This window comes from Acinetobacter sp. YH12255, from assembly GCF_013417355.1.
Lineage (GTDB): Bacteria > Pseudomonadota > Gammaproteobacteria > Pseudomonadales > Moraxellaceae > Acinetobacter > Acinetobacter pseudolwoffii.
In genome coordinates this window covers 1-57,287 of record NZ_VPEC01000007.1, presented here as the reverse complement: position 1 = coordinate 57,287, position 57,287 = coordinate 1, and the positions used below count along the sequence as shown (strand labels likewise).

Genomic DNA, 57,287 nt, shown 5'->3' with positions numbered 1-57,287 from the left:
GAAGCTGAAACTGATCAAGCGGGTAAAACATGTGCTGGGCGATATCATTGCCATTGAAGATAATCAGGCAGTTTTGCTGACTTATTTCCGTAACAATATCGTGCATTCCTTTGTGCTTCCGTCATTGATTGCAGCACTGGCTGAACACAATGGAACGATTCGCCGTGATGATGTCGTCAACATCAGCAGCACCCTGTACCCATTCCTAAAAGCAGAGCTGTTTTTAAAATGGCGTGAAGATGAGATTCAGGATCAAGTCAATGCGCATATTGATAACTTGATTTCTGCCAAACTGATCACGCAAGATGGTGAAAATCTGCTTGCTCCGGCACCCAATACTGAAGTCCATCATCAGCTCGAAGTTCTGGCTGCACCAGTGACTCAAAGTCTGGAACGTTATTACATGACTTTGGCACTGATTACCCAACGTGGTTCAGGCAATATTTCGACCCGTCAGGTTGAAGAATTGAGCTATCTGGTTGGTCAGCGTTTATCAGTTCTATACGAATTCAACTCGCCAGAATTCTTCGACAAAGCCCTGTTCCAGAGCTTTATTAAAGTCTTAACCCAAAAAGGTTATCTGTGTACCAATGACGACAATGCCATTGTTTTTGATGAGCAGCTGACCAACGTAGCGCAATATGCAGATCTGGTACTGGATGAAGTGAAATTACAGATGCTGCATCACATCACCGCCTTTACCGATGAAGAACTCAAAGAAGCACTTGATGCAGTTGCGGCTGAACAAGCCAAGAAACGTACCAAGCGCAAAAAGAAGTAAAGCTTTTATTCTCTCTTCTTTCAGGAGATGGGAAGCACTGCTTCATAAGGGGGATGAGGGGGAATTTAAAATCCTTCCCCTTCTCCCCAGCTCTCTCCTACAAGGAACGGGAATTTAATCCTCCCTTTTTAAAGGGAGGTTAGGAGGGATTACTTTTCCTCATTAGTTCCAAATAATCCTCAAAACAATCTGTACGCTTTAATTCAAATCCTGTTTTTTGCATCCGAGTGGCATAGAGCTTTTTACCGGTGACCTGCTCGCTCTCGAGCTTAAGTACAGGCAGCCCCATCTGCTGCTGAAACCATTGCAAGACTTCATGTAAAAGCTGTGGCTGGTTATTGCTCACAATATAAGAAGACTCAGGATGTTCCACGTGAATCATCTGTGACAAGAAATGTGATAAATCTTCGATATGAATCCGGTTTGACCAGTGCAGATTTGGATAGCTGGTCATAGATACTGCCATTTTTTGTAAGCGCTCTACCGATGTTCCATAAATTCCACTTGGGCGAATGATTGTACATTGCTCAGGATAAGCCGCTAAATAGGCCTGCTCCATCCGATACAGGATTTTTCCTTGCACATCGTTGGGCTGTAGAGGCGTTTCATCATTGATATTTTCTCCAGCATTTTGCCCATAGACCCGTGTCGATGACACCACCACAATCCGCTGCACTGGATGCTGTTTCAAGGCAGTGACAATCGGCTGAACTGAATCCAGATAGGTGTACTGATAGCCTTCAACCGTACTTTGTTTTGGACTAAGCAATACATAGACCCAATCAATCGGTGTGACTGTCGTTAAATTCAGTTTATGCACATCTTGAATCAGATGAGTTGCAAAGGAATCTGTTTTGGGACTTGAGCTAATTGTGCTAATTTGATGACCTTGCTCAAATAGTTGTTTAGCAACACGCCGGGATGTTTTACCATAACCGATAAATAGAATATGCATTGAGCACCGAATCACGAATCTGGTTGAGGGGACATGGCTGCAGTCCATCAGTTACAAGGCGTTGGCAATGCCGCCGCTGCATTACTTGAAAAATTAAATATCTTCAATACTGATGATTTGCTTTTTCATCTACCACGTGACTATGAAGACCGTAGCACGATCATTCCCATGAATCAATTGAGCGTGGGGCGTAGCTATTTGCTCGAAGGTATCGTCAAAGGTGTGGATTTCCCGCCGGGTAAACGCAAGTCCATGGCTGTATTACTGGATGATGATTACGGTAAAGTTACTTTGCGTTTTTATCATATTTATAAAGGCATCACCGATCGCTGCAAGCTCGGTCACCGTTTAAGAATTTTTGGTGAAGTCCGGGTCGGTGCGCGCGGTCTGGAAATGTATCATCCCGAGCTGCAAGTCATTACTGAAGATACCCCGCTACCGCAAACCCAACTTACCGCAATTTACCCGGCCACTGAAGGTCTGACCCAGCCAAAAATACGCGATTATATTCAGCAGGCTTTGGCTCAGTATAGCGATCATCTGCCTGAACTGCTGCCAGCAAAATTTAGCAATGGTTATGCGTTAAAACAGGCACTGGAATATATCCATCATCCGCCAGTCAATGCCAATATGTTACAACTGGCACAAGGCTCGCATCCCGCACAGCAACGCCTGATCTTTGAAGAACTGGTGGCGCATCAGATCAGTTTATTGACCCGGCGTGCCTTTATTCAGCAGGTTGAAGCCCCTTCATTTGCACCGAGTAAAACCTATGCCAAACAGCTTCTGGCCAGTCTGGCTTTTGAAATGACCGGTGCGCAAAAACGTGTATCCAAAGAAATCGCACAAGATTTAAAAGCCAATAAACCAATGTTACGTCTGGTGCAAGGCGATGTCGGTGCCGGCAAAACATTGGTGGCCGGTGTCGCAGCCTGTCATGCCCTGGAAGAAAGCTGGCAAGTGGCGTTGATGGCACCTACCGAAATTCTGGCCGAGCAGCATTATCTCAACTTTAAACGCTGGTTTGAGCCACTAGGTCTTAATATCGCTTGGCTGTCCGGCAAGCAAAAAGGCAAAGCCCGCGCCGCAGCGGAACAGGTCATTCGGGACGGGAGCGCCCATCTGGTGATTGGCACCCACGCCCTGTTTCAGGAGAATGTCGAGTTTGCCAAACTCGGTCTGGTGATTATTGATGAGCAACACCGCTTTGGAGTCGATCAACGTCTTGCACTCAGAAATAAAGGCCTGGATGGCATGTCCCCGCATCAGCTGGTGATGACCGCAACCCCGATTCCCCGCACCTTGGCCATGTCGGCTTATGGTGATCTGGATACCTCGGTGATTGACGAGCTGCCACCGGGTCGTACCCCGATTCAAACGGTGACCATTCCACTGGATCGGCGTGAACAAGTTCTGCAACGTATTGCGACGAATTGCGCTGAAGGCAAACAGGCCTATTGGGTCTGTACCTTGGTGGAGCAATCCGAAACTTTAGATGCCCAAGCCGCGGAGGCCACTTTTGCCGAAATTCGGGAACGCTTTCCTGCGCTGAATATCGGTCTGGTACATGGCAAAATGAAAGCCGATGAAAAACAGGCGGTGATGCAGCAATTTAAGAATAATGAATTACAGCTACTCATTGCCACCACCGTAATTGAGGTCGGGGTCGATGTACCCAACGCTTCCATTATGGTGATTGAAAATGCCGAACGTTTAGGCCTGTCACAGCTACATCAGCTACGTGGTCGGGTTGGCCGTGGTGCCAAAGCCAGTTTCTGCGCCCTGCTATACAAGCATCCACTATCGCAAAACGGTCAGGAACGCTTAAGAATCATGCGTGAAACCAATGATGGTTTTATGATTGCCGAGAAAGATCTGGAATTGCGTGGGCCAGGTGAATTACTGGGGACTAAACAAACCGGCGATATGAATTTCCGCGTGGCCAAACTTGAACGCGATGATCACCTGCTCAATCAGGCACATTATGTGGCGCAGCAAATTTTAAAAGATTATCCAGATCAGGCTGAGGCGTTATTACAACGCTGGCTACCGGAAGCACCGCGTTATGCCTATGTTTAAATTACTGGCACAGGGAATCTCCAAGCTGAATACGCTTCAGCCCTGCCAGTTGTGTCAGACTGATTATCAGAGCATTTATTCAGTCTGTCAGGATTGCTGGCAGCAGTTGCCGTGGATACATCAAACCATTCAGCGTCAAGAAATGCAGTTTCAGATTGCCTGCGATTATGCCTACCCAATGGATCGGTTGATTCAGCTGTTTAAATATGAACAGAAGCTGCATTTGCAAAATTTACTGGCCGGTACGCTGTTGAGTTTAGAATTACCCAAAGTCAGTGCAATAGTCCCGATGCCGATCTCGACTGAACGCCTGGCCGAACGCGGTTATAATCAATCTCTGGTACTGGCCAAGCATGTGGCGAAAAAATTGAATGTTCCCATCTGGCAACCTGTTAGCCGGCTGAAACAGCATTCACAAAAAGGCTTAAGCCGTCTGGAAAGAATCGAAGATATCCAGTCGCAGTTTCAGATCAGTACACCGTCTAATATTCGTTACCGACGCGTGCTAATCATCGATGATGTAGTGACGACTGGCAGTTCGATTCTAGCGCTCACTCGAAAACTTGAAGAGCTAGGCTGTCAGAAAATTTATGCAGCCTGTCTGGCAGGTGCACAAATCTAAAATTTAAGCTTGGGCGAGTAAATGTGCCTTCACCCAAGGAATCACAATTTCAGTGGTCAAGGGTGCCAGTAGCACCTCGTTTTCATCCAGATCAACCCATTTCATTTCAGCGATTTCTGCTTCAATTTTAGGTGCTTGATCGAGACTTACCCAATAGACATAACTCACCAGTTGATGATCAGGTTCATTGGCAGTCTAGGTTTCAAAACGGCCAATGAATTGCTGAATCTGGGCTTGTGTGCCAATTTCTTCCTGAATTTCACGCAACATGGTGGCTTCCGGGGTTTCATTTGGCTCCAGCTTGCCACCGACCTGCATAAAGCAGGATGTTCCTTGCTTGCGAACCACCAGCAGTTGCTGCGCTTCATTTAAAATAATGGCTGCAGCCACCGTAATCACTTTCATTTATTTTCTACAATTGCGTATTCTAGATAACTTATTTTACAAGGTCGGTCTGATCAACCATACCCCATTTGGCTTCAGGCGGCTGATAACTTTCGAATTGGCGCAAAATATCGTCCAGATCATCACTGATAATCAAAGCCTCAGTAAAACGTGATTTAGTAAAACCCTTCTCCGTGGTCATACGGATGAATTTAATCAGGTCATCATAAAAACCATCGGTATTGAGAAAAGCACAAGGCTTCTGATGAATTCCCAATTGTGCCCAGGTCCATTGTTCAGAAATCTCTTCCAGTGTTCCTGCACCACCGGGAATGGCAATAAATCCCTGGGCCAGTTCCGACATCCGGGTTTTACGCTCATGCATATTATCCACCACATACAGCTCGGTAATATGTGGATGTGCCAGCTCACGATTGACCAGCTGCCTTGGAATTACGCCTATCACCTTACCGCCCGCCGCCAATGCACTATCAGCCACAATACCCATTAAGCCAGAACGACCTCCTCCATAAACCAGCGTTTGCTGTCGTGCCGCCAGAGTCTGACCGACTTTTTCGGCAACCTGCGTATAAAGAGGATCCGAGCCAAGCGCTGAACCACAAAAAATTGCGATAGAATTCATCATTTCATCCTCTAATTGACGCCATATTGTACGAAATCGCGGCAAGTGCGCTTTTTACCAAAATAACTGCTTAATATCAGTGTTTTTATTCAATTCCTTGTCTAAAATACACCCATTCCAATTCACATACTGCGCCCGGGAGAAAAGACAGCATGCTTGAAGCCTTTTACGCCACAGAGCGCGGTAGCTTAGAAGATATCACGATTAATGGTGATTTCGACCTGCATCCAGATTTAGTCTGGCTTGATCTGATTGCGCCTTCACAGGAAGAGCAGCAATGGATTTTAGATGCCTACGAGCAAAATTTACCGACCTTAAAATCGCTGGAAGATATTTCCTCGAGTGCCCGATTTTACCGTGATGATGACGGTATTTTGCATATCAGCACCTATTTTTTAACCAAGAATAAAAACTATCAGGTCGAAAATGAACACGAAGATGAATCCAGTATGCTGGCAACAGTACAAACCGTTGCATTCATTCTGCACAAGGATCGTCTGTTTACTTTGCGTGGTGAAAAACTGGTGGCTTTTCGCGCCTTTCGTGCTCGCGCGCGCCGCAATGATTATGAAATCGATTATAAAGATCCGACCTGGATTTTATTGGGCTTACTCGAAGCCAAGCTGGATGAGCTGGCCGATATTCTGGAAGATGTGCATAAAGATTTAGAGAAATATTCAACTGAAGTGTTGAATAACCGCCATCGTGAACAGATTCTGGATCTGGATGACATGATTACCCGCTTGGCGCAACTTGAAGATATGTTGGGTAAAGCGCAACTGTGTTTAATCGATTTACGCCGCGTCCTGACCTTCCTGTCGCGTCCACGCGCCTTGGGCAGTCATATTTATGATGCGGATATTCGAGAACTGAGTGAAGATGTGCGCTCGCTGGTCGAGCATGATGCTTTCTTGTTCCAGAAAGTACGTTTCCTGCTCGATACCACGTCCGGATTCATTAACACTGAGCAGAACGATACCATTCGTCGATTCTCGATTCTGCCGAGTATGCTTGCGCCACCAATGCTGATTGCCAGTATTTACGGTATGAACACCGAAGTGCTGCCCTTTGCACAAGGCACCATGAGTTTCATCATGGTCAGTATTATTTTAATTGGCTTCCTGATTGGCCCATTGATTTACTTTAGATGGAAGAAGTGGATCTAGAATCCCTCCTAACCTCCCTTTTGAAAAGGGAGAGATGTTTCCTGTCAGGGAGAGGTTTTTTTATTAGATATCCCTTTCTAAGTCTCACTTGCTCTTTAATTAAAGTGAAGCGCAAGAAATGCCTGTATTTAATTCATATTTATTTAATCCCTCTTCAACTTCTCTTTAAAAAGTGAAGAAAATGGTTAGGGAGGATTTTTACACCCCTCTCTCTAACTCTCTCCCTGAGGCAGAGAGGACGTGCAATCCATATTTAGATCTATTTGATTTGAATGATTTCTTAAAATTTGATCACAATAAAAAAGCACCTTTCGGTGCTTTTCTTTTACTGAACGATGTTTAAATCATCCTGCAAATGGCTGGCCTGAATGATATTCATCATTTTAGCAGGAACAGCTTTAAACTGTAGCCCTTGAGCCTGAGGAGTCTGGCGCAGCCAGCGCACCAACACTGCCAAAGCCAAAGTACTGCCACTTTCAAGCTCAGCCAGATTAACCACAAGTGGAAACTTGCTTTGTGACTGGATCACACGCAGACCATTTAAGTAATAGTCCTGTGCATTGTCATAATCAATCTTGCCTGAAACCTGTAGTTCCTGATCATTGAATGTAATCACGGCTCACCTGTTTGATTATTTCTTGTCGATTGCAGCTTCTGCATCCGGTTTAAAGTTGGCAATTGCTTTATCAATATTACCGCCATTACGTTTTACCGTCGCAGCAAACTGGTTACGGAACTGCAAACCCAGGTCAATACCCGATACGTTGATGTTGCGGATTTTCCATTGTGAACCCTTGTCCACCAGCTGGAATGCTACTGGAATTTTCTCGCCCTTGTTATTAAAGTCGATGGTCACGACAGGGTTTTTGCTGTTGCTGGCCTTGTAAGGACGCACGCTATAAGTCTGATTACTGAACTTGGCAAAGGCAGAACCATAGTTTTCAATTAAGGTTTCACGGAAATTCTTTTCAAACTGCGCACGCTGTGCCGCCGTACTATATTGGTTCGTGGCATATGTGCCCATCACAATACGTGTGAAAGATTGAGAATCAATATACGGATCCAGATTCTGGCGCACAATGCTTTTGACCAAAGCTGGATTTGATTGCAGTTTTGCATTGTCAGCTTTGAGGCGCTCAATTAAACCATCTGCTACTTTTTTAATAAAAGCAGGTGGTGCTTCAGACGGTGCAGCAAACACTGTACCAGCAACCATTGTTGAAAGAATGCTTACTGCAAGCGTTTGTTTTACTAAAGTCTTCACTGAATTCTCCTCAATCTATTATTCAACAAATGCAGGTTCTGCATCTGTTGTTTCTGAAACTGTCGTCTGTTCCGATGTAGTTTCTTGACTATCTGACGATTTGCCAGCACCACCGGTAATAAATTTCGTCACCAAATCTTCAATTTCCATAGTGCCTTGGGTATTGGCAATCTGATCGCCGCGTTGCAAATAGCTCAGGCCACCACCTGGAATAATTTTCAGGTACTTTTCACCCAATAAGCCATTGGTCGCTACCATAATATAAGCATCTTCATCAATATTGGTGATGGATTTCATGTTAGCTAACAGTTGTTTTTCCATGTCTTTTTGTTGCGCAGGTGTCGCTGCTTCATAGTCCGAGCTGTAGCGTAACTCGTCCAGAGCTTCCTCCTGAACTTGCTTTAATTGTTCAGCATTAAACGAGGTCAATGAGCCATCTAAAGTCATATGTACGGTTGCCAGACGCGTTACAGGATCCAGGGTAATCTCATCGACCTGTCCCACTTTCACCCCGCTTAAAGCGACTTTGGCACGTGGCTTGATGCCATTCACATTTTCAAAAGTTGCCGTCATTTTATAGCTGTCGGAAATATTGCTGCCGACCAGACCACTGACACGCATCGCTAAAAAGAATAAGGCAATACCAAATAAAATAACAAAAACACCAACGGCCAGCTCACTAGTACGTGATTTCATTAAACACCTCCGAACATGACCGCAGTCAACACAAAATCAAAGCCTAAAACGCACAGTGAAGAATAGACGACTGTACGCGTTGTAGAAGTTGCAATACCTTCCGATGTCGGTACACAGGCATAGCCTTGATATACCGCAATCCAGGTACACATTAATGCGAATACAAAACTTTTAATAATAGTGCCATTAAAGACATCTTTATAGAATTGCACGCTGCTTTCCATGCCGCTCCAATAAGCGCCTTCATCGGCCCCCAAAAAGTCTACACCGACCATTTTTCCACCCATAATTCCGACTGCGGCAAAGATCACCGAAAGCATAGGCAAGCTGAAAATCCCCGCCCAGAGACGTGGCGAAATCACCCGTTTTAAGGGATCCACCCCGATCATTTCCATACTGGACAATTGTTCAGTGGCTTTCATCAGACCAATTTCTGCGGTCAAAGCCGAACCGGCACGTCCTGCAAACAGCAAAGCCGCGACCACAGGTGCTAATTCACGCAGCAAGGTCAACGCCACCGCTGTACCAAGCATGGATTCACTGCCAAAGGTCGACAGAATACTGAACATCTGCAAGCCAAGCACGGCACCAATAAACAGACCAGAAACCACAATAATCAGCAGGGACAATACCCCGACCCGATACATCTGATAAATAAATAGTCTTAGCCCAAGCCAGGTCGGCATGGAAAATAAGATCTGCAACAGCATCAGGGTTGCGACCCCAATCCCCTGTACACGTTCAATAACGCGTCTACCTAATGCGGCAATTGCATTCATGAACGTACCTCATCACTTAAATAAGCCCGGTGACTAAACTGATAATCGACTGGACCTTCCACCGAACCCGTCAGGAATTGCTGCACAAAAGTTGAAGGATGCACTTTTAGCTCTGCCGGTGTCCCCTCGCCCTGGATCTTGCCTTCTGCCACAATATAAATGTAATCAGCAATGGATAAGGTTTCTGTCACATCATGCGAGACAATAATCGTGGTCAGATCTAGTGCTTCACGCAATGAACGGATCAGGCGAGTCAATACCCCCATCACAATCGGATCTTGTCCGGCAAAGGGTTCATCGTACATGATCAGTTCAGGGTCCAGCGCAATCGCCCGGGCCAAAGCCACACGTCGGTTCATACCACCAGACAGTTCCGATGGCATCATTTGCTCTGCACCGCGCAAGCCGACGGATTCCAGTTTCAATGCCACGATTTCCTTAATTAGATGTTCTGGCAGTTTGGTATGGGCCCGAATTGGAAACGCGACATTTTCATACACGCTCATATCGGTAAACAAAGCACCGCTCTGAAATAGCATACCCATCCGTGCACGTGCTGAAAAAAGTTCGGAACGTGACATCGAGGCAATATCTTTGCCATCCAATAAGACCTGACCATGCTCAGGCGTCAGCTGCCCACCGATCAATCTTAATAAGGTAGTTTTACCAGTTCCGGATGGCCCCATAATGGCGGTAATCTGCCCACGACGAATATTTAAACTCACGTCGTCATAAATCACGCGCTCGCCTCGTTTGAAGCTCAAATTCTTGACTTCAATCAAAGACTGAGCATCTCGCGCTGTTTGATTTTTCATAGCTGAGTTTATTCCTACATTTTTTCAGCATGCATACTATAAAGGAACGAAGTTCAAAATGTTAGCAGTTGAAAAAGGTGGGTGAATATCATAAAAAGATGACAATAATTGATTATTTCGTGTTTTTTATAATAAAAATATGTACTTAGGCTTAAAATGACTAGATTGATTAATTAAAAACACTGTATAAATAATAGATAATATTACATAAAATCAAAGTCAATGCGATATATGGCATATGCACCTTTATCAATTGAGATCGAGCGGCTAAACTTTTCATATTAATAATTATCATAACCCTGACAAAATATGAATTAGTAGACATTTTACGTTAAAAAGCAAAAAACTCAATGCATAAAAAACCGGTATTTCTACCGGTTTTTTATCTTCATCTAGCGACTCTATTAGTCGTTAAATTTACGACGTGGACGATCTTCACCACCGAACGAACGTTCACCACGTGGTTTGTCATCAAAGTTGCGACGTACTGGACGATCACCGAAATCACGTTTTGGACGGTCATCACCGAATGAACGCGCTGGACGATCACCGAAACCACCTTCACGACGTGGAGCAGGACGATCACCAAAATCACGTTTTGGACGATCACCATAACCGCCTTCACGAGCTGGCTTGTAATCTACACGGTTGCCACGGTTGTCATCATTAGAGCGAGGACGGTCACCAAAACCACCTTCACGACGCGGAGCTGGACGATCACCGAAGTCACGCTTTGGACGGTCATCAAACGAACGTTGTGGACGGTCGCCAAAACCACCTTCACGACGTGGCGCTGGACGGTCACCAAAGTCACGCTTTGGACGGTCATCAAACGAACGTTGTGGACGATCACCGAAACCGCCTTCACGACGTGGCGCTGGACGATCACCGAAGTCACGACGTGGACGATCTTCGCCAAATGCCGGACGTTCGCCACGTGGTTTGTCATCGAAGCTACGACGTGGACGATCATCACCGCCTTCACGACGTTTGAAGTTGCTTTCGCCTTCAAAACGACGACCACCGCCAAAACCACCACGACCGCCATCACGACGACCGCCGCCATCACGACCACGACCACGACCAGCGCCATCACGGCTACCACGTGCAGGAGGTGGAGATGGCTCAAGACCTTCGATTTCAGATACGTTTAAACGCGCATCAAGGAAGTCTTCCAAAGCACGGATTTTGCCACGCTCACGGTAAGTTGCAAGTGTAATGGCTTTACCAGTACGACCGGCACGACCTGTACGACCAATACGGTGTACATAGTCTTCGTTCTTCATTGGAAGACCGAAGTTAATTACGTGTGAAATGGTTGGTACGTCAAGACCACGAGCAGCAACGTCAGTTGCAACCAAGATCTTCGCACGACCTTCACGGATGCTGCGTAAACGACGGTTACGAACAGTTTGTGGCATAGCACCATGCAGCGCTACAACTGATAGGCCTGCTTCAGCAAGTTCTTCAGCCAACATATCTGTGTCTTCTTGAGTTGACGCAAATACAACTGCTTGATCAACGTCTTCTTCGTTCAACCAGTGAGTAAGCAGTTTTTTCTTGTGCTCGAAACCGTCAGTCCAATGCAAAGTCTGAGTAATGTCAGTATTTGTAGAGTGACCAGTTTCAATCGAAATACGCAGTGGATCATTCATCATGCGTTCTGCAAGTGTAATGATACGTGGTGCAAACGTCGCAGAGAACATTAGAGTTTGTTTACGGTTTGCAGCCAACTCACCAATTGCTTCCAAGTCTTCAGAGAAACCTAGGTCAAGCATACGGTCAGCTTCATCGACGATTAACGCATCAACTTTATCAAGTTTGATTTGACGGCGATTCACCAAGTCAAGTAGACGGCCTGGAGTTGCAACAACAACTTGCGCGCCTTTTAACTGTTGAATTTGCTTACCGAAAGGCATACCGCCCATGATTGCAGCAATACGAACACCTTTCATGTGACGTACAAATGCAATTGCGTCTTGACATACCTGTTGTGCCAATTCACGAGTCGGTGAAATCACCAGAATATTCGGTTGAGTAACCGCTTTCATACGGTCTTTAAATGGTACTAATGTATCTTGGCTTGCCAACGCATTTAAGGTAGGAAGCAAGAAAGCAGCAGTTTTACCAGAACCTGTTTGGCTTGACACAAGAAGGTCTTTACCTTCAAGTGCAGCTGGAATCGCTTGTTCTTGTACAGGAGTTGGAGTAGTAAAGCCTAAAGCATCGAGAGCCTGGGTTAGAGATTCGTCGAGGGAAAAATCAGCAAAAGTTTTGCTCATAGAGAGTGTTCACCCTGAAGTGGGTGCTCCATTAAATAAATTACAATATGGACATCGGCAAAAAGCGGCACAGCAAATAGAGCTGAAAAAGTTAGGATTCAGCAGCGATCCGAATAACGACGATGTGGATATAACGCACGTATATGATTACGGCCGCAAACCTGAAGGAATCGCTTAAGCGATTGGGGCGCGAAGGATATGTCCTCTCTATGGACAGAACGCGCATACAATGATTAGAAGATAGTGTTCAGGTAAAGAACGGAAAATTAAGTGCGTGGCAAGATTATAGCAGAATAATCAACAATGTCATTAAGTTTTCAAATAAATTTGCTTTATTTGTGATTTATATATGAATTTCATAGACTTAAATATGAATATAAAATGTAACGACTGGTATAAAAAGGCAATTTTTGCCAATTCACTTGATAGTTCCCGTATTCATGTGCGTTAAAAAACAGGCTTTTCCTCCCTGTTAACTATTTCACTGCTGCAAAAAAGGCATCCCGAAGGATGCCTTTTTTGAAAATTAGATATAATTCATCTAAACCCGATTATTTTGCTGCCTCACCCCAAGCAGGAACAACTGCTTGCATTAAAGGTTTAAGCATTTTCATTGAACAAGCCAAAACTTGACCATTTTCCATAGAGTCGCTACCACCACGTGCATCAACTACAGTACCGCCTGCTTCTTTCACGATCAATTCGCCCGCTGCGATATCCCAAGGTTTTAAACCAAGTTCGAAGTAAGCATCAAAACGGCCTGCAGCAACATAGGCTAAATCCAATGCCGCAGAACCTGAACGACGATATTGCGCGCCAGCTTCAGTCACGTTTAACAAACTTTGAAAATGGTTCTTGGCATAAGATACAACTTCGCCATTACGTTTAGCACGGTAAGCGTGACCAACAGCCATAAAGGTATTTTCCAGGCTGTCTTTGACATTCACACGAATACGACGCTGGTTCATCATGGCACCACGACCACGACTGGCAGAGAATAGCTCATCTTTCACCGGGTCATAAATCACCCCGTGTTGAGTAATGCCTTTGTGCTGAACTGCGATAGAGATACAGAAATGCGGGAAACCGTTAATGAAGTTTAAAGTACCATCCAGTGGATCGATCACCCAACACCAATCGGCGTCGTGACCATTACCTTCCTGATAGCCAAACTCTTCACCAAGGAAACTGTGATTTTTATAGCTTTTACGTAGGGTATCGATGGTCAACTGCTCCAAATAACGATCTACACGCGTTACTGGACCATCAATTCCTTTTTCTTCGACTTGTAGATCGAGTTTATGACGATTCTGATGCGCTTTTAAAAGCTCTTGACCAACTAACTGAGCCGCACGCGCAGCCATCACCACCATAGGTTCCATTGAACACCCACTACAAATTTAAAGAAACTGATAAAGAATAATGCATAAAAGCCCCGATATCTTAGCAAATATCAGGGCTTTTTTGGAGAAAATGTGTCTAAAATTTTTAAGAACTTATGACAAAACGCTTTGCCCCAAGGCTGACCAGGCTTGATTCATTGATTTTTCAATACCTTGCGCATCCAATCCAGCCTGCTGCAACATTTGTGCATGCGTGGCCTGAGCCATAAACGTGTCGTCTAAACCAAGATTCAGCAGCGGTTTCACAATCTGTGCTTCTGCCAGATATTCATTCACAGCACTACCCGCACCGCCCATCACGGCATGTTCTTCTACTGTCACAAACAGACTGGTGCTTGATGCCAGATCATCCAGCATTTGCGTATCAAGAGGTTTGATAAAACGCATGTTCACAACACGCACACCAATCTCATGTTTCACTGCAAAGGCTTCAGCGGCGTCGACTGCGGCCTGTACCCGGCTGCCAAAAGCCAGCACAGAAATATATTCGTCACACTGCGCATTAAAGCTGGCGACAATTTCCGCCTGACCGATTGGAATTTCAAGCATCTTTTGCTGGATATCCACCCCTAAGCCATTACCACGTGGATAACGCACAGCTGCCGGCCCGGGATATAAATAAGCGGTATGCAGCATTTGACGACATTCATTTTCGTCTTTTGGTGCCATGATCACGATATTCGGGATCGTCCGCATATAGGCATAGTCATAGGCACCGGCATGGGTCGGGCCATCTTCACCGACCAGACCAGCACGATCAATACCGAAGGTCACATCCAGATTTTGTAAGGCCACATCGTGTACCAGCTGGTCATAACCACGTTGCAGGAAGGTCGAATAAATTGCCACGACCGGCTTTAAGCCTTCACAGGCCATGCCCGCAGCCAGCGTCACGGCATGCTGCTCTGCAATCGCGACATCGAAAAAACGTTCCGGATATTCTTTGGCAAACTGCACCATACCTGAGCCTTCGCACATGGCCGGTGTAATCGCGAGCAAGCGCGAGTCCTGTGCTGCTTCATCGCAGAGCCACTGCCCAAATACATCCGAATATTTCGGTGCAGTCTTGGCAGCGGTAATGGCATTAAGCTTGCTAATCGCGTGATATTTGATTTGATCCGATTCGGCCGGCGCAAAGCCCTTGCCCTTTTTAGTATAGATATGAATCAGACGTGGGCCTGTACGCTTTTTCAGCGCTTTAAATACATGCACCAGTTGTTTGACATCATGACCGTCATAAGGGCCGAAATAGTCAAAGCCGATGGCTTTAAACAGGTTATCTGCGGCATCAGTCGCGGCACAGTGCAAGCGTGAGTTATACAGCCACTCCGGATGCGGCTGTACGTAAGCTTCACCTTCCTCGGTAATATTAACGAATTCACCGCGCTCCCAGATCGCCGCCAGATGCTTGGCAAAACCGCCAGTACTGCAAGAAATCGACATGTCATTGTCGTTCAGCACCACCATCAGATCGGCATTGTGCGCAACGGCATCGTTCAAGGCTTCAAAGGCCATACCCGCCGTCATGGCGCCATCGCCAATAATCGATACCACTTCACATGGCTTGTTCTGGTAGCGACGTGCCAAGGCCATGCCCAGACCAGCAGAAATTGCCGTCGAAGAATGCCCTACCCCAAAGGTATCAAATTCAGATTCTTCACGTGCTGGAAAGGCTGCCAGACCATCTTTGGCTCGGATAGTAGTGAGCTGTTCACGACGGCCGGTCAATGCCTTATGCGGATAGGCCTGATGCCCCACATCCCAGATCAGACGGTCATGTGGAGTATTGAAGCAATAGTGCAGAGCCACCGTAAGTTCAATAACACCGAGGTTGGCACCAAAATGTCCACCACTTTGCCCGGCAGCATACAAAATGAATTGACGTAACTCATCTGCCACTTGCGCTAGCTGGCTTTGCTCGAGTAAACGTAGTTGCTCAGGATGATTGATCGTATCCAGCAACGGTGTTACAGGGCGTTGAGTAGGGATTTCTGTATACAGCATATTATGGCAAAGCCTTCTAAAGCCTGGCAAATCTAAAGCTAGGTCAATGGGGAGTACCCGATCATATAGCTGAATTGTAGCAGCTTCAATTCAGCTACGCTTCTAGCGATGCAATATTAAACAATGATCTCATCGGGGTGAAAAAATCGCAGGCTACGATTATCCTGAATAATCTTACTATTTATCAACTATTATCGTCTGCTTTCTACAAAAAAGAAAATCTAATACAGAATTTCGACTTTGCAATTCTACCAATGTTCAATCATTACGCTATACTTTAGCCACTTTCAGGATTTAACGGGTTCAGCTGTGCCAATCGAATTTGTCGCAACGTCAAGATTACCTACCGCTCACGGTGAATTTAAAATTACTGTATTTCAAGACCCTAAGACTGGCGAAGAACATGTCGCGCTATCTAAAGGACTTGAAGAAGTTTCTGACGAGCCAGTCGTGGTTCGTGTACATTCTGAATGTTTAACCGGTGATGCCTTTGCTTCACTGAAATGTGACTGTGGCCCGCAATTGCAGGCGACTTTAAAGCTGATCAATGAGTTAGGTCGCGGGGCGATTCTGTATTTGCGTCAGGAAGGACGCGGTATTGGCCTGACCAACAAGATTCGTGCCTATGCCCTGCAAGATCAGGGACATGATACGGTCGATGCCAATTTAATGCTGAACCTGCCGGCTGATGCACGTCAATATGACATGTGCAGCATTATGCTGGATCATTTGCAGGTCAAAGCGGTACGTCTGGTGACCAACAATCCTTTAAAAATTGAAGCTTTAAAAGCCCAAGGGATTAATGTGGTCGATCGGGTGCCCCTCACCGTCGGCTTAAATCCGTTTAATGAGCAATATCTCAAAACCAAACATGAACGTATGGCGCATCTTTATCAGAAGGATGATTTTTAAATCCTCCCCTTAATAAATCCCTCCAAACCTCCCTTTCTTGCGCTTCGACTTAAAACAATGCTTAAGTCTTGCTCAGGGAGGCTTTTCCTTCTTTCAAAAAGAGGAGAAAACTCCCTCCTTTCTTAAAGGAGGGCTGGGGTGGATTAAGTATTAAATCGTCATCGAAAAAATCCGGTTCTCGGGCATGCGTCGCTTTAAACGTAAATCAAAAGCCATACAAATATTACGTACAAATGGTTTCCCTTTCTCCAAAATCGTGACTGATGAGTCTGTCATTTGAATCAAACCATCCTGTGCCATTTCTTCAAGCTGCACCAAGACCTGATCAATTTCAGGGAAAAATAGCTCGGGTTTTTCCCATGAGGTACTAAAGCTGCACATCAAATTCAGAATATGCTGACGAACAATCAAATCTTCCTGATTTAAGACATGTCCTTTAAATACCGGAATTTCATTGCGAGCTAAACACGCATAATATTCTTCAATGGTTTTCACATTTTGGGCAAAGCTGTACCAGCTATCACTGATCGAAGAAATGCCTAAACCGATCATCACTTGAGTTTTAGAGGCGGTATATCCCATAAAATTGCGGTGTAATGTTCCAGCTTGAAAGGACTGGTACATGCCATCTGTATCTAAAGCAAAATGATCCATGCCAATTTCATGATAACCATGCGCCAGCAGTTTCTTTTTAGCCGCTTCATAACATTCACGTTTGATCGCATCTTTGGGTACATCGGCATCTTTAAAACCGCGCTGGCCATTGCCTTTAATCCAGGGCACATGTGCATAGCTATATAAAGCCAAACGATCCGGCAGAAGTGAATTGGTTTGCTCAATGGTATTTAAGACATCGTCCAGATGCTGAAAAGGCAGGCCAAACACCAAGTCATGCGAAATCGACTCATAGCCAATTTCACGCGCCCATTCGGTTACCTGTTTGACATGTTCATAGGGCTGAATCCGGTGAATGGCTTTTTGCACGGTTTCATTATAATCCTGCACCCCATAACTGACCCGGCGAAAGCCCAGATCATACAAGCCTTGCAAATGCTCACGCGTGGTATTGTTCGGATGCCCTTCAAAACTGAATTCATGCACAGGCGCTATGTCTGCTTTGGCCAAAATACCTTGAATCAGTTGAGTCAAATGCTCAACAGAAAAGAAAGTCGGTGTTCCCCCGCCCAAATGAATTTCTTTAATCATTGGCTTATCTTTCAGCAACTCACAATACAAATCCCATTCTTTCAGCACTGCCTGAATATAGGGCTGTTCCATTTCATGTTTTTTCGTGACTCGCTTATGACACCCGCAAAAAGTGCACAGGCTTTCGCAAAATGGCAGATGGATATACAGGCTGATGCCTTCACTTTGATTGGATTCAGTAAAGGATTTTTTCAGCGTTTGCTTCCATTGTTCCAGTGAGAAATTCTGCTCTTCCCAATATGGAACGGTCGGATAACTGGTATAGCGGGGACCGGGAACATTATATTTTTGAATCAGGGAATTGACCTGTACCGACATGACACCCACCTATTACCATCGAGAAATGCTCAAACCCATGAGCGCTTGCAAGTTATTGTGCGGAGCTTGAAAAAAGAATTCAACCTAGCCATTTGGTCGGATTTAATACCCCATTCTGTCCATCAATACTCAAATTTAAAGCCTGGTTCAATCCACTACATTGCTAAATAGACCTTAATCTTTGACTGATTTTATGCTTTGATGTAGCTAGTTTTTTATTTCCCTACGAGGCTCTGATGCAGCATCCTACATCTGCGGATATTCAACGCGTTCGTGAATTTCTCCTCGACTTGCAGGCACGGATTTGTGCAGCACTGGAACAACAGGAGCGTGCTGGCGGCGGTACGGCCGAATTTATCATTGATGACTGGGAACGTCCTGAAGGTGGTGGTGGCCGTTCGCGTGTCTTGCAAAATGGTACCGTGATTGAGAAAGGCGGGGTGATGTTCTCCCATATCAATATTTCCAAACTGCCCGCTTCAGCCACTGAACGCCATCCCAATATTGCCGGTGCCAAGGCGCAAGCGATGGGTGTATCGCTGGTCATCCATCCGAAAAATCCGAATGTACCAACCTCACATGCCAACGTACGTTTATTCGTTGCAGAAAAAGAAGGGCAAGATCCAATCTGGTGGTTTGGTGGCGGTTTCGACCTGACGCCGTTCTATCCAAATGATGAAGATGTCCTTTCGTGGCATCAGACGGCGCATGATCTGTGTGCGCCATTTGGTGAAGAGATTTATCCTGAACATAAACAATGGTGTGATGATTATTTCTATTTAAAACATCGTGATGAACAGCGTGGTGTCGGCGGGTTATTCTTTGATGATCTGAATCAGTGGGATTTTGATACCTGTTTCCAGTATATACAGGCCGTAGGCAATGGTTATCTAGAGGCGATTCTGCCGATTTTCCAGCGTAATCAGGATAAGCCTTATACCGAAGCACAACGCGAGTTCCAGTTGTATCGTCGTGGCCGTTATGTCGAATACAATCTGGTTTATGACCGCGGTACGCTATTTGGTTTGCAGACCGGCGGCCGAATTGAATCAATCTTGGTGAGCTTGCCTCCGCTGACCGGCTGGTCCTATCGTCCTGAATGGGATGAAGGCTCGCCGGAAAAGCGTTTGACCGATTACTATCTGAAACCCCATGACTGGCTCACAGAATTAAAATCAACTGCAATGAAATGATACAAACAGCCCTCAAATAGAGGGCTGTTTTAATCCATTATTCCTCTATACTGCTGCAGAGTAATCCCTGATTTGGTCGCGGCATCCTATCGCTACATCGATCACAATCTATTAGATGTCTAGTGAGAATAACAATGCATCATCTTCAATTAAATCTTCCTGTTTTTGCCTTTTGGCTTTTTCTGGCTCTCGCCATCAGTGCGATGAGTACCGCCGTTTTGAGTCATAATCTGCTTCTGGATGGCGCGGCTATTCTGGTGAGTATCCTGACTGTGGTCGGAGCTGTGCTTAGTATGGCGCTGGTATTTGCAGAACATATTATGGACATCTGCAGTTCCTAAACCGCACTTCCAGCCCCCTTATTTAAAACAGCGCAGGCTTTAGTCCCTGCGCTTTTTCACGTATATTGATGCTCATTTCAGCACATGGACATTGTGAAATGAGCAAACAATTTGCCGTGATTGGTAATCCGATTGAACAGTCACGCTCTCCAGAATTGCATCATGCTTTTGCAGCAAAAACCGGAATTGATCTAAATTACAGCAAACGTCTGGCTCCACTGGATGGCTTTGAGGCCAATATTCAGGAGTTTTTTGCCCATGGCGGAATCGGGATGAATGTCACCGTGCCGTTTAAAGAGCAGGCTTTTGCCCAGTGTCAGGTGCTCAGTGAGCGAGCCAAAATTGCCAAGGCAGTGAATACCCTGTGGATGAAAAATGGTATTTTGCATGGCGATAATACTGATGGTCAAGGTCTGGTCGATGCGATTCGTGCACTCAACTGGCCGCTGGAAAATACCAACATCCTGATTATCGGTGCAGGCGGCGCAACCCGTGGCGTGATCTATCCTCTCGCCCAGGCAGGCGCAAAAAAAATTGTGATTGCCAATCGCACCTTGGCACGCGCTGAACAACTGGTTGCGGATCTGCAGGATGCTGTAGCGCAGCTCGAATTACAGGCTATTTCACTAGAACATCTTGCAGGTGAGTTTGATCTGGTGATCAATGCCACTTCAGCCAGTCTCAGCGGTGATGCTTTGCTGCTTCCAGAAGCCTTACAGTTTAACTATGCCTATGAAATGGCCTATGGCAAGCCTTCCTCCTTCCTTGATCAGGCCAAAGCACGTGCTGTGCCAACATCTGAAGGCTTTGGCATGCTGGTCGGTCAGGCACTGGAATCTTTTTCTATCTGGAATGGCATCAAACCAGATTTAAAAGATTTTCTATAAATATCCAGTTATTTTGACCAGAGAATTCGGGTTGTAACAACAATCCGAATTGATCTTAACTCCATTATTAAAGACTAAAAATTCAGCTACTGGATTTAATGACATTTTTAACTTGAATTTTTTATTGATAACAATTGAGTACAATTCATACAAAAGTAGCACTAGACAATCTGGTGTTCAATTCATTAAAGTCCAATCAGATAAGAAGTTTTCAACCTTTCTGTACGCTGACAGCCAGAAGATGAAATCATCCGATTTTATTGGTTGGCTCTAAGACTCGATTCGCTTTTCTGACATTTTTATTTGCTTGCCTTATCAATGTTTTTTTATCTCAAATATGAATAATCAAAGAATCGATACAGATAATCCAAAACTATTTTAATCAGGATTAAACGCATGCCAGCATATAAAGCCCCTTTACACGACATTCGCTTCCTCATGAATGAAGTGCTCGATTACCCTGCGCACTACCAGAATTTGTCGAATGGTGAATATGCCGATACCGACACGGTAGACATGATCTTGGAAGGTGCAGCAGATTTCTGTGAAAATGTACTTTCACCTCTGAATGAAAGCGGTGATGCTGAAGGCTGTCATTTTGAAAATGGCGAAGTGAAAACGCCTAAGGGCTTTAAAGACGCTTATGATCAGTTCGTCCAAGGTGGCTGGCAAGGTCTGTCTTATCCTGAAGAGTTTGGTGGTCAAAACCTGCCAATGTCTTTAAACCTGATCAAATCGGAAATGATGGGAACTGCAAACTGGTCATTCCAGATGTATCCGGGTTTAAGCGTGGGCTGTATCAATACCATTATCCAGTACGGCACCGATGAGCAGAAGAATACCTATCTGCCGCATCTGGTTGCGGGTACTTGGGCTGGCACCATGTGTCTGACTGAGCCGCAATGTGGTACCGACTTGGGTCAGGTTAAAACCAAAGCCGAGCCGCAAGAAGATGGCACGTATGCCATTTCAGGAACCAAAATCTTTATTTCCGCAGGCGAGCACGATCTCACTGAAAATATCGTACATATCGTGCTGGCGCGCCTTCCGGATGCACCGCAAGGTACTAAAGGCATTTCACTGTTTATCGTACCGAAATTTATTGCTGCTGCCGATGGTGGCATCGGTGAGCGCAATCCAGTCAATTGCGGTTCGATTGAACATAAAATGGGGATTCGTGCCTCAGCAACAGCCGTGCTGAATTTCGACAAGGCCACGGGTTACTTGATTGGTGAACCGAATAAAGGCTTGCATGCCATGTTCACCTTCATGAACACTGCGCGTATTGGCACTGCGATTCAAGGCATCTGTCATGCGGAGTTATCCTTCCAAGGTGCTCTGCCGTATGCCAAAGAGCGTATGTCGATGCGTGCCCTGTCTGGCAAAAAAGATCCGGAAAAAGTGGCGGATGCCATCATTCATCATGCCGATGTACGCCGTATGCTGTTGACGCAAAAAGCCATTGCCGAAGGTGGCCGTGCCATGATTTATCATGCTGCGCAAATTGCCGACAACATGAATGATGCTTTATTGCGTGGCGATACCGCTGCCTTTGAACAGCATGATGATCACTTAGGTTTCTATACCCCGATTCTAAAAGGCTTCCTGACTGAAATGGGCTATGAAGCATCGAATCACGGTATGCAAATCTTTGGTGGTCATGGCTATATCAAAGAATGGGGCATGGAACAGATCGTGCGTGATTCACGTATCTCTACCTTGTACGAAGGAACGACAGGTGTACAGGCACTCGATCTGATCGGTCGTAAAGTACTGTTAACCTCGAAAGGCAAAGTGATTCGTGATTACACCGCTGAAATCCTGAAATTCTGTGGTCAGCATGCGCGTAATAAATATATGCGCCGTTTTGCCTGGGATCTCACCAAGCTATGTGCCCAGTGGAATGCATTAACTGTTCGAATCATGCTGGCAGCCCGTAAAGACCGCGATATCGTCTCTTCTGCTTCAGTCGATTTTCTGATGTTCTCGGGCTATGTGATGATGGCATACTTCTGGGCGCAGCAAGCCGCAGTTGCCTCAGCCAAACTGGCTTCTGGCGATGGCGCAGAAGTACCTGAGTTCTATAAAGCAAAAATCAAAACCGCTGATTTCTATTTCGAACGTATTCTGCCTCGTACCCAAGGTCATGCTGAAGCGATGGTGAATCCATCCAAAACCATGACCGCACTGGCGCCAGAGCACTTTAGTTTTGATTACTAAGCTGTAAATTGAATTACAAAGAGCGCTTCGGCGCTCTTTTTATTGAGAGCTAACCTTTTAAAACCCTAAAAACACCGGCCTGAATACAAAATATACAGGTTTAATTTTATATTTTTCAATAGCCTAATAAATTAGATAAATAAAACGCTTGTATATCTCAAAATAAGCGGTATGATAATCCCAACTAGAAAAATTCTTGTTTTGGTTAGTTTCTTTTAAGTATCGCAGTTTTAGTCATAAACCTTCGTATTACAGATCAAAAAGCTCCATCCTTTTTATTTTTCAAAGTTACAGTTAGTCATCTGAAATTTTGGCTATAAATTCATACGATTCAATAGGTTACATTATGTCTAATACAGTTAACGGTACAGTAAAATGGTTCAACGAAACTAAAGGTTTCGGTTTCATTCAACAAGAATCAGGTCCAGACGTTTTTGCTCATTTCAGCGAAATCACTGGTTCAGGTTTCAAAACTTTAGTTGAAGGCCAAAAGGTTTCTTTCAGCGTAGCTCAAGGTCAAAAAGGCCCTACAGCTGTAAATATCGTTGCTCTATAATTTAGAAGCAAGATATTGAAAAAAAGCACTCTTAGAGTGCTTTTTTTGTGCTTGTAATTTCTCTTATTCAACTCTAGCTTTTAAAGCTTATTTGTTTGATTTAAAAACCGGTGTGCTCTATGCCAAGCTAAAAACTCCTGATCTGGTAAAATCTGCACAATAAAAACCCCCCATATAGATTTATGAAGGTCTTTGAAAAATGTTCAGAAAATAAAAATCAGTTAAAGAAATTCTTCCAGTACCGAATTTAAGAAGATATGCCCCTGCTCGGTACATGCAAGCCGGTTTTGATCATAGATCATTAATTTTCGTTTACGTAAAGAGTTCAATAAATCTTGTAGGGTGTCCAAACTTTGACCAGTACGCTCGATATAAAATTTAGCCTCTACGCCCTGATTTAAGCGTAGCGCATTCATCATAAACTCAAATGGCATCTCTGCAGCTTCAATACGCTTAAACTGCAAATGTTCAGCAGGTACTTTGGCTAAGTAGTCCTTAGGTAAGCGGGTTTTCTGGAAACGATATACGCCATCAGGTTGAGTCACTTTGCCATGTGCACCCGCACCAATCGCCAGATAATCGCCGAATTGCCAATAATTCAGGTTATGCGCTGAAGGTAGTTCTTTACGCCAGGCAGAAACTTCATAATTGATAAAGCCTTGAGCTTTGAGATAAATTTCGCCCTGCTCCTGAATCTCTTCAAGTACATCATCTACCGGTAGAATAGGTTGGGTACGGAAAAATACCGTATTCGGTTCAATCGTCAGCTGATACCAGGAAATATGTGTCGCGCCATTTTCTACCGCAAGTTTTAAATCATGCAAGGCCTGATCTAAAGTCTGCTCAGGCAAGCCATGCATTAAATCGACATTAATTCGTTGAAAGCCTGCTTCACGCGCCAATCCAATCGCAGAAATCGCATCTTCATTGCTGTGAATCCGACCCAAGCGTTTAAGATGGTCAGTATTAAAACTCTGCACCCCAATCGACAAACGGTTAATGCCGGCCTGCAAATAACCTGCAAATGGGTCATGCTCTACCGTACCAGGATTTGCTTCCAGCGTAATTTCACAGCCTTCTGCAAAGGGAATAATGGCTTGCAACTGATCAAATAGCCATTGATAACCTTGAGCAGAAATCAGCGACGGCGTACCGCCACCAATAAATACAGTATGAATCTGGCGGTCTTGGGCAAAATCGACCTGCGTTTTAAAATCCTCAACCAAGGCATGTAAATATTCCTGTTCTAGTTCCAGTGATAATTCACCATCAGGAACAGCATGCGAATTAAAGTCACAATACGGACATTTGCGCACGCACCATGGCATATGAATATATAAAGACAATGGGATAACAGCAGGATTCAATTCAGCCAAAGAACTACTCAAAAACGACTACAAGATATAGCTGAATTTTAACATGACTCGACAGCAACACTGCTAAAATTAAAATGATCACCGGGTTATATCTAAAAACTCAAATAGAATTAGACAGTTAAAATTATGAAAATATCTTCTCAACTGATTATTTTACTTCCTTTAGTCTTTGCAATTGGTGTTTTGCTGACGCTTCAAACCGCAATTAACACGCAACTGAAAGAATATTTATATTCTCCTATGCAAGCTGCATTTTTTTCCTTTTTGATTGGTACAATAGTGCTCGCTGTGATTGTACTTTTTCAGTCCAATCCCAAACCCGGTGTACAGGAATTAATGAATGTTCCCTGGTATTTATGGCTTGGGGGCATCGTGGGTGTCTACGCGATTAGCATGAGCATTTATGCAGCCCCCAAACTTGGCTTTCTGGTGCTTAGCGGCCTGATTATTTTTGGTCAGATGGCCATGTCGATGCTGGTCGATCATCTGGGTTTATTGGGCAACGAAAAAATGCCGATTAACTGGCAACGTCTTTTAGGCGGCGGAGTAATTTTTATTGGTGTGCTTCTCACTTTACAACGCTAAACCCCTCTATTTAAGCACATGATCACGATGAGTAATTTTTGTGTCGAATGTTACACCGGTTACGACCTTTGGTTTTGAATTAAAAAAACTGTTTCATCTGATGTTACCTATTCTGGTGACCCAATTTTCCCAGGCAGGTTTGGGCCTGATTGATACCATTATGGCAGGTCATCTGTCTGCGACCGATCTTGCAGCAATTGCAGTCGGGGTGGGTCTGTGGATTCCGGTGATGCTGCTGTTTAGCGGCATCATGATTGCCACGACACCCTTGGTGGCTGAAGCGAATGGCGCACGTACCCCTGAAAAAATTGCCACCATTGCCCGTCAGTCACTTTGGGTGGCCCTGATTCTGGGGATTATTGCTGGCCTGATTTTGCAGCTGTTGCCAGCGACTTTACCAATCTTAGGTGTACCGGAAAGCTTGCAGCCTAAAGCCGGTTTATTCCTGCATGCAATTGGTTTTGGTATGCCGGCAGTGACTATGTATGCCGCCTTACGTGGCTATTCAGAAGCGATTGGTCATCCACGCCCGGTGACCGTCATCAGCCTATTGGCACTGGTATTGCTGGTTCCACTGAACTATGTATTTATGTATGGAATTGGCCCTGTTCCAGCCTTGGGTAGTGCCGGCTGTGGTTTTGCTACGGCAATTTTACAGTGGTTAATGGTCATTACTCTGGCACTGTATATTTTTAAGAATAAAGCCTATCAACGCACCCAGCCGTTTACTCATTGGGAAAAAATCAACCCGGAATGGATGAAACGCATCTTGCAGCTTGGTCTGCCGATCGGACTGGCGATTTTCTTTGAGGTCAGTATTTTTAGTACTGCGGCGATCGTGCTCAGCCCTTTGGGAGAAACCATTGTTGCTGCGCATCAGATTGCCATTTCAGTGACCTCACAGCTGTTTATGATTCCAATGTCACTGGCGATTGCCCTGACCATTCGGGTCGGCACCTATTATGGCGAACAGAACTGGCAGGCAATGCGTAAAGTACAATATCTCGGCCTGATTACTGCCACTATTCTGGCGATCCTGACCATGATTCTGCTTTGGGTTTTCCGCAATGAAATCGTAGCACTCTACACCTCAGATCTGATCGTGACCCAAATTGCGGTGTATCTGATTCTGTTTGCCATTGCCTATCAGCTGATGGATGCCTGGCAGATCAGTGCGGCAGGTTGTCTGCGCGGCATGCAGGATACCAAGGGGCCAATGTGGATTACCATGCTGGCTTACTGGGTGATTGCCTTCCCGGTCGGGGTGTATTTGTCCCGCTTTACCGACATGGGCGCCGCCGGTGTCTGGGTTGGCCTGATTGTAGGCCTCAGCGTAGCTTGTATACTTTTATTGGGCCGTTTATATGGCAATAATAAACGCTTAAGTCTAAACAACTAAACACTTTTATTTGATTAATTTAAGCTAGAAAATGCGCTGAGATTAAAGATCCAGCGCATTTTTTAATCCTTGTGGAATCTCAGATTCATCCACTACATCTTTAATCACCACCTGCCCCACAATTACATCCGTACCATTAAAAGTCATGGTGGGTGAACCATATATAGCCAAATCCTAAAAACTATAGAACAATAGAGATATGGGATATTCAAAAGATTTTAAAGACAAAGTCATAGAAATTATGATTCGAGATGAAATGTCTGTGCGAAAAGCAGCACAGCATTTTAACATCTGTATACAGACAATTCAGAACTGGAAAAAATCCACTACAAACAAACCTATTCCTGGCCGTCCAGCTAAAATTAGCAGAGAGCAAATATTGAAGGATGTTGAACAATATCCTGATGATTATCAGTATGAGCGAGCTGAACGTTTAGGAGTAAGCACTCATGCGGTATTTAATGCGTTACATGCCGCAGGAATATCGCGTAAAAAAAGACGTTAAAGCATCCTAAAGCAGATCAAAATCAACGTCAGCAATTTCAAAATCTCATAGAGTGTTTAGAAGGGAAATTGCCTCTGATTTACATAGATGAAAGTGGTTTTCAAAGTGAAAGTACCAGAACCCATAGTTATAGCCTTCAAGGAACACGTGCTGAAGGTAAATTTAACTGGCAGTTGAAGAATTGCAGTAATGCGATCGGTGCAATCATTGAAAATAGATTACTGACAGTTGGTGTGTTTAATTGTTCAGTGAACACAGAAGTATTTGAATGTTGGATTGAACAGGATTTATTACCTAAGTTGAAAGAAAGCAGTGTTTTGATTATGGACAATGCGACCTTTCACAAAGGGAAAAGACTTCAGGAGTTGGTACGTTGTGCAGGCCATTACATTGTGTGGCTTCCTAGATATAGTCCAGATTTAAATCCAATAGAAAATATGTGGTCGCGAGTCAAGGCAATTCGAAATAAGTTTAGAGTTAAAGATATTGATAAATTATTTAAAGATTACTGTAATGATTTATTTGGTATTTAGCTATAGCTCATAACCTTCATTTAAGACACGGGTCACCCGCGCACAAAAATGTACATCATCTTTCCCTGTAAAATATCGATAGGCTTTCATTGAATTTTCTTCATTACTGCGAGTTGTTTTATTTATACTTTTGGGACTAAAACAACCTTTAGTATGATTACGCAGCCTGACCTAAAACAATGATGTATTCAGGAATCTTGTTTGGGTTTAAGTACAGGAGGTGAAGAAAAATCTTCTGATAAATCAAAGATCATGCACTAAAGATGGAGAAGTTAAAGAAAATCACAACACAACCTCTACAATTAAATCTAGGCAATTGAATCTTTGTCACCTATGATCAAATACATCAAATAATTGTTGGTTTCAAGGAATCTCGCATGGCAAAAACGGCTAGCACACCCGGTCGTCGCTTTATGAAACTTGCCGGAATGACCGCAAGTATTGCAGGTAAAACCCTATCCAATTCAATTAAAAATTTAACTGCCGACGAAGAGCAGAAAAACACTGCGCGCAGCAAATTATTTCAGGATATTGGTATACAAATCGCGGATACCTTGGGAGAAATGAAAGGCGCGGTCATGAAAGTTGGTCAGATCGCCTCGCAATATAAAGATATTTTTCCACCCGAAGTTGCCAAAGCCATTGCCAAATTGCAACGTCAGGCACCGCCCATGCCATTTAAGGACATTCAGGCGCAAATTGAAAAGGAACTCGGCAAACCTTTACAGCAATTATTCCAACAGTTTGATGAACAGCCTTTTGCCGCTGCATCGATTGGTCAGGTACATAAAGCCACTTTACCCAATGGCCAGCAAGTGGTGGTCAAGGTGCAGTATCCAGGGGTCGATGAAGCCTGTGAAAGTGACCTGAAACAGGTACGTCTGGCGCTCCGTATGATGGGCGTTTTAAAGATTGACCGTAAACTTCAGGATCAGTTATTTAAAGAAATTCAGCATAGTCTGGACAATGAGCTCAACTATGAAATTGAAGCTCAGAACCTGGAAGTTGCCCGCGCTTTCCATGAGTCACTGGATCATAAAATTGTGATTCCACAGGTTTTTCATGAATATTCTTCACGGCATATTCTAACCTTGAGTCAGGAAATGGGAGAAAGTATTGAAACCGCCAGCACCTGGCCACAGGAAACCCGCAATGCCTTAGGGCGCCGTCTGCTGCGTGCGATTGGTCAGGAAATTTTTTATCTGAAACGCTTTCACTGTGACCCGCATCCGGGCAACTTTGCCTTTCGTGAAGATGGCTCTGTGATTGTTTATGATTATGGTGGCGTTAAGACTCTTTCGACTGAAGTGATTGGGCATTTCCGGGAACTTATTCATGCCGCACGCGAGAAGAATATTCCCGTGATTGAGCAACAGTTAGATGCGCTGCATTCCTTGACTGAAACCGGAAAATTCCCGACTGAATTGTATGAACAATGGCTGGAAGTTCTGATGCGTCCACTGGTTACCCATTATGATTTTGCTGAAAACTCGGCCCATCATGATGGCATGGAGTTGCTCAAACCTTCTCTAAAATATTGGGATGTGTTTAAGCCATCTCCAGATACGCTCATGGTGAACCGGACGATTTCAGGACAATACTGGAACCTGATTCATTTAAAAGTTCATGATGATCTGAGTGATGTATTTGAAGAACTGGTGCCGAGTCGAGGTTAATTTTGACCCCAAAGGCTTACACGCTGTAACTCTAGATAACTTGAAGTATTAAATGTTACATTATAACATTTCATTAAGAATCATGAGGGAATTATATATGCGTCCAAATATTCATCCAGCGTATCGTGAAGTGTTATTTCATGACACCAATGCCGATACTTATTTTGTGATTGGCAGCACAATGAACTCTAGCCAGACTAAAGAATATGAGGGGAAAACATATCCTTATGTCACGCTTGATATTTCAAGTGCTTCTCATCCCTTCTATACTGGCGAGCAGCGTCAAACCAGCAATGAAGGTCGCGTGGCAAGCTTTAATAAACGTTTTGGCCGCTTTAAACGTGGCTAAAACTAAAAACCGTCGATTATCTTGATCTTCAAATCGTGGTTTATGTCAGGAAATAACCTCCAGTTTCCTGACTTTTTTATGTCTGTTTCAGCTTTGAGCCAAAGCCAGTGAAGTCAAGTAAAAACCCAGCGCCAGAACGATAATTCCAACAATTACACTCGACAGCGCATACAATAGAGCTAAACCTACAGCGCCATGTTTCAAGAGCTGAAAGCTTTCCAGACCAAAACTGGAAAATGTGGTAAATCCGCCCAGTATCCCCACCATTAAAAACAGACGTGCTTCCTGTTGCAGCATTGGATATTTTTGGCTACAGGCAAAAAAGATCCCTGCACATAAGCAGCCCAGAATATTGACCCACCACGTCGGCCAAGGAAATTGCATCTGTGGTTTTAGCAACCAGAGCCCTGCTGCATACCGTAAACTGGCACCCACTGCCCCGCCGATTGCCACCCAAAGCCAGCCCATATACGTTCCTATTCTATTTATTGATCCAGTTGATTTGATCCGAAATTTCAAATTAATTATGAATCATTTTCATGATTATCTTGAACTGAAAACCTATTAAATACCATGGAACTTCGCAAGAAAATTGCTATATTCATCGCATCGAATTTTTATTGATTGCAAAGGGAAAACAGTATGGCACAAGATTTATTGGCACAATTGGCCGCAGGTGAGGCAAAATTTGCAGATGTGATTGCCTATATCGAAACGCGTTATACCCATACCCCGACTGCATTTAAAAATGGCCAGCAGAGCAATGCAACCACTGAAAACCAAGGCAGCGCCAAAGTTTTTGCCTTTGCACGACTCAATGGGCTGGATCAGGCCCAAACCTTAAGCCTGTTTGCCGAGCACTATGCAGCTGTACAAGCGATGCCTCAAGCCAGCGATCATCAGAATATCCGCCAGTTTATGCAAAATGGCTGGGATGGCATTGCATTTGAAGGTCAGGCTTTAACTGCTAAATAAGCAGTTTATCAGTATAAAAAACCGCTCATAAGAGCGGTTTTTTATAGGCATCTAAATAGCAAATTTTAATTTAGCTTTTCCCAACCTGTTCAATCCACTGAATTGAACTGACACGGAATACCTCACAGGCGCCATCACCGGTATCCGTCGGAGTTAAAGACGATGTCCAGACCAGATCTTTATCACGCACTTCAACCAGCTCACCCTGCATACGCACCAGATCACCACGTTTCACCTTTTTAATGGCCTTGGCAATTTCAGGATTGGCCGGAATGATATGCATATTGGACACCATCTGCTTGGCTTGTTCTACCGGCACGGGTACCCGATCCATTTTCCAGTTCAGATAACGGTCATATTGATTGACACTAATATGTCGGGCAATTTCAGGTTCAGCAAACAGGCCCCAACTTACCGCATAATCAATCGGAGAGAATTTGGCCTGTGGATCAACGCTATAGACTTTGGAACCCAAAATACGGAAATCGCCTTTAAAAGGCTGCAAGACAGAAATTGACTGTCCTTTGACCACAGGTGGCAAACCTTTGGCAATATTGTGATCGACCGAGCTATAGCTGGAAATAGGCAGCAACAAACCGGCCAACAATGCATAATGTTTAAAGTGTTTGAACATCATTTTTAATCTAATCCTAATCGAGTTGATCAAACGTTTTAAGGATATCTTCCTTGATCTTACGTATTTTTTAATGAATAAACAGTTGAACTTGGTAACAAACTGGGTGTATTTAGTCAGCTTGGGCATTCCCGAATATTGTATTTTTCAGTTAAGCTAAAATACATTCAGATTAAATTAAAACAACCCAAATGCTGTATCAACTTTATCAACAACACATCTTTCCGCACCTTTTAAATCAGGTGATGCAAACGCCGTCCTTGATGGATTTACGCCGTGAATTGCTTTTGAACATTTCTGGTGAAGTACTGGAAATTGGTTTTGGTACAGGGCTGAATCTGCCTTTCTATCAAGAAGTAGATCTGGTCTATGCCGTAGAACCCAATCCGGCCATTTTCAAGCTGGCAGAACCGCGCATCCAGCAGGCTGCTTTTCAGGTTGAACATATTCAGGCCAGCGCAGAAGCATTGCCTTTTGCAGAACATAGTCTAGAACATGTGATCTCGACCTGGACGCTGTGTAGTATTGCTGACCTCGGCCAAAGTCTGCGTGAGATTTATCGTGTGCTACAACCGGGCGGTCACTTGCATGTGGTCGAACATGTGCTGAATCGACAAAATTTAAATATCCAGCGCCTGCAGCATTTACTCACCCCGATTCAGAAGAAAGTCGCAGATGGCTGTCATTTAAACCGGGATATTGAAACTGCCTTACTGGAAACTGGTTTTGAAATTGAAGAATTGAATTATATCAATGCCACAGGGATTCCGAAGATTGGCCAGCGTATGCTGCTGGCTCGACTGCGTAAACCGCAAGGCTAATTTATTTTCGTTTTGCCGTTAATGTTGCTGCAACTGAGTCACACGCAGCAACTGACAATGGGCATGATATTCCGAGCCTGTACCCACCTGAAATTCCTGTCCCGTGCTTCCTGAATGTACTGTGACCAGATCACCGCTGAGTGTAATCTTCTGCCCTGATTTTAGCCTGCGAATCTGATTGGCAATTTTCTCGTTGGCAGCGATCAGACTAAAATGCTGGACATGCGTGCTGAGAAATTCAGCTTCAGCCTGGCTGATTTGTTTCTCGATTTGATAACAGCGTTTTGCTTGATCAAATACTAATGTTGCCTGCATGGCTGGCAGTGACTGGCTGAGCAACAGCACATCGATATTACTGACATAGGCCAGATCATTAAAATGTCCAACCATAGGGCTGGCCTGATGCAAGACACGACGATTCGGTTTAACGAAACGTTTATCATGCACAGTAAATGTAGCTGAAATGGGCTGAATCGGCTCTACCGAAAAGTTTTTTAAGACACCTCGTTCTTCCAGATGTGGGATCGCACGAAAAACTCATTCCAGACCCACAGTCCAAGCATAAACAGCAGCGCAGTGATCAGTAATTTCTGCATAATTTTTTATTCTTTTCCTTGGTTGTGCTCAATCATCGAAATCAATCCGGATGGTTTCAAAACGCACCCGCCCTTCCTGAACTGCACGGGCAATGGCTTGCTGGCCTTTGGTCAGCCGCGCTCCGCCACTTTTGATATCAATCAATACCACTTCAATATCCTCTGCTTCGCCTTCGCCGTCTCTGAAATCGGTATAGCCATCAAAGACCACATAATCGACAGGATCGCCCAGAAACTTGGCATCACTGGGCAGATATTGAAATTCCGGCATGATCGGTGCGAGCTGTTCCGCCATTTTGCCTTTCAGGACTGCCCTGCTGGTATTGACACTGCGTTTTTGCGCGGCGATCAATGCCTGCTGATGTTCTAGTTCCAGCTCGGCAATATACTGCTCATATTCAGCCTTGATGCGTCCATTGCGTGTCTGACTTAAAATAATGGTGGTCAGCACCACCCCGATACATGTGCCAATCAGCATGGCCATCCATATGGACATTCAATCTTCCTAATTTACTTTATTTTTTCAGCACAATATTCGACTGAAGTTGAAAACATCAGCCATTGGTACGCTTGAAAAGAATGATATGCTAGGCAGGAACAGAATAAAATCACCTTGAGTCATGAAAACAATTTTAGTTGCGAATCAGAAAGGCGGTTGTGGCAAAACCATGACAGCTATTAGTTTAGCGTCAGCACTCGCACAAAAAGGTTATAAGGTGGCGCTGGCCGATGCCGATAACCAGAAATCTGCATTGCAATGGCTCAAGCAACGTCCGGAACAGGCCATGCCGATTCAAAGTCTGGACTGGCGCAATCACAAATCCATTGGTGATGCACCGAAGCAGATTGAGTATCTGATCATTGATGCACCGGGAGCGTTGACTGAAGATCATGCCGAGCAGCTGATCAGTGAAGCGCATGCGATTATTATTCCGATTCAGCCTTCATTTTTTGATATTGATTCGACCCGTCGTTTTCTCAAACATTTGCAGGACATTAAGCGGATTCGTAAAGGCAAGGTTGAAATTTTACTGTTGGCCAACCGTACCAAACCGAATGCAGCCAGTAATCAGGACATACAGCAGTTTTTTGACAAGATCGACCAGCAGCCGGTGGCCTGGATTTCAGAACGTGCACCTTATAGCCGTCTGGCTATGGAAGGTCTGTCAGTCTTTGATAAACCTCAAAAAATCTATCGGGAATTACAGGATCAATGGCAACCGGTGCTGAATGCCATTATCGATGATCCCAGTCAGTGGTTTTAAGCCAGTCCGCTGAATCCTAACACTGCTTTGGGAAAATAATCACGCTACTTACCAAGCCGTCATTTTCGATCGCTTTTTTTTCAGTTAATATGCCTGAACACGACCTAAAAAATGAGCCATTAAATTCAGTGCAACAGTACGCGCCTACATTACAAAAAGTCTTATTATTTGGATTGTTCTTTATCCTGATTTTTTTGAGTTTTCATATACTCAAATATTTCATCATCCCTGTAGTTTGGGCAGCGATTATCGCCTATATGACTTGGCCCTTGTATCAGTCGGTGTTACGCATGTGCGGCAATCGGCCAACGCTGAGTGCAACCGTGATGATTCTGGCCGTGATTCTGGTGTTTGGTCTGCCATTTATCTTCGCCATTTTTATGTTGCAGCATGAAGGTCGTAATCTGTATTTTGAATTGCAGCGACAGGTCTTTTCCGGTCATCTGGATGTACCGGATTTTATTCGTGGCCTTCCGATTGTCGGCAAGGAAATTAGCCGAACTTTAAATGAAATCAATACCGATCCAAACAGTATCGCGCTATCGATCTCGAGCTGGATTCAAGGTCATCTGAATTACGGCAAAGTGGTATTGAATGAAGTCAGTAAAAATATCTTTAAATTGTGTTTTGCGATACTTTCGCTGTTCTTTTTCTACCGTGATGGTCAGACCATTTTAAATCAGGTGCGTAAAGCTTTTGAGATGGTGGTCGGGCCACGTGTACATCATTATTTTTCTACCATTTCTGCCACTACACGTGCGGTGGTCTATGGCGTTGGTTTGACTGCAATTGCCCAGTCTTTATTGGCAGGTCTGAGTTATTTTGTCGCGGGTGTGCCAAATCCGATGGTCTTGACCATTGTGACCTTTATTTTCGCCCTGATTCCTTTCGGCCCACCGGTGGCTTATAGTGCAGTATCACTGTGGCTCTTTTCACAGGGACAGACGATTGAGGCGATTGGGGTGATGGCTTGGGGCGTCTGTATTGTCAGTACGGCCGACAACGTAATTCGTCCACTGGTGATTTCTGGCGCAACACAAATTCCATTCCTGTTGATTATGTTTGGTGTTCTGGGCGGTATTGCCAGTTTTGGTCTGGTCGGCGTTTTCATTGGTCCAGTGATTCTTGCAGTCTTGCTGGCAATTTGGCGTGAATGGTTACATGAAAGTAATTTGAATGAACCTTTAATGATGCCTAAAGCCACCATGGCACATGACCTCGATCCGCAGACCGAGGACACACCGCCCAAAGCACCTTAAAGCACAGATTGAATCGACTTAAACAAAACAAAACATTTAAGTACTGATTCTATATAGAGCTTCTGATCTTGCTCTGTTTCAATAGATTTACAAAACAGAATAAAGATCAGGATGCCAATACCATGTCTTCATTGTTTAAAATTACGACACTTTGTGCGCTCAGTGCTGCACTTTTCACAGGTTGCGCCTCGACTTCTCCATCGAATGAACTGGTCAGAGCCGTGACTGTAAATGCAGTAACCGCTGAGGGGATAGGTCAAGAGATTGGCACCGTATTACTCAGTGACAGTCCAGCCGGTCTGGTGATACGTACCAACCTGAAACAGCTCCCTGCCGGTGAGCGAGGTTTCCATATTCACGAAAATGGTTCATGTGCACCCGCCATGAAAGATGGCAAGATGGGTGCAGCACTGGCTGCCGGTAGTCATTACAATCCGAACCAGTCCCCCAATCATGGTACGCCGGTGACCGGTCACCTCGGTGATTTGCCCGCATTAAAAGTCAATACTGACGGTACTGCCCGTGTCACCCTGCTTGCACCACGTTTGAAACTGGCGGATCTTCAGGGTCGTGCCATTATGGTTCATGCCGGCGGCGACAACTATTCTGACAACCCCTTACCATTAGGTGGTGGTGGTGACCGCATTGCATGTGGTGTGATCTAAACAGATTAGTGTAGATATAAAAAGAAAAAGACGGGCTATCTGCTCGTCTTTTTTCATGAAATTTTCTTTAGAGTTGGCATCTAAATAACTTTTTTGCTCTTGAAATAGATCAGTTTATTGTAGGAAAACTTAAAGTTTTTTTTGCAGTTATGCCATCAATAATAGTATCGTGAAACTAAATAACCAACTGCTTTACTCGGTTATAACTCATTATAAATATTGAATATATTTTTATTTTTAAGATTTAATCTTCAATTTATATTGGGTACACTCAGGGTTAATTTAATTAAATCAGTATGTCTTATGAACATCAAAACTTTACGTCTGGTCGGTTTGTTTGAAGGGATTTCATTTCTGCTACTTTTATTTATCGCGATGCCCGTGAAATACATGATGGATAATCCGATCTTAGTGAAATATGTTGGTATGGGGCATGGCGTACTATTTGTGCTGTTTTTAGTGGTGTTATTTGCGGTCTGTGAAAAGCAAAAATGGTCGCTCAGCATGTTTTTGATGGGCCTGATCGCTTCAATTTTGCCATTTGGGCCATTTTTGTTTGATCTGAAATTAAAGAAACTAGAGCAGCCCGTCGCTGAGCTTCAATAGATATTAAAATCCTCTCCCCCTCTGGGAGAGAGTTAGAGAGAGGGTATAGCCTTCCTTTATAAAAGGAGGAGCTTTAAAACTCCCCTCTCACCTTCCGCTCAGAAATAATCTGCTTTAAGCTCAGACGCGGCAAAGTAAACCACAATGCAATCAAAATGAAAGAGGCGATGCAATAGGCCCAAATGTCATAGGCTTCATAAGCCATTCGAACTGCCTCAATCACCACGAAAAAGCTCAGCATCAGGATAATCGAAACCGTAGCAGCCACCGTACCTTTGGACACTTCAGAAGACATCAGTGCAAAACGGTACAGCACCGAGAAACTTACGCCTTCACCAAGGCTGATACAGGTGGTGCCGATAATCAGGCAATGCACAAAATAATCTGGAATAAACAGACCGAGTATTAATAAGCCTGTACCAAACAGCATCAATGGCACACCCAAGAGTACAGTTTTCCCCAGCGGCATTTTGTCGATGATTTTTAGCAAAACCAAATTACCGATAATCAAGCCGCCCAAAACCGGAAACTGCGCCAGACCATATTGCACGCTGCTGAATCCAAACTGCTCGACCAGAATCACGGGTGACAAGGCAATCCATAACATCAACGGCAGGCTGACCAAAGGTAGTGCCGCGGTCATAATCACAAAACGTTTATTTTTTAAAACCTGTTTAAAGTCATCCAAAATATAGCTGAAGGGCTGCTTCGGAACACTGACTTTCAGGTTTGGCATTTTGGCTTTCAGGCCAAACCAGCTTAAAAATGACAGAAATGCAATGCCGATAAAGCCCCAATGCCAGGAGATATGATCAATCATAAAGGCACCCAGCACCGGCCCGAGCAATGGTGCCAGTAAAGAAACATTGGCCATGAGCGCCATGACTTTAATGGCATCGCGTTCTTCGAAGCTTTCCTGAATGGCGGCATAACCTACGGCGGTAATGAAGGACAGGCCAAAGCCCTGTAAAAAGCGCAGGAATAGGAAACTTTCGATATTGGGTGTTAATAAAATAGCCAGACAGCTAATCGTGAAAAATGCTACACCACCCAGCAGTACCCTTTTACGCCCGAGACGATCGGACAATGGCCCCAGGATCGCTGCGACAAATGCCCCGCCCAACAGAAAAAATGACATGGAGGATGGCGCCCATGAACTGCTTACCCCAAAATCACGGGTAATCGATAGCATGGCTGGTTGGATCAGGTCATTACAGATATAGACGGAAAATTCAAACAGAACCAGTGCCAGCGGGAACATGAGTGTGGCACGGGTCAGTTTTTGGGTTTGGATGTTTTGCATGGGAGTTTTTATTGTCACCCTGCTCGTTTAAGCAGGCTAAACTTTGTCTAAAATAGAAAGAGGAAATTTTAGCAGAGTCCTGTTTTTAAGTCCGTTCTCTTTTTTAATGACCTACTCAAAACAAATCAATGGAGGATACATTATTCATCTATATTCTAATAATTTATAAAAATCAAATAGACTCTACTGAGTTCCACTCTTGAAACCATTTTTCTTTTCTAGGATTTTCAAAATGAAGAATTTGTTCTACTAAGTCTATAATTAGTTGATCAATATCTTTTGCTATCGAAGATCCTAACTTTATTTTTGAAATACTTCCACTTTTTAATGGGTCACTACAGTCTAATCTAGAGTAATAATAGTTAGCCCTATCCATGATAAATTTATCAATATAATTAACATGTCCTTCTGTTGAAAAATGGTCTTGAGGAAAAAATTTTACTAAGCTCAGCCAACAGAATCTTAAAAACCAGATTAAGTCTTCATTACCTTTCATCATATTAAGAGCAATTTCGCTATCCCAATTGATATGACAGTTTAAATACACCTCTTTTCAAGTCAGGTAAAGAAAAAATAAAATTTTGATCTGCCTCTAATTCACTATCTTTCTCACGATACAATAATTTTTCTCGTAGGATTTTTTCTGATTTTCTTTTATCGTAATTGGTATAAAACCTATTTAGATAGAATAATAAGAGTGAAGCTAAAAATCCTCCAATCACGCCAATTGTAGCGGCTAATATATTTGAGTCCATCAACTCCCCCCTCTTCCCAAAAGCAAAAAGCGCATCACTAAGATACGCTTTTAACCAAATTCTGACTAAAGATCAAACACTATTATGGGCAGGCTGCTTTCTGGAAGTTTCTGGTATTTGAACCACGTGCACACTGATATAACTTTTCAGCATTCTGCATTTTCCAGCTTTTCTGTTCTTTTTTGAAATGATAAATGGTCTGAACTGATTTGACCGAATCATCCAACAAACCTGTTTCAGTCACTTTCACCTGCCCAACGGTGGGTGACTCCACATTATTAAAAAACTGACGAATCTCGACTGTTGCCAGTTCATTACGTAAATCAGGCCTCATTTTAAGTACCTGATCCAAAGGTGTATCCGAAGAAGACTGCACTTTTGCAATCACCTGCTGGGTAGTGGTACAACCCGACATCATCATACCCAGACCTAAAGCTGTAACCGCTAATAACCGTAACATATCGTTTAACCCAGATTATCCTTATTATACAAATTTATCATGCCGCGCTTTTCAGCTTAACGCTATTTAGACTATGTAACCCCATTTACACAGCATTGACATCCTCACCTCCCTGAAACGGAGGTGATTCCTACTACTAGACGCTTATGCCCAAGCGCAAGTATGTTCTTAGCTGCGTTTTCGTCCCTGTTATTGGAACTTCCGCATTCACACTCCCATACTCTTATTCGCAAATCTGCTCTACCTTTCGGACTGCTAGAAGTGATCTCACCACAGCACGAACCTTGCGAAACAATGTTTCTCAGGTTGTGAATCTCTCACTTACTTCTTCAAACATTGCCCCTGCGTTCTCGCATTTATACTTGAGCATTGTTTTGAATGCTGAAAACTGTATCTAAAACAGATTTTGCCATTTTAGTTTTTACAAGTTTACCCGCGCTCAGATCGCCAACAACAATCAGTGCATTTTCTCTCACAAGCATGGTGCTTGCCTTATGCAAATGATCTTTACGACAATTGGCAATTTTAGCGTGTAATGCACGTACACGTTTTTTATTCTTGGCTCGTTGAGCAATACCTAATTTCTGTTCATATTTCTGATAGAACTTAGGATTTGAAATTACAGTACCATCAGAACAGGTGGCAACGTCTTTTAAACCTAGATCAATACCAATCGCTTTAGTTGCAGTAGGTTTATTTTGCTTAGATGAATCCACTACAAGGCATACATACCACCGTCCACGACTATCCTCAACGAATGAGCCTGTTCTCACGCTGTATTTACTTAATCCGTAACTATCCCATAACTTGAATTGATGCTTGCCGTACTGAACATATCCATCAGCGTATTTGATTGCTACTTTCTTGAAAGGAATCCAACCAAGTGATCTTCTCGCTGATTTCTTATTGCTCACACGCCATTTCAGCTTTGCTTTCTTGAACTGTTTTCTTCGAGTGATTAATTCTTCTGTAACAGCCTGAATGGTTTGGCTATGTAGATTGCATTCTTTCGATGCGCCTTTGGTGTATTTGGCAACATCATAAGCTGATAGAAATTCACCTTTTCTTTTTAGATGCTTAAACCCTAAATCATTGACATAATTCCAAACAAAGTTCACCTCAGATGCTAATTGATCTAGCACCTTGCAATGTTTGTCTTTTATGCGTAATTTAAGTGTTTTCATGTGGTTATATTAACAATTTTTTCTCTATACCCTATGTGGGGCAATTCTTAAAACGACATCTTATGTCGTGTCGCTTATATCTCTGCTCTGAAGGACAGAGTTTTACGCTTCATTTGATAAAAAAAGCGCAACTTGCGATGCGCTTTTGTAAACTTTTAAAATCCGATCAGATTAAAGATCAAATAATTTACCCGGGTTCATAATGCCATTTGGATCGAACACTTGTTTCAGGGCTTTCATATATTCAATTTCTTCCGCAGAACGTGAATATTCAAGGTATGGCTTCTTGGTCATCCCTACGCCATGTTCGGCTGAAATTGAACCATCATATTTTTTCACGGTGTCAAAGACATACTTGTTTACTACCTGACATTTAGCGAAGAATTCATCCTTGCTTAAATCCGCTGGTTTCAAGATGTTCAAATGCAAGTTACCGTCACCGATATGACCGAACCAGCAAATTTCAAAGTCTGGATAGTTCTCTGCAACAATTGCATCAATTTCTTTAATAAATGCAGGAACGTGCGTGATCAATACTGAAATATCATTTTTGTATGGAATAAACGGTGCGATTGACTCAGAGATGTCTTCGCGTAAACGCCATAAGCTTTCGACTTGGTCCAGACTTTGGCTCAGAACGCCGTCCAGTACCCAACCTTGTTCCATACAATGCTCAAAAATTTCCATCGCCTTGTCCATAATCGGCTCAAACGGCGCTTCAAACTCAAGCAAAACATAGAATGGACATTCAGTTTCAAATGGACGTTGTACATGACCATTGGCCAATACTTTTTGCATTGCCAGTTCACCAAAGAACTCAAATGCGGTTAAATCAATTTTCGCCTGGAATGCATGAAGCACGGGCATGACTGCATCAAAATCAGTGACACCCAGCACCATCACTTGCAGGTCTTGCGGTTGACGTTCCAACTTGATTTCAGCTTCAGTGACTAGCCCCAGTGTACCTTCACCACCAATAAATAAGTGTTGCAGCGCATAACCGGTTGCATTCTTGATCATGCCCTTGTTCAGGCGTAGTACATCACCTTTACCTGTCACCACGGTCAGGCCAAGTACCCAATTACGGGTCATGCCGTATTTAATAACTTTAATACCACCGGCATTGGTGCCGATGTTCCCGCCAATCTGGCTTGAGCCCGCAGAAGCAAAGTCGACTGGATAATACATGCCCTGATCGGAAGCATAGTTTTGCAACTGTTCAGTTACCACGCCTGCCTGCACGCGAACCATCCGGTCTGCCGGGAAGAATTCCAGAATCTGGTTCATCTTGTCCATGCTCACCACAATCTCACCATTGGCTGCAACTGCACCTGCAGACAGACCCGTACGACCGCCTGATGGGGTGACTGCAACATTAAACTGGTTTGCCAATTTTACGATGTCTTGAACCTGTTCAGTCGTCGAAGGAAAAACGATGACCGATGGGTTTGGATCAAAGTGTTTCGTATGATCACGACCCCAATTCTGGAGGCTGTCCGTATCGGTTTTAATACGGTTTTCACCCAAAATTGCCGTCAATTGGGTCAATAACTCAGGGGTTAAAGCGACTGGAGCATTCATCGTTTGCAGACCTAGCATGATTTAAACAAGAGAGACTTCGCTGGTTTATTTGCATATTTTTTAGGCATAAAAGCCTGTATACAAATCAGGCGAAACATGATGATTAAAGCACCAAAAATGGCAGCTTAAACAGCATGGCGCAATATTATAAGCTATTTTTAGGGGATTCCTTTAAAAAATGACAATTTTGATAATATACCTTTGAAAATGAATATTTAAATCAACCAGATTTATCATTTTCACTACTATCACTTGCAAAAATAGCTGATATTGCCGTCATCAAGGAAATGTATAACCACCCTTTTCCTGTGCTATTATACCGCGACTAAATTTGGCCTTTGTAGCGGAGCCGTAATGAGCCAACATCTATCTCTACCTAAAGATAAAATCCGTTTTCTACTGTTAGAAGGCGTTCATCAGAACGCAATCGACACATTGAATGCAGCTGGATATACCAACATCGATTATCGTAAAACAGCGCTCGAAGGCGAAGCACTGAAAGAAGCGATTAAAGATGCACACTTCGTCGGTATTCGTTCCCGTACTCAATTGACTGAAGAAGTATTTGAAGCTGCGAACAAACTGATTGCAGTAGGTTGTTTCTGTATCGGGACCAACCAGGTCAACCTCGATGCTGCAATGCGTCGCGGTATTCCGGTATTTAATGCACCGTATTCAAATACCCGTTCAGTCGCTGAACTGGTCTTGGCAGAAACGATTCTGCTTCTGCGCCGTGTACCTGAAAAATCAACAGATACACATGCAGGTGGCTGGAACAAATCGGCTGTCGGTTCATTCGAAACACGTGGTAAAACTTTAGGTATCGTTGGTTACGGTTCAATCGGTTCACAACTTTCTGTACTGGCTGAAAGCCTGGGCATGAAAGTGACCTATTATGATGCAGTGACAAAACTACCTTTAGGAAATGCACGTCAAGTCGGTTCTATGGGCGAATTACTGGCCAATGCAGATGTGGTTACTCTACATGTTCCGGATCTGCCATCTACCCGTAATTTCTTTGGCAAAGAACAGTTTGCGCAAATGAAAGAAGGTGCAATCTTCCTGAACGCAGCACGTGGTACATGTGTTGTGATTGAAGATCTGGCAGATGCGATCAAGTCTGGTCACATTGCTGGTGCTGCAGTAGACGTATTCCCGAAAGAGCCGAAAGCCAATGGTGAAGAATTCGTTTCTCCACTGCGTAACCTTCCAAACGTGATCCTGACTCCGCACGTGGGTGGTTCGACCATGGAGGCACAAGCCAACATCGGTCTGGAAGTTGCTGAGAAATTCGTTGCTTATTCAGATAAAGGTATGACTTTATCTGCAGTGAACTTCCCGGAAATTGCACTGCCATTGACTGAAGGTAAACACCGTTTACTGCACATTCATAAAAACATGCCGGGCGTTCTTTCTAAGATCAACAACCTGTTTGCTGAACACGGTATTAACATCTCTGGCCAGTCTTTAATGACCAAAGGTGATGTCGGTTACCTGGTGATGGACGTAGACGCGACTGCATCTAAAGAAGCACTCGATACCCTACATGAAGTTGAAGGAACAATCCGCGTACGCGTACTGTTCTAATTTAACGATATGCAAAAACCACAGCTTTCGGGCTGTGGTTTTTTGTTTTTTAAGGTTTTTATTTTTCAGCCTTTACTGTTCTTCCGCTCTTCGAGAAATCGAAACCTATTGAGTTATGCTGAATTTTAAAATTGCACCTATTGTACAAGCGCCACTGATTCTCCTGATCGCGATGATCAGTATGCAAAGCAGTGGCTCCTTTGCCAAATATCTGTTCGGTCAGTTTCCCATTCTGACCGTTTCAGCCATGCGTCTGCTTTTGGGTGCTGTAATTTTGGCATTGATTTTTAAAATTTGGCAAATTCATTTCAGACAGATCAAGTGGCCGGCCATTCTCAGTTATGGTCTGGCCCTGGCAGGTATGAACCTGCTGTTTTATCTGTCTATTGATCGCTTGCCGCTGGGCATTGCGGTTGCTTTTGAATTCATTGGCCCTTTAAGTGTGGCGCTGTTTTATGCGCGGCAAAAATTTGATTTTGTCTGGGTCGGATTGGCTATTTTAGGCCTGATTCTGCTGTTTCCCTTTGATCAGGCTGCACAGCCACTTGATCCGGTCGGGATTCTATTTGCCCTAAGTGCGGGTGCCTGTTGGGCGCTATACATCGTCGCTGGGCAAAAGCCTTCCGGGGTTTCCGGCAACCATACCGTGTGCTTGGGCATGTTGGTCGGGATGCTGGTGCTGATGCCAATTGCGCTTTTTGCTGGCATTCCTGCGCATACATTTGAACCCATCAGCCTGTTATATTTCATAGCTCTGGCTGTGCTGGCCAGCGCCCTGCCTTTTACCCTGGAAATGATTGCCCTGCGAAATTTAACCGCCTTGAGTTTTGGTACTTTGATGAGTCTAGAACCTGCAATCGCAGCACTCTCTGGTTTTATCTTCTTGGGTGAAACTTTATTGTGGACACAATGGCTGGCACTGGCCACGATTATTAGTGCTTCAATTGGCTGTACGGTGACCAGTCAAAGACGAAAACATTGAATAAAAATAAAGGCGCTATAGCGCCTTTATTTAAGATACCTTTATTAGAATCATTTTAACGTGGTGTTGCATCTTTAATCGCCGTATTTAATACCGTGGCTGCTGTCACATTATAGCCATCACATGCAAAAGCAAGCTGATCATAAGTGTATTCTGTCCATTTGATCATTAAAGGACTGGCATCATTTTCCTTTAATTTGTCTAAAGCCACTTTTCGTGATTGGGCAACATAATCGTTGTGATCAATATGTTCTCCATGTTCCGAGAACGCACTGTTATAAATTCCTCCTTGATATTCGATCGCACCAAAATATTTGTAATATTGCATAGCAGTATCTTTATATTCTGCCTTTTTATATTTCAAGCCAGCCATGGTTTCATCTAGAATAATTTTTGCCAGCTCCTGGACAGACGTTTGTGCCTGCCAATCAGCCAGCGTGCGATAGTCAGTTTTTGTTTCCGGATCAAATTCAATATATTCTTCTTCCGGATGTTCAGCCTGAAGACGGAAACATTTAGATCCATTCGGGAATGTGCGCGCCTTCTGCAAATCAATAAAATTGGCTGCAAACTCATTATAATATTTACGGTCAGCGGCTGTCGTATTATCACTATTAAATAACACTCTGGTTGCAGCATCCTCATACATTTTCACCACAGCAATATTGGTACGTTCAGTTAATGCTTTTCCTGACAGGTCGTACCACTCTATATGCCGTCAGTAATTTTATTTTTATGACTGGCCAATAGAAGTTTTTTCGACTCCATGTCTGCTGCATCAGCATTCGGCAAGTTGAACTGATAGTTGTAGAATTCCGACACTGTGTCTGATGCTCCATCACCCGGGGTTCCAGGATTGTTCGGATTACCTGGATTGGTCGGAGCCGGTTGGCTAGGGACTGGTGTATTATTATCCGAATTATCAGAGCTACCACATGCTGCAAGCATACAGCCCAAAATGGCGCAAGAAAGTATTCGTAATTTCATTATTATCTACCTTATTATTTTCATTGTTATTTTAATGCTGCCCCGAATTGGGATCTAAGATATTTTAATAAATATAAAAATAAGATCAAATTAAAAATTGATTAATTTGTAACCACACCTGAGGTAAGTTTAATTTTGAATTTAAAACTTCACATATTTGATTGAGCTAAAATGTAAATTGATTATCTCCAAACTTAAGTTGCATTCACAAAATATTGCTCTGGCCTACTCAGCAAAAATCAACCAGTTTGCTATAATTTCATTTCTTTCTATTTCTCATTTTCACCCGCTCTGGGTAGAAGCTGCTTCCATGCCAAACGCCCAACTTCTTGCCGTATTCTTCATGGTCTTGTCCATGACTTCGTACCAGATCAGTGCATCTTTTGCCAAACAGCTGTTTAGTGTACTGGATCCGATTACTGTCACCATTTTAAGACTCTGTTTTGCTGCAATCATTGTCTGCGTCATGTTCCGCTCTTGGAAAATAATTTCACGTTTGCCTTTTTTAAAATGGCGGGATTTACTCTGCTATAGCGCGGCTTTAGGGGTCATGAATATTTTATTCTATCTGTCACTTGGTCGTTTACCGCAAGGCATTGCAGTAGGTCTGGAGTTTATTGGCCCTTTGGGACTGGCTCTACTGTCGATTAAACACCGTAGTGATTATATCTGGGTATTGATGGCCATTTTGGGCATCGCGCTGATGGTGCCATGGGGACAGGCCAATAGCAGCAATTTTGACCTGTTGGGCGCAGCTTGTGCCTTGGGGGCAGGTTTCTGCTGGGCATTATATATTTTCTTTGGCCAACGTATAGTTCAGCAGAATATCGGCATGCATGCACTGACCATTGCCATCAGTATTTCAGCATTGTGTCTGCTGCCGATCGGTCTCTACAACAATGCGCCCGCATTGATTGATACACAACATTGGGGCAAGGCCATTGTGATTGCAATTCTGGCCACTGCGATTCCTTATGCCCTCGATTTAAAAGCCTTACAGCATTTAAACAAAATGAGCTATGGCACCCTGTCCAGCCTCTCTCCGGCTTTAGCAGCTTTGACCGGTTTTCTGTTATTGGGTGAGAAAATCACGGTACTGCAAGCGGTCGCTCTGGTGTGTATTATGCTGGCCTCTGTCGGTGTGACAGTACGTGCCGCGCGTCAAGGAGCGGCAGAACGGAATGCATAAAGCCTGATTGGGATCTGGGCAACTGACTCAATATTTTCATTCATTTTTGTGCTTTCTCCCTTTAGGAGAAATACCTCGGAGAAATGAATCCGGATAAAAAAAGATGGCTGTAGCGCCATCTTTTTCATTTATTCGATTTGAAGTTAAAATTTAGCTTTGTACCAGCATATCTTTTTTCATGTCTTTATAACGCTGATATTCAGTCTTGTACTGCACTGCTAAAGCGGTCTTTTGCTCTTCACTGAGAATTTTTCCTGCCTGCTGGAAGAAACCATGTTCCTCTTCTTTTAAGTGGTGATGCACTTTTTCGGAAAGCTTTTTGGCAATTGCAATCCAGCCCGGATTACTCAATTCTGTTGCAGTCAGCTCTTCAATCATCTCGTCCATTTCATGATGTTCGGCCAAGGCATGCCGGGTGATATTCAAGCCCGAATCGGTCATCATCAGGGGAATATAGAAATAACGGTCTTCAGCCGCTTCATGGGCAAATAATTCATTCTTGAGTTGTTTGAACAGCTCACGACGTTCTGCTGTATCCCCTGAAGTTTGTAGTAATTTTTCTGCAAGATCACGCTGAATTTCATGACTTTCTCTTAATGCTTCAAAAATGGTGGTCATCTAATTTTTCTCCTGTTTTCGCCCTGCCTTTTTACATCATAGAAAGAAAATGGCATGGGTTCAGGAGGTTTTATAAGTACAAATTGTATAAAAAACTTTAATATTGAGAATGGTTTACATCTATTCTTATATAAAGAACATCTGATAGGCCATCCGGCAAATCAGTAAACTGACCAGAATCAGGAATAAAATCCGGATAAAGCCACTGCCATATTTAAAGGCTAATTTGACACCCAGCAAGGAACCACAGATATTGGCCACCGCCATCATCGCCCCGACCATAAATAGCACATTGCCGCTGGGAATAAAGAAAGTTAACGCTGCCAGATTGGTGGTGAAATTGGCAATTTTAGATAAAGCTGAAGCATGTAAAAAATCGACACTTAAATAACGAATGAAAAAGAAAATAAAGAAACTGCCCGTACCCGGCCCGAAAATTCCGTCATAAAATCCGATGGCCAGACTGCCCAAAACTGCCAATGCCAACATTTTCTTGGTGAGCTTTTGCTGAACATGCACCTGACCAAACTGCTTTTTCATCACGGTATAAATCGCGATGACAATCAGCATGATCAATACAAAAGGTTTGAGGATTTCGACCGGAATCAAGGTGACACTGGCCGCGCCAATAAACGAGCTGATGAAACTGCAAGCTGCAATCACGCCCAAGAGCAACCACGGCAGTTTTACCTGACGCAAATAGGAAAATGCCGCAGAGCCAGTACCAAAAATCGAGGCCAGTTTGTTGGTACCAAATACGGTAGCCGGCTGTAAATGCGGCAGACTGCCCATAATTGCCGGAATCTGGATCAGACCACCACCGCCTACAGCAGCATCAATTGCCCCTGCAAAAAATGCAAAGACAATCAGGCTGATGATGATCTCAATATCCATATTTCAGACCTTGCTTAGAGGTTTAAGACGCGTTTTGGCACCAGTCGTTTTTTATCACTAATTTCCGCCAGGCCTAAACATTTTTCACCATCAAAAACCAAGACCTGTTCAGCTGCATCGTGCTCGATATTACTTTCCATGCCACGGCTAAAATATTCTGCCCGCCCTTCTGGCACTTGGATTTGCGGGAAATGTTGCACCGGTGCATAAGCCGGCAACAACAACCTATCACGCTCGTCTTCATTCAAGCTTTCCAGATATTCAATGGTATAACTCGGGATCAAATCAAAATGACCGGTTTTAATGCGGTGTAAATAGGTCAGATGACCGTAAGTACCCAAGGCTTTGGCAATATCTTCACCGAGTACCCGGATATAAGTCCCTTTAGAGCAGGTAATATCCAGCGTGATGCTATTTTCAGTAAAGGATAAAAGCTCAATGGCCAGAATGCTAATCGGGCGCGCTTCACGTTCAATCTCGATGCCCTTACGTGCCAGTTCGTATAAAGGACGACCTTCTTTTTTCAGCGCCGAATACATCGGTGGCACTTGCTGGATATCACCGATAAACTGTGTCAAGGTTTCTTGAATTAACGCTTCCGAAAGTTCAGGAACCGCTTTTTCTAATAAGACTTCGCCTTCAACATCGCCGGTGGTGGTGCTATGTCCAAGAAAGACCGTCGTTTGATAACGCTTGACTGAATCTAATAAATAATGCGAAAACTTGGTCGCCTCACCTAAACATATCGGTAATAAACCCGAGGCCAGAGGATCCAGTGCCCCGGTATGGCCTGCTTTTTGTGCACGATACAACCAGCGAACTTTTTGCAATGCAGCATTAGAACTAATGCCCAAGGGTTTATTCAAAAGGAAGACACCACTAAGATGACGACGCTGAATTTTAGGAGATGATGCTTTCATGGCAAAAAATCAGACATTTTATAAATTGGCGCCATGGTAAGACCCTGTGCGATGATTTACAACTTTTCTATGGTATCTGATGATTTTTATGGCATATTGAGCCGAATCAAAACTCTAAAAATAATGAAACCGAAAAAACAGGTGCATAGGATATGCAGAAATACAAGATATGGATCATTCTGGCTCTGGTGGTGCTGTGCTTTATCACCCTGATGCTCTGGTTATCTCCTCAGAATGAATCACAGACAGAGACTATTGGCCAATCATCTCTTAGTGAACGCCGCGGCGAACCTGCCGCATTAAGTATGACCAGCCCTGCCAATGCAGCATTTTCCAGTGCCAGCCAGCAAGATACCGAAATCAATTGCCAGATGCAGCTGGATACGAGTAACCGTCTGACCGTCAATGAACAGACTCGAAACTGTTTTGAATATTTTATTACCCAGTTTGGTGAAAAAAATCTGGCACAGATTCAACAGGATTTTAAAACTTACATTCGCCAGAATCATAAAGAACCCGCTCTCTCACAGATTCTGGATTTATGGGATCGCTATATTCAGTATCGTCAAGGTTTAGGCCAACTGACTGCACCGACAGGCCTCGATCAGGAAGATCCGGCCTATTACCGCAGCATCTATAGCAGCACCCAGAATTTGCGTAAACAATATTTTTCTAATTATGAAATTGAAGGTTTATTTGGTACCGAAGACACCTATCATGAATATACGCTTGACCGTATGGCCGTGCTGGCAGACAACAGCTTAAGCGAGTCTGAAAAAGCCCAGAAGCTCAAAAATCTGTTTGAACAATTACCACAAGACTGGCAGGAAAATCTGGAACAACTGAATAAACTCGAAGATTTACGCAAACTCAGCGCAGACATTAAAGCGCGTGGTGGCTCAAATGCAGAGATTCGTCAAATGCGATTAAACCTGGTCGGCCCTGAAGCTACGCAACGTCTGGAGCAACTGGATGGCGAACGTGCCAGCTGGAAATCCAGTGTCACGACGTATCTCAATGAACGGGATAGCATCATGCAAAGTGGCATGAATGACAGCGCCAAACAGCAAGCCGTCGAGAAGCTGCGCCAGCAACGTTTTCAACAGCCGAATGACCAGCTGCGGGTCGAAACCTTTGAACAGATTCATGATCAAGGCGGCAAGTTGCCCTTTGCGAATTAAGCCTAAAAGCCATCACCTGTTGATGGCTTTTTTTATGATCCTCATATCGAAAGCTTTATGCCTTCATATCTCCCGCCCTAACTTTGTTTCTAAATATTTCTTGTTTACACAAAATAACCTCAATGAGTGTTTTGTATTTCAACAACTTAAAATTTAAATACAGCCGTAAATAAAACATATTCTTACAATGTAAATCTCTTCTCTCTATCGTGTCCTAAAATGACATGGTTTTAGCGCGTTGAAGTGAAAAAATACCGCTACTCAAAAGAAAAATTGCTCAGCCATAGAAGGCCAAAACTGTATGGTCCAAAGTCTGCTTTTGTGGCTTACAACACTCTAGAAAAGCAATGATTGCTTTAATAACGATAAAATTAAAAAGGGATGCTTATGCGTACTTTCAGCAAGATAGCACAGTTACTGACTGTGACTTTAGCAACAACTCTGGGATTAAGCTTTTCTGCACAGGCCCATGCCGCGGCAAGTGCGACACAGGTCACTGAAAAGGCCAGATCTGATTATGCCAAAACCAAATATCCTATTCTGATGGTACATGGCTGGCTAGGCTGGTCACGCATTGGCACCGACAGCATCGGGCTGGATTACTGGTATCAGATTCTACCGGATATGGCACGCAATGGTTCTACCGTCTTTGCTGCACAGCTGTCTCCGGCAAATAAGACAGCACATCGCGGTGAACAGCTGATCAGCCAGGTTGAAGATGTGATAGCAATCACCGGCAAACACAAAGTCAACCTGATTGGTCACTCTCATGGCGGGCCAACCGTGCTCTATGTCGCTGCCACTAAACCAGAATATCTGGCATCGATTACAGGCGTTGCTGGTACCTATCATGGTTCTAAAGTTGCTGACGATATTCAAAGCAATAGTTTAAGCCGCACCGCGTTTAATATTTTAGGTGACTATATTGTGGGACCTTTAATTGCACTCGCTCAGCTTAAACCTGAATTAGAAATCGATTTTGATGCATCCATGAAATCATTAACCCAAACAGAATCAAAAAACTTTAATGCAACTGTTGCAAAAGAAGCAGTCAAAGACGGCGTTTTAGCAGCGACTGAAAACTGTAATAAAAACCTCAAACCTAAAGATTCTAAAGGTATTTATTACTATTCATGGACAGGTGTAGCACAAGCCACCAATGCCTTAGACATCGATACGATTTTAATGCAACTGGGCCCACTATCTTATGGCAATAAAAACAATGATGGTATGGTCGCACGTTGTAGTGCTTATATGGGCAAAGTGATTAATGACAATTACAAACTCAACCATACTGACTTGGCCAACATGATGTTTGGCTTGAAAGGTCTATTCACTCCAGATCCGGTGACGTTATACCGTCAGCATGCCAACCGCTTAAAGCTGCAAGGTTTATAAGCGGCTCGCCTTTATCAGGATTGATAAAGGCTTTGCTATATAAGCGGTCATCATTTTCCCGGATGAAGCAGAGATAGAATAATGAAAACAATAAGCCTGGTATTCAGTCTATTTATTGGATTAAGTTGTTCCTTGGCTTATGCCAAGCAGAGTCCATTGATTGAATATACACCCAAATTCGCTATATCCAGCTACACCAAAACCCATTATCCGCTCATCTTTGTCCATGGCTTCGGTCTGGGCTTTAACCGCATTGGAACCAATAACATCGGTTTAGATTATTGGTATCAGATCCCGCAAGATTTAGCCCGTCATGGTGCGCGTGTATTTTCCGCGGAATTATCTGCGGTTGCATCCAATGAACTACGTGGTGAACAGCTGTTACTACAAATTGACGAAGTTCTTGCACTGACGGGTAAAGCTAAAGTCAATCTGATTGGACATAGTCAAGGTGGACCAACCATTCAATATATTGAAGCTGTTGCACCTGCCAAAGTGGCTTCACTGACCGCAATTGCAGGTGCGATGAGAGGCACACCTGTTTTTGTCAATACCAGCCAGACACCTTTACTAGAACCGCTGATTCATGCCATTGGAACAATTCTGGGCTACAGCATGAATCTGGTAACAGCAAATCAATATCCCGTAAATATCACAGCGGCCTTAAGTGCCATGCATCCTGAAAACATTCGAGCCTTCAATATAAAATACGGTTCTGCTGCGATTCCTAAAGACTGTCAGACCCAAGGCATGAAAATCACAGCAAATGGTATTCATCATTACTCTTGGATGGGCAACCGGCAAGCCACCAATCCTCTGGATATCATTGAATCGACTATTGTCAGTTTAGGCGGGACTTTCTTGAAAGGTGAAGCCAATGATGGCGCTCTACCTTTATGTAGTGGACGTTATGGTCAGATCATTCGTCAAGACTATGCCCACAATCATTTCGATGAAGTGAACCAGTTCTTCGGCATTTTAGGGCCTTTTGCCCAAGACCCGATAGCACTTTATCGCCAACATGCCAACCGGCTCAAACTGCAAGGCTTATAAATCATTCACTGCTATCCATCAATCATAATTTTTTAAATACAGCAACTTAAAACTTAACTCGCCCGTTTCGGATGGGTCATTTGGCAAAGCAGGATAAGAATCATCCTGTCAAAACAACAAAAATGAGGAAAATATATGAAATACGGCTTATTCATCACCAGTCTGCTGCTAGCTGGCACATGTGTCACGGCTCAGGCATCCACTCAAGCCAGTCAGGTCACAGCGAAAGCCAGCTCACACTATGCCAAGACCCAATATCCCATCGTGTTTGCACACGGGATGGCAGGCTTTATCCGGGTCGGAACAGATCAGTTTGGTCTGGATTACTGGTATCAGATTTTACCGGATCTGGCCCGCAATGGTGGCAATGTCTGGGCGACCCGAGTATCACCGTTTAACTCATCAGAAATTCGTGGTGAACAACTCTTAGAACAAGTGAAGGAAATTCGGGCGATTATAGGTGCATCTAAAGTCAATCTGATTGGTCATTCTCATGGTGGTCCCACGATTCGTTATGTCGCTGGTGTAGCGCCTCAACTGGTCGCCTCTCTGACTGCGGTCGGTGCGCCGCATAAAGGCTCACCAGTTGCAGATCTGATTCTTCAGGCAGAAGATACGCCACTACAAGGCCCTTTGGTCGGTGGGATTAATCTAGTATCTAAAGCCATCACCTGGGCCCAAGGACTGGATCCAAACAGCTTCCCGCATGATTCTCTTGCAGGTGGTCGCAGTCTGACACTGGCAGGATCGGCACAATTTAATCAGAAATATCCGCTGGGAATGTCAAGCACGACCTGTGGCGAAGGTGCCTATAAACAGAATAATATTTATAACTATTCATTTACCGGCACCGGCACAGTCACCAATATTCTCGATCCTGACTCTGCTTTGAAAGTCACCAGCCTGCTGATTGATGGTGGCAAGGACAATGATGGTCTGGTCTCTCGCTGTAGTGCCAAATTTGGTAAAACCATTCGTGATAACTACAACTGGAATCACTTAGATGAAGTCAATCTGGTCTTGGGCCTGAAAAGCATCTTTGCCCCTGACCCGGTCGATGTGTATCGCCAACATGCCAACCGGTTGAAGCTGCAAGGCTTATAGTTCTTATATCAATATTAGAATATAAAAAATGCGCCCAAAGGCGCATTTTTTAACTCGAGATAAAACTTAACTTGAGCCTAAACTTAAGAAGCTTTAACTTTACGAGCTGGTAATTTTTCACGGATACGTGCAGCTTTACCAGACAATTCGCGTAGGTAGTAAAGTTTAGCGCGACGAACATCACCACGACGTTTCACTTCAACTTTAGCTACGATTGGAGAGTGAGTTTGGAATACACGCTCAACACCAACACCGCTAGAAATTTTACGTACTGTGAACGCAGAGTTCAAGCCACGGTTTTTCTTCGCAATTACCACACCTTCAAAAGCCTGAAGACGCTCACGGTCGCCCTCTTTAACTTTTACAGAAACAATCACTGTATCACCTGGTGCGAAAGCAGGGATGTCTTGTTTCAATTGTGCATTTTCAATTACTTGAACTAAAGGATGCTTACCGCTCATGGGGTATCTCCAATAATGCGAGTCAGAAGAGGTCTGATCATCGCGGGGGCTAGAGGCTAAAGCGCATAGACCCGATTATCTTTCCCTTTAAAGTTGACCATCTCAACTTTAAAGAGCCTATTAAAGAATACTTAAACTCAATTTAAGTACCGTTTTCGAAGACAGCACCAATTTCTCAGCAATGTCTTACAAATCTTTCAGCCATTTTTTTTGCTGCTTGGTCAATTCTACTTGTTCGACCAGTTCAGGTCGACGTTCAAGTGTCCGTTGATAACGCTGCAAAAACCGCCATTTTTCAATGTTTGCATGATGACCTGATTTAAGTACCTCAGGCACATCCAAACCTTCAAACTGGTCAGGCTTGGTATATTGTGGGCAGTCTAACAGACCATCCACAAAGGAGTCTTGCACATGGGATTGCTCATCAGACATCGCCCCCGGAAGCCTCCGGATAATACTGTCCAATAAAACCATCGCTGGCAGTTCACCACCCGACAAAACATAATCACCAATTGACCATTCCTGATCAACATATTGCTGGATCAAACGTTCATCGACCCCCTCATAACGCCCACACAGTACAATCAATCCGTCATATTGAACGAAGTCCTGTACCGCAGCTTCATTTAAGGTTTTTCCTTGCGGTGACATATACACCACAGGAACCTGAACTGCGCCTGCTTCATTTGCAAGCTCTTTGGCACGGTGGATTGCTTGTGCCAAAGGCTCCGCCATCATCACCATACCCGGACCACCACCGAATGGACGTTCATCCACCCGTTTGTAGTTGCCCGTCGCAAAATCGCGAGGATTGATGCAATGAATTTGCATCAAATCACGTTTTGCTGCGCGCCCGCTAATACCGTAGGCTGTAATCGCTTCAAACATTTCAGGAAAAAGCGTAATGACTGCAAAAAACATCGCAGACTCCCTTATTTCCAAAAAGTGTTAGTAGTCTACGCCCCAATTGACGTAAATACGACCAGCTTCAAGATCAACGCGTTGTACCACATCTTTATGCCATGGAATCATGCGCTCTTCGCCATCGATACTGTCGGCAGTTGCGCGAACCACCATCACATCATTGGCACCTGTTTCAAACAGTTCAAAAATTTGACCGAGATTCACTTCTTGATCCTCATCATTCAGACCTAACACTGTTAGACCCTTTAAATCAGACCAATAATATTCATCTACACCCGCTTGAGGCAGTTGCGATTTAGCAATCCAGACATTGGTGCCAACCAGTTGGTCTGCCCCAGTGCGATCACTCACACCTTTAAGCGAAACAACCAAGCCTTTACCATGTGGTTTCCAACGTTTTACATCGACAATTTGCCAACCTGCTTTGGTCTCAATGTACCAAGGCAGATAGTCAAATATGTTGCTCATGGGTTCTGTATTGGAATAGACCCAGAGCCACCCATTTAATCCATATGCTGAACGTAGCTGTCCAATCTGAATACGATCTTCGGGAACATTCTGTGTTGGTGTCATGGGCAATCTACTACCATATTAAACAGCAGTTGCAGCTTTTTTAGCTTGAGCAGCTAAAGAAGCAACGCGATCTGAAGGTTGAGCACCTTGAGAAACCCAGTGAGCAAAACGGTCAGCATCTAAACGAAGTTTTTCTGCTTTACCTTGAGCTGTCGGGTTGAAGAAACCGATACGTTCGATGAAACGACCGTCACGTGCATTACGGCTATCAGTTACAACGATTTGATAGAACGGACGTTTTTTAGCACCACCGCGAGTAAGACGAATAACAACCATGATAGAACCTTATAGTTTTTACGGATTATCCCTGCACCGACCACCGATACATTTCAAACCCCTTTCATAGAGGGCAGTATTTTACTTGAACTTTGCCCTGAATGAAAGATTAAAAAGTGTTTAGGTAGAATTTTGGGTTTAGTTAGCGGCCGTCCCATGGTTCACATGCACCAGATGTTTTTTCCCAACATTGTTGCCCCCTGCTATTTAAAGTCAGGTTGCCGGTTCCTAACATCCCCCCCGAGGAGCTGCTGTTAAAGTCCATACCTGAGTTGCTCGTCTCAAAGTAATAGTATAAACCGGTTGAGTAGCCGGATAGGTTTTGGCTATTCCACCATTATCCAAAGTTGCCGAGCTAAAATTATGATGGATGACATGATGGCCTTGTAAGCGCTGAGCAATTTGCATCATTTCAGCTTGTACATCTGCCCTTTTGGTCCGTTGTACATAATTTTGATAAGAAGGATAAGCAATGGCGGCTAGTACTGCCAAAACTGCAATCACAATCATCAGTTCTATCAGGGTAAAGCCTTGTAAATTTTTTTTCATCACCATGTCTCACTATAGCCGCCACAGTTTTCGTATCCGCTTACAATATCTTTGACTTTAGTCATACAACGGATACCATCACTCTTCAAAAGCAGATCAAAATTTCTTGGTTGCTTAGGTTCAGCCCCATTTTTGACACGCTCGACAGAGATACTCCAACTAAGCCCCTGAATTTTAGAAGAAGCTTCAGTTTCGGCAGGCTTTGTTGCACAAACCTAGCATCAAAAGCTTATTCAGCAATATAATTTCAAAATGAATAAGCCTGCCTCTAAAATCTACCGTACAACCAATTGGTCATCCTATAACCGAGCCTTAATTAACCGAGGTAATATTTCCATTTGGTTTGATCCAAAGACTCAGTGGTATGCACAATCACAAGGCAAGCAAGGTCGAAATCAAACCTACTCCGATACAGCGATTCAATGCTGCTTAATGATCAAATTACTATTCCGACTCTCTTTACGTATGGTCACAGGTTTTGTTCAAAGTCTGATTAAACTCTCTGGATTAGATTGGACAGCTCCGGATTATTCCACCCTTTGTCGTAGACAAAAGCAT

60 protein-coding genes and 5 pseudogenes (1 of these 65 running past the window's edge) are annotated in these 57,287 nt (G+C 43.8%); 30 read left to right on the top strand and 35 right to left on the bottom strand.

Going from position 1 to position 57,287, the window contains the following annotated elements:
- Positions 1-781, top strand: the 3' portion of a protein-coding gene (gene plsB / locus FTV30_RS04610) for a glycerol-3-phosphate 1-O-acyltransferase PlsB (RefSeq protein ID WP_180001110.1). The gene continues 1,787 nt to the left of window position 1, outside the view; 781 of the gene's 2,568 nt are visible here — the last part of the coding sequence; its start codon lies beyond the left edge, outside the window; the stop codon is at positions 779-781.
- A gap of 139 nt (positions 782-920) precedes the next feature.
- On the opposite strand, the gene FTV30_RS04605 is transcribed toward plsB, so the two are convergent.
- On the bottom strand, positions 921-1,736 hold the full coding sequence (locus FTV30_RS04605) for an NAD-dependent epimerase/dehydratase family protein (RefSeq protein WP_005094173.1): 816 nt from the start codon (positions 1,734-1,736) through the stop codon (positions 921-923).
- Between the two features lie 33 nt (positions 1,737-1,769).
- Between FTV30_RS04605 and recG the strand changes: the two genes are divergently transcribed.
- Together recG and FTV30_RS04595 are read left to right on the top strand one after the other, a co-directional pair.
- Entirely contained in the window at positions 1,770-3,815 is a 2,046-nt protein-coding gene (gene recG, locus FTV30_RS04600) for an ATP-dependent DNA helicase RecG (RefSeq protein ID WP_005094175.1), read from the top strand.
- Positions 3,802-4,437 (top strand): ComF family protein, encoded by a 636-nt coding sequence (locus FTV30_RS04595; RefSeq protein WP_074383589.1) that lies wholly within the window; start codon positions 3,802-3,804, stop codon positions 4,435-4,437. Before recG ends, FTV30_RS04595 begins: the two co-directional genes overlap by 14 nt.
- 3 nt (positions 4,438-4,440) lie before the next feature.
- On the opposite strand, the pseudogene FTV30_RS04590 reads toward FTV30_RS04595, so the two are convergent.
- Positions 4,441-4,842 (bottom strand): annotated as a pseudogene (locus FTV30_RS04590) (NUDIX domain-containing protein).
- A 31-nt stretch (positions 4,843-4,873) separates the two neighbouring features.
- Positions 4,874-5,464 carry a TIGR00730 family Rossman fold protein gene (locus FTV30_RS04585; protein WP_005094184.1) on the bottom strand — a complete coding sequence of 197 codons (591 nt, stop codon included), beginning with the start codon at positions 5,462-5,464 and terminating at the stop codon, positions 4,874-4,876.
- A 152-nt stretch (positions 5,465-5,616) separates the two neighbouring features.
- Between FTV30_RS04585 and FTV30_RS04580 the strand changes: the two genes are divergently transcribed.
- Positions 5,617-6,630, top strand: a complete 1,014-nt coding sequence (locus FTV30_RS04580; RefSeq protein ID WP_005168743.1) for a CorA family divalent cation transporter — start codon at positions 5,617-5,619, stop codon at positions 6,628-6,630.
- A 325-nt stretch (positions 6,631-6,955) separates the two neighbouring features.
- Here FTV30_RS04580 and FTV30_RS04575 read toward each other — a convergent pair whose 3' ends face one another.
- From FTV30_RS04575 to dxs, 8 genes are all read right to left on the bottom strand, one after another.
- Positions 6,956-7,246, bottom strand: a complete 291-nt coding sequence (locus tag FTV30_RS04575) for an STAS domain-containing protein (RefSeq protein WP_005168745.1) — start codon at positions 7,244-7,246, stop codon at positions 6,956-6,958.
- Positions 7,247-7,261: 15 nt separating this feature from the next.
- Complete coding sequence (locus tag FTV30_RS04570; protein WP_005094187.1) at positions 7,262-7,894, bottom strand: phospholipid-binding protein MlaC; 633 nt, start codon at positions 7,892-7,894, stop codon at positions 7,262-7,264.
- 18 nt (positions 7,895-7,912) lie between these two features.
- Complete coding sequence (locus tag FTV30_RS04565) at positions 7,913-8,590, bottom strand: outer membrane lipid asymmetry maintenance protein MlaD (RefSeq protein WP_005094188.1); 678 nt, start codon at positions 8,588-8,590, stop codon at positions 7,913-7,915.
- Positions 8,590-9,369, bottom strand: coding sequence for a lipid asymmetry maintenance ABC transporter permease subunit MlaE (gene mlaE, locus FTV30_RS04560; RefSeq protein WP_180001109.1), 780 nt, complete (start codon positions 9,367-9,369; stop codon positions 8,590-8,592). The genes FTV30_RS04565 and mlaE overlap by 1 nt, the downstream gene beginning before the upstream one ends.
- Positions 9,366-10,184, bottom strand: coding sequence for an ABC transporter ATP-binding protein (locus FTV30_RS04555; RefSeq protein WP_180001108.1), 819 nt, complete (start codon positions 10,182-10,184; stop codon positions 9,366-9,368). Before FTV30_RS04555 ends, mlaE begins: the two co-directional genes overlap by 4 nt.
- 404 nt (positions 10,185-10,588) lie before the next feature.
- Positions 10,589-12,466, bottom strand: coding sequence for a DEAD/DEAH box helicase (locus FTV30_RS04550; RefSeq protein WP_005168750.1), 1,878 nt, complete (start codon positions 12,464-12,466; stop codon positions 10,589-10,591).
- A gap of 551 nt (positions 12,467-13,017) precedes the next feature.
- Positions 13,018-13,848, bottom strand: a complete 831-nt coding sequence (locus FTV30_RS04545; RefSeq protein ID WP_034608351.1) for an inositol monophosphatase family protein — start codon at positions 13,846-13,848, stop codon at positions 13,018-13,020.
- Between the two features lie 114 nt (positions 13,849-13,962).
- Positions 13,963-15,873: a 1-deoxy-D-xylulose-5-phosphate synthase gene (gene dxs, locus FTV30_RS04540; protein ID WP_074383592.1), complete on the bottom strand. Its 1,911-nt coding sequence runs from the start codon at positions 15,871-15,873 to the stop codon at positions 13,963-13,965.
- A 309-nt stretch (positions 15,874-16,182) separates the two neighbouring features.
- On the opposite strand from dxs, the gene ribA reads away from it, so the two are divergent.
- Entirely contained in the window at positions 16,183-16,785 is a 603-nt protein-coding gene (ribA, locus tag FTV30_RS04535) for a GTP cyclohydrolase II (RefSeq protein WP_005094196.1), read from the top strand.
- A gap of 150 nt (positions 16,786-16,935) precedes the next feature.
- Here ribA and hemN read toward each other — a convergent pair whose 3' ends face one another.
- Positions 16,936-18,309: an oxygen-independent coproporphyrinogen III oxidase gene (gene hemN, locus FTV30_RS04530; protein WP_180001107.1), complete on the bottom strand. Its 1,374-nt coding sequence runs from the start codon at positions 18,307-18,309 to the stop codon at positions 16,936-16,938.
- A 236-nt stretch (positions 18,310-18,545) separates the two neighbouring features.
- Between hemN and hemF the strand changes: the two genes are divergently transcribed.
- The 5 genes from hemF to FTV30_RS04505 all read left to right on the top strand — a co-directional run bounded on the left by hemF (position 18,546) and on the right by FTV30_RS04505 (position 23,506).
- Positions 18,546-19,502: an oxygen-dependent coproporphyrinogen oxidase gene (gene hemF / locus FTV30_RS04525; protein WP_005094200.1), complete on the top strand. Its 957-nt coding sequence runs from the start codon at positions 18,546-18,548 to the stop codon at positions 19,500-19,502.
- Between the two features lie 134 nt (positions 19,503-19,636).
- Positions 19,637-19,843: a hypothetical protein gene (locus FTV30_RS04520; protein WP_005094202.1), complete on the top strand. Its 207-nt coding sequence runs from the start codon at positions 19,637-19,639 to the stop codon at positions 19,841-19,843.
- A gap of 98 nt (positions 19,844-19,941) precedes the next feature.
- Positions 19,942-20,730 carry a shikimate dehydrogenase gene (aroE, locus tag FTV30_RS04515; protein ID WP_005094203.1) on the top strand — a complete coding sequence of 263 codons (789 nt, stop codon included), beginning with the start codon at positions 19,942-19,944 and terminating at the stop codon, positions 20,728-20,730.
- A gap of 396 nt (positions 20,731-21,126) precedes the next feature.
- Positions 21,127-22,950: an acyl-CoA dehydrogenase C-terminal domain-containing protein gene (locus FTV30_RS04510; RefSeq protein WP_100357830.1), complete on the top strand. Its 1,824-nt coding sequence runs from the start codon at positions 21,127-21,129 to the stop codon at positions 22,948-22,950.
- 346 nt (positions 22,951-23,296) lie between these two features.
- Entirely contained in the window at positions 23,297-23,506 is a 210-nt protein-coding gene (locus FTV30_RS04505; protein WP_004281542.1) for a cold-shock protein, read from the top strand.
- Between the two features lie 221 nt (positions 23,507-23,727).
- On the opposite strand, the gene hemW is transcribed toward FTV30_RS04505, so the two are convergent.
- On the bottom strand, positions 23,728-24,882 hold the full coding sequence (gene hemW, locus FTV30_RS04500; RefSeq protein WP_180001106.1) for a radical SAM family heme chaperone HemW: 1,155 nt from the start codon (positions 24,880-24,882) through the stop codon (positions 23,728-23,730).
- Between the two features lie 126 nt (positions 24,883-25,008).
- On the opposite strand from hemW, the gene FTV30_RS04495 reads away from it, so the two are divergent.
- From FTV30_RS04495 to FTV30_RS04475, 4 genes are all read left to right on the top strand, one after another.
- Positions 25,009-25,467, top strand: coding sequence for a DMT family transporter (locus FTV30_RS04495; RefSeq protein WP_005094208.1), 459 nt, complete (start codon positions 25,009-25,011; stop codon positions 25,465-25,467).
- A gap of 40 nt (positions 25,468-25,507) precedes the next feature.
- Positions 25,508-26,866 carry an MATE family efflux transporter gene (locus FTV30_RS04490; RefSeq protein ID WP_276553981.1) on the top strand — a complete coding sequence of 453 codons (1,359 nt, stop codon included), beginning with the start codon at positions 25,508-25,510 and terminating at the stop codon, positions 26,864-26,866.
- A gap of 199 nt (positions 26,867-27,065) precedes the next feature.
- Positions 27,066-27,371, top strand: coding sequence for an IS630 transposase-related protein (locus FTV30_RS04480; protein ID WP_087547287.1), 306 nt, complete (start codon positions 27,066-27,068; stop codon positions 27,369-27,371).
- Between the two features lie 47 nt (positions 27,372-27,418).
- Positions 27,419-27,904 (top strand): transposase, encoded by a 486-nt coding sequence (locus tag FTV30_RS04475; RefSeq protein WP_225554184.1) that lies wholly within the window; start codon positions 27,419-27,421, stop codon positions 27,902-27,904.
- Here FTV30_RS04475 and FTV30_RS04470 read toward each other — a convergent pair whose 3' ends face one another.
- Positions 27,905-27,994: a DUF1737 domain-containing protein gene (locus tag FTV30_RS04470; protein ID WP_373683704.1), complete on the bottom strand. Its 90-nt coding sequence runs from the start codon at positions 27,992-27,994 to the stop codon at positions 27,905-27,907.
- A gap of 287 nt (positions 27,995-28,281) precedes the next feature.
- Here FTV30_RS04470 and FTV30_RS04465 point away from each other — a divergent pair, with 287 nt between their 5' ends.
- Together FTV30_RS04465 and FTV30_RS04460 are read left to right on the top strand one after the other, a co-directional pair.
- The gene (locus tag FTV30_RS04465) at positions 28,282-29,580 is read left to right on the top strand and encodes an AarF/ABC1/UbiB kinase family protein (protein WP_005094220.1); all 1,299 of its coding nucleotides are present in this window, start codon (positions 28,282-28,284) and stop codon (positions 29,578-29,580) included.
- A gap of 97 nt (positions 29,581-29,677) precedes the next feature.
- A complete protein-coding gene (locus FTV30_RS04460) occupies positions 29,678-29,929 on the top strand; it encodes a type B 50S ribosomal protein L31 (protein ID WP_180001105.1) in 252 nt (83 codons plus the stop codon).
- A gap of 87 nt (positions 29,930-30,016) precedes the next feature.
- Here FTV30_RS04460 and crcB read toward each other — a convergent pair whose 3' ends face one another.
- On the bottom strand, positions 30,017-30,397 hold the full coding sequence (gene crcB / locus FTV30_RS04455) for a fluoride efflux transporter CrcB (RefSeq protein WP_004281556.1): 381 nt from the start codon (positions 30,395-30,397) through the stop codon (positions 30,017-30,019).
- A 174-nt stretch (positions 30,398-30,571) separates the two neighbouring features.
- On the opposite strand from crcB, the gene FTV30_RS04450 reads away from it, so the two are divergent.
- Positions 30,572-30,904 carry a HopJ type III effector protein gene (locus FTV30_RS04450; protein ID WP_180001104.1) on the top strand — a complete coding sequence of 111 codons (333 nt, stop codon included), beginning with the start codon at positions 30,572-30,574 and terminating at the stop codon, positions 30,902-30,904.
- Between the two features lie 70 nt (positions 30,905-30,974).
- Here FTV30_RS04450 and FTV30_RS04445 read toward each other — a convergent pair whose 3' ends face one another.
- Positions 30,975-31,538, bottom strand: a complete 564-nt coding sequence (locus FTV30_RS04445; protein ID WP_180001126.1) for a hypothetical protein — start codon at positions 31,536-31,538, stop codon at positions 30,975-30,977.
- Between the two features lie 191 nt (positions 31,539-31,729).
- Here FTV30_RS04445 and FTV30_RS04440 point away from each other — a divergent pair, with 191 nt between their 5' ends.
- Positions 31,730-32,359, top strand: a complete 630-nt coding sequence (locus tag FTV30_RS04440) for a class I SAM-dependent methyltransferase (RefSeq protein WP_005094227.1) — start codon at positions 31,730-31,732, stop codon at positions 32,357-32,359.
- Between the two features lie 18 nt (positions 32,360-32,377).
- Here FTV30_RS04440 and FTV30_RS04435 read toward each other — a convergent pair.
- Both FTV30_RS04435 and FTV30_RS04430 read right to left on the bottom strand, forming a co-directional pair.
- Positions 32,378-32,955, bottom strand: a pseudogene (locus tag FTV30_RS04435) (hypothetical protein).
- Positions 32,956-32,983: 28 nt separating this feature from the next.
- Positions 32,984-33,451: a Holliday junction resolvase-like protein gene (locus FTV30_RS04430; protein ID WP_005094229.1), complete on the bottom strand. Its 468-nt coding sequence runs from the start codon at positions 33,449-33,451 to the stop codon at positions 32,984-32,986.
- A 124-nt stretch (positions 33,452-33,575) separates the two neighbouring features.
- On the opposite strand from FTV30_RS04430, the gene FTV30_RS04425 reads away from it, so the two are divergent.
- The 4 genes from FTV30_RS04425 (at position 33,576) to FTV30_RS04410 (ending at position 36,750) form a co-directional block, all read left to right on the top strand.
- Positions 33,576-34,220 (top strand): ParA family protein, encoded by a 645-nt coding sequence (locus FTV30_RS04425; protein ID WP_005094230.1) that lies wholly within the window; start codon positions 33,576-33,578, stop codon positions 34,218-34,220.
- Between the two features lie 128 nt (positions 34,221-34,348).
- Positions 34,349-35,479 (top strand): AI-2E family transporter, encoded by a 1,131-nt coding sequence (locus FTV30_RS04420; RefSeq protein WP_373683703.1) that lies wholly within the window; start codon positions 34,349-34,351, stop codon positions 35,477-35,479.
- 122 nt (positions 35,480-35,601) lie between these two features.
- Positions 35,602-36,144, top strand: a complete 543-nt coding sequence (gene sodC, locus FTV30_RS04415; protein ID WP_005168781.1) for a superoxide dismutase family protein — start codon at positions 35,602-35,604, stop codon at positions 36,142-36,144.
- 303 nt (positions 36,145-36,447) lie between these two features.
- Positions 36,448-36,750 carry a DUF3817 domain-containing protein gene (locus FTV30_RS04410; protein WP_005094233.1) on the top strand — a complete coding sequence of 101 codons (303 nt, stop codon included), beginning with the start codon at positions 36,448-36,450 and terminating at the stop codon, positions 36,748-36,750.
- 73 nt (positions 36,751-36,823) lie between these two features.
- Here the strand turns inward: FTV30_RS04410 and FTV30_RS04405 are convergent, their stop codons facing one another.
- From FTV30_RS04405 to FTV30_RS04385, 6 genes and pseudogenes are all read right to left on the bottom strand, one after another.
- The gene (locus tag FTV30_RS04405; RefSeq protein ID WP_180001103.1) at positions 36,824-38,053 is read right to left on the bottom strand and encodes an MFS transporter; all 1,230 of its coding nucleotides are present in this window, start codon (positions 38,051-38,053) and stop codon (positions 36,824-36,826) included.
- 172 nt (positions 38,054-38,225) lie between these two features.
- On the bottom strand, positions 38,226-38,552 hold the full coding sequence (locus FTV30_RS16240) for a hypothetical protein (RefSeq protein ID WP_257228896.1): 327 nt from the start codon (positions 38,550-38,552) through the stop codon (positions 38,226-38,228).
- 16 nt (positions 38,553-38,568) lie between these two features.
- Complete coding sequence (locus FTV30_RS16235; RefSeq protein ID WP_005094237.1) at positions 38,569-38,808, bottom strand: hypothetical protein; 240 nt, start codon at positions 38,806-38,808, stop codon at positions 38,569-38,571.
- Between the two features lie 82 nt (positions 38,809-38,890).
- Positions 38,891-39,268, bottom strand: coding sequence for a hypothetical protein (locus FTV30_RS04395; RefSeq protein WP_005094245.1), 378 nt, complete (start codon positions 39,266-39,268; stop codon positions 38,891-38,893).
- A 104-nt stretch (positions 39,269-39,372) separates the two neighbouring features.
- A pseudogene (locus FTV30_RS04390) lies at positions 39,373-40,452 on the bottom strand (RNA-guided endonuclease InsQ/TnpB family protein).
- Between the two features lie 171 nt (positions 40,453-40,623).
- Entirely contained in the window at positions 40,624-42,033 is a 1,410-nt protein-coding gene (locus FTV30_RS04385; RefSeq protein WP_005094248.1) for an FAD-binding oxidoreductase, read from the bottom strand.
- Between the two features lie 354 nt (positions 42,034-42,387).
- Between FTV30_RS04385 and serA the strand changes: the two genes are divergently transcribed.
- The gene (gene serA, locus FTV30_RS04380) at positions 42,388-43,620 is read left to right on the top strand and encodes a phosphoglycerate dehydrogenase (RefSeq protein ID WP_005094251.1); all 1,233 of its coding nucleotides are present in this window, start codon (positions 42,388-42,390) and stop codon (positions 43,618-43,620) included.
- A 115-nt stretch (positions 43,621-43,735) separates the two neighbouring features.
- The gene (locus tag FTV30_RS04375) at positions 43,736-44,602 is read left to right on the top strand and encodes an EamA family transporter (RefSeq protein WP_100358171.1); all 867 of its coding nucleotides are present in this window, start codon (positions 43,736-43,738) and stop codon (positions 44,600-44,602) included.
- Positions 44,603-44,657: 55 nt separating this feature from the next.
- On the opposite strand, the gene FTV30_RS04370 is transcribed toward FTV30_RS04375, so the two are convergent.
- Positions 44,658-45,227, bottom strand: a complete 570-nt coding sequence (locus FTV30_RS04370) for a hypothetical protein (RefSeq protein WP_180001102.1) — start codon at positions 45,225-45,227, stop codon at positions 44,658-44,660.
- A gap of 83 nt (positions 45,228-45,310) precedes the next feature.
- Entirely contained in the window at positions 45,311-45,589 is a 279-nt protein-coding gene (locus FTV30_RS04365; protein ID WP_180001101.1) for a hypothetical protein, read from the bottom strand.
- A 310-nt stretch (positions 45,590-45,899) separates the two neighbouring features.
- Between FTV30_RS04365 and FTV30_RS04360 the strand changes: the two genes are divergently transcribed.
- Positions 45,900-46,778, top strand: coding sequence for a DMT family transporter (locus FTV30_RS04360; RefSeq protein ID WP_180001100.1), 879 nt, complete (start codon positions 45,900-45,902; stop codon positions 46,776-46,778).
- A 150-nt stretch (positions 46,779-46,928) separates the two neighbouring features.
- Here the strand turns inward: FTV30_RS04360 and FTV30_RS04355 are convergent, their stop codons facing one another.
- From FTV30_RS04355 to truB, 3 genes are all read right to left on the bottom strand, one after another.
- Positions 46,929-47,396, bottom strand: a complete 468-nt coding sequence (locus FTV30_RS04355) for a hemerythrin domain-containing protein (RefSeq protein WP_100358173.1) — start codon at positions 47,394-47,396, stop codon at positions 46,929-46,931.
- 126 nt (positions 47,397-47,522) lie between these two features.
- Positions 47,523-48,290: a TSUP family transporter gene (locus tag FTV30_RS04350; RefSeq protein WP_100358174.1), complete on the bottom strand. Its 768-nt coding sequence runs from the start codon at positions 48,288-48,290 to the stop codon at positions 47,523-47,525.
- A gap of 14 nt (positions 48,291-48,304) precedes the next feature.
- The gene (truB, locus tag FTV30_RS04345) at positions 48,305-49,210 is read right to left on the bottom strand and encodes a tRNA pseudouridine(55) synthase TruB (protein WP_100329377.1); all 906 of its coding nucleotides are present in this window, start codon (positions 49,208-49,210) and stop codon (positions 48,305-48,307) included.
- Between the two features lie 152 nt (positions 49,211-49,362).
- On the opposite strand from truB, the gene FTV30_RS04340 reads away from it, so the two are divergent.
- The 4 genes from FTV30_RS04340 (at position 49,363) to FTV30_RS04325 (ending at position 53,946) form a co-directional block, all read left to right on the top strand.
- The gene (locus FTV30_RS04340; protein ID WP_180001099.1) at positions 49,363-50,391 is read left to right on the top strand and encodes a lipase secretion chaperone; all 1,029 of its coding nucleotides are present in this window, start codon (positions 49,363-49,365) and stop codon (positions 50,389-50,391) included.
- 387 nt (positions 50,392-50,778) lie between these two features.
- Positions 50,779-51,789: a triacylglycerol lipase gene (locus tag FTV30_RS04335; RefSeq protein ID WP_180001098.1), complete on the top strand. Its 1,011-nt coding sequence runs from the start codon at positions 50,779-50,781 to the stop codon at positions 51,787-51,789.
- A gap of 81 nt (positions 51,790-51,870) precedes the next feature.
- Positions 51,871-52,842, top strand: a complete 972-nt coding sequence (locus tag FTV30_RS04330) for a triacylglycerol lipase (RefSeq protein WP_180001097.1) — start codon at positions 51,871-51,873, stop codon at positions 52,840-52,842.
- 135 nt (positions 52,843-52,977) lie between these two features.
- Positions 52,978-53,946 (top strand): triacylglycerol lipase, encoded by a 969-nt coding sequence (locus tag FTV30_RS04325; RefSeq protein WP_180001096.1) that lies wholly within the window; start codon positions 52,978-52,980, stop codon positions 53,944-53,946.
- 83 nt (positions 53,947-54,029) lie between these two features.
- Here FTV30_RS04325 and rplS read toward each other — a convergent pair whose 3' ends face one another.
- The 6 genes and pseudogenes from rplS to FTV30_RS16425 form a co-directional block, all read right to left on the bottom strand.
- Positions 54,030-54,407: a 50S ribosomal protein L19 gene (rplS, locus tag FTV30_RS04320; protein WP_005094271.1), complete on the bottom strand. Its 378-nt coding sequence runs from the start codon at positions 54,405-54,407 to the stop codon at positions 54,030-54,032.
- Between the two features lie 186 nt (positions 54,408-54,593).
- On the bottom strand, positions 54,594-55,328 hold the full coding sequence (trmD, locus tag FTV30_RS04315) for a tRNA (guanosine(37)-N1)-methyltransferase TrmD (protein ID WP_100358178.1): 735 nt from the start codon (positions 55,326-55,328) through the stop codon (positions 54,594-54,596).
- Positions 55,329-55,355: 27 nt separating this feature from the next.
- Positions 55,356-55,904, bottom strand: coding sequence for a ribosome maturation factor RimM (rimM, locus tag FTV30_RS04310; RefSeq protein ID WP_100329381.1), 549 nt, complete (start codon positions 55,902-55,904; stop codon positions 55,356-55,358).
- A gap of 18 nt (positions 55,905-55,922) precedes the next feature.
- Positions 55,923-56,180, bottom strand: a complete 258-nt coding sequence (gene rpsP, locus FTV30_RS04305) for a 30S ribosomal protein S16 (RefSeq protein ID WP_005094274.1) — start codon at positions 56,178-56,180, stop codon at positions 55,923-55,925.
- 142 nt (positions 56,181-56,322) lie between these two features.
- A pseudogene (locus tag FTV30_RS16430) lies at positions 56,323-56,729 on the bottom strand (type IV pilin protein).
- Positions 56,729-56,923 (bottom strand): annotated as a pseudogene (locus FTV30_RS16425) (pili assembly chaperone); the annotation flags it as partial. The pseudogenes FTV30_RS16430 and FTV30_RS16425, both read right to left, overlap by 1 nt.
- 58 nt (positions 56,924-56,981) lie before the next feature.
- On the opposite strand from FTV30_RS16425, the gene FTV30_RS04295 reads away from it, so the two are divergent.
- Positions 56,982-57,287, top strand: a 306-nt coding sequence (locus FTV30_RS04295) for a transposase (RefSeq protein ID WP_180001094.1), incomplete at its 3' end; no start/stop codon positions are given.

Coding starts and splice junctions, on each gene's coding strand:
- FTV30_RS04605 (WP_005094173.1), bottom strand. CDS start 1,736: ATGCATATTCTATTTATCGGTTATGGTAAAACATCCCGGCGTGTTGCT.
- recG (WP_005094175.1), top strand. CDS start 1,770: ATGGCTGCAGTCCATCAGTTACAAGGCGTTGGCAATGCCGCCGCTGCA.
- FTV30_RS04595 (WP_074383589.1), top strand. CDS start 3,802: ATGCCTATGTTTAAATTACTGGCACAGGGAATCTCCAAGCTGAATACG.
- FTV30_RS04585 (WP_005094184.1), bottom strand. CDS start 5,464: ATGAATTCTATCGCAATTTTTTGTGGTTCAGCGCTTGGCTCGGATCCT.
- FTV30_RS04580 (WP_005168743.1), top strand. CDS start 5,617: ATGCTTGAAGCCTTTTACGCCACAGAGCGCGGTAGCTTAGAAGATATC.
- FTV30_RS04565 (WP_005094188.1), bottom strand. CDS start 8,590: ATGAAATCACGTACTAGTGAGCTGGCCGTTGGTGTTTTTGTTATTTTA.
- mlaE (WP_180001109.1), bottom strand. CDS start 9,369: ATGAATGCAATTGCCGCATTAGGTAGACGCGTTATTGAACGTGTACAG.
- FTV30_RS04555 (WP_180001108.1), bottom strand. CDS start 10,184: ATGAAAAATCAAACAGCGCGAGATGCTCAGTCTTTGATTGAAGTCAAG.
- FTV30_RS04550 (WP_005168750.1), bottom strand. CDS start 12,466: ATGAGCAAAACTTTTGCTGATTTTTCCCTCGACGAATCTCTAACCCAG.
- FTV30_RS04545 (WP_034608351.1), bottom strand. CDS start 13,848: ATGGAACCTATGGTGGTGATGGCTGCGCGTGCGGCTCAGTTAGTTGGT.
- dxs (WP_074383592.1), bottom strand. CDS start 15,873: ATGCTGTATACAGAAATCCCTACTCAACGCCCTGTAACACCGTTGCTG.
- hemN (WP_180001107.1), bottom strand. CDS start 18,309: ATGTCGGTACAGGTCAATTCCCTGATTCAAAAATATAATGTTCCCGGT.
- hemF (WP_005094200.1), top strand. CDS start 18,546: ATGCAGCATCCTACATCTGCGGATATTCAACGCGTTCGTGAATTTCTC.
- FTV30_RS04520 (WP_005094202.1), top strand. CDS start 19,637: ATGCATCATCTTCAATTAAATCTTCCTGTTTTTGCCTTTTGGCTTTTT.
- aroE (WP_005094203.1), top strand. CDS start 19,942: ATGAGCAAACAATTTGCCGTGATTGGTAATCCGATTGAACAGTCACGC.
- FTV30_RS04510 (WP_100357830.1), top strand. CDS start 21,127: ATGCCAGCATATAAAGCCCCTTTACACGACATTCGCTTCCTCATGAAT.
- FTV30_RS04505 (WP_004281542.1), top strand. CDS start 23,297: ATGTCTAATACAGTTAACGGTACAGTAAAATGGTTCAACGAAACTAAA.
- FTV30_RS04495 (WP_005094208.1), top strand. CDS start 25,009: ATGAAAATATCTTCTCAACTGATTATTTTACTTCCTTTAGTCTTTGCA.
- FTV30_RS04480 (WP_087547287.1), top strand. CDS start 27,066: ATGGGATATTCAAAAGATTTTAAAGACAAAGTCATAGAAATTATGATT.
- FTV30_RS04470 (WP_373683704.1), bottom strand. CDS start 27,994: ATGAAAGCCTATCGATATTTTACAGGGAAAGATGATGTACATTTTTGT.
- FTV30_RS04465 (WP_005094220.1), top strand. CDS start 28,282: ATGGCAAAAACGGCTAGCACACCCGGTCGTCGCTTTATGAAACTTGCC.
- FTV30_RS04460 (WP_180001105.1), top strand. CDS start 29,678: ATGCGTCCAAATATTCATCCAGCGTATCGTGAAGTGTTATTTCATGAC.
- crcB (WP_004281556.1), bottom strand. CDS start 30,397: ATGGGCTGGCTTTGGGTGGCAATCGGCGGGGCAGTGGGTGCCAGTTTA.
- FTV30_RS04450 (WP_180001104.1), top strand. CDS start 30,572: ATGGCACAAGATTTATTGGCACAATTGGCCGCAGGTGAGGCAAAATTT.
- FTV30_RS04445 (WP_180001126.1), bottom strand. CDS start 31,538: ATGTTCAAACACTTTAAACATTATGCATTGTTGGCCGGTTTGTTGCTG.
- FTV30_RS04440 (WP_005094227.1), top strand. CDS start 31,730: ATGCTGTATCAACTTTATCAACAACACATCTTTCCGCACCTTTTAAAT.
- FTV30_RS04430 (WP_005094229.1), bottom strand. CDS start 33,451: ATGTCCATATGGATGGCCATGCTGATTGGCACATGTATCGGGGTGGTG.
- FTV30_RS04425 (WP_005094230.1), top strand. CDS start 33,576: ATGAAAACAATTTTAGTTGCGAATCAGAAAGGCGGTTGTGGCAAAACC.
- sodC (WP_005168781.1), top strand. CDS start 35,602: ATGTCTTCATTGTTTAAAATTACGACACTTTGTGCGCTCAGTGCTGCA.
- FTV30_RS04410 (WP_005094233.1), top strand. CDS start 36,448: ATGAACATCAAAACTTTACGTCTGGTCGGTTTGTTTGAAGGGATTTCA.
- FTV30_RS04405 (WP_180001103.1), bottom strand. CDS start 38,053: ATGCAAAACATCCAAACCCAAAAACTGACCCGTGCCACACTCATGTTC.
- FTV30_RS16240 (WP_257228896.1), bottom strand. CDS start 38,552: ATGATGAAAGGTAATGAAGACTTAATCTGGTTTTTAAGATTCTGTTGG.
- FTV30_RS16235 (WP_005094237.1), bottom strand. CDS start 38,808: ATGGACTCAAATATATTAGCCGCTACAATTGGCGTGATTGGAGGATTT.
- FTV30_RS04395 (WP_005094245.1), bottom strand. CDS start 39,268: ATGTTACGGTTATTAGCGGTTACAGCTTTAGGTCTGGGTATGATGATG.
- FTV30_RS04385 (WP_005094248.1), bottom strand. CDS start 42,033: ATGAATGCTCCAGTCGCTTTAACCCCTGAGTTATTGACCCAATTGACG.
- serA (WP_005094251.1), top strand. CDS start 42,388: ATGAGCCAACATCTATCTCTACCTAAAGATAAAATCCGTTTTCTACTG.
- FTV30_RS04375 (WP_100358171.1), top strand. CDS start 43,736: ATGCTGAATTTTAAAATTGCACCTATTGTACAAGCGCCACTGATTCTC.
- FTV30_RS04365 (WP_180001101.1), bottom strand. CDS start 45,589: ATGAAATTACGAATACTTTCTTGCGCCATTTTGGGCTGTATGCTTGCA.
- FTV30_RS04360 (WP_180001100.1), top strand. CDS start 45,900: ATGCCAAACGCCCAACTTCTTGCCGTATTCTTCATGGTCTTGTCCATG.
- FTV30_RS04355 (WP_100358173.1), bottom strand. CDS start 47,396: ATGACCACCATTTTTGAAGCATTAAGAGAAAGTCATGAAATTCAGCGT.
- FTV30_RS04350 (WP_100358174.1), bottom strand. CDS start 48,290: ATGGATATTGAGATCATCATCAGCCTGATTGTCTTTGCATTTTTTGCA.
- truB (WP_100329377.1), bottom strand. CDS start 49,210: ATGAAAGCATCATCTCCTAAAATTCAGCGTCGTCATCTTAGTGGTGTC.
- FTV30_RS04340 (WP_180001099.1), top strand. CDS start 49,363: ATGCAGAAATACAAGATATGGATCATTCTGGCTCTGGTGGTGCTGTGC.
- FTV30_RS04335 (WP_180001098.1), top strand. CDS start 50,779: ATGCGTACTTTCAGCAAGATAGCACAGTTACTGACTGTGACTTTAGCA.
- FTV30_RS04330 (WP_180001097.1), top strand. CDS start 51,871: ATGAAAACAATAAGCCTGGTATTCAGTCTATTTATTGGATTAAGTTGT.
- FTV30_RS04325 (WP_180001096.1), top strand. CDS start 52,978: ATGAAATACGGCTTATTCATCACCAGTCTGCTGCTAGCTGGCACATGT.
- rplS (WP_005094271.1), bottom strand. CDS start 54,407: ATGAGCGGTAAGCATCCTTTAGTTCAAGTAATTGAAAATGCACAATTG.
- trmD (WP_100358178.1), bottom strand. CDS start 55,328: ATGTTTTTTGCAGTCATTACGCTTTTTCCTGAAATGTTTGAAGCGATT.
- rimM (WP_100329381.1), bottom strand. CDS start 55,904: ATGACACCAACACAGAATGTTCCCGAAGATCGTATTCAGATTGGACAG.
- rpsP (WP_005094274.1), bottom strand. CDS start 56,180: ATGGTTGTTATTCGTCTTACTCGCGGTGGTGCTAAAAAACGTCCGTTC.